Genomic DNA, 53960 nt, shown 5'->3' on the forward strand with positions numbered 1-53960 from the left:
CCCTGGGGAGAGCCGTTTAGGTTTCTTCGTCAAGCTGCGCAGTGGCGGAATCCGTACGCTTAATTTGCCTGTTGCTTCATCCTGTTTCACAGTGATTAACCCTGTCTTCAGTGAGTCAAAGTCCATTGGCTTCAGAAGACGTTGCGGAGCTTTATCTGGTGTACCCGGATTGTGGCCATAATAATCAAATGGTATGTCTACTCGATCTGCAGCAACAGCATCTATTGCTAATTGGAAAAAGGCATGACCATCTTCTGCGTAGAAGTCCTTACCACCCAAACCATAGATACGGCTAATTACTTTAGTCGTAGTGTTGCCATATGTGAACAGCGCTGCCTTGATTTCATTGACCATGTTACCACCATGTCCACCTACAGAATCTGCGCGGTCACCAACGGTGATTGCTTTAACATTTTTCAGTGCTTCAGCAATTTGCTTCTGCGGGAAAGGACGGATCATATTCGGCGAGATTGCACCGGCTTTGATCCCTTGCAACCGAAGCTGATCCACAACATCCTTAATAATCTCAGAGGCAGAATTCATCAAGAATACGGCTACTTCAGCATCTTCCATCCGATATTCCTCGATCATTGGATAATGACGTCCGGTTAACTCAGCAAATTCCTTCGCAATTTCTTCAAAAACTTCACCCGCATTGTACATAGCTACGGACTGCTGATAGCGATTGTTAATATAGTCAGGTTCGTTCATATAAGGACCAACCGTTACCGGATTATTGCGGTCTAAAGTATCGGTAAAGCCTGTTGGAGGTTGTGGTCCAACAAATTTATGAACATCCTCCCGATGAGTAAAAGCTTGAACGCGGCGTTTCTGGTGGGAGGTGAAATATCCATCTGAAGCCACCATTACCGGAAGACGAACTTTAGCATGTTCCGCAAGCTTCAATGCCATTAGGTTCATATCATAAACAGATTGTGGATCCCGGCACATTAAAATAGGCCAACCTGTATTCAAAGCAAAATACAAATCTGAATGGTCCCCGTGAATATTCAGCGGTCCAGAGATCGAACGGCAGATTAGATTCATAACCATAGGCATACGCGTACCAGCTTGTACAGGTAATTGCTCAAGCATGAACATATAACCTTGGGCACTGGTAGCATTAAAAACACGTCCGCCAGCCGTTGAAGCGCCATAACAGATTCCAGCAGAGCTATGCTCGCCATCTGACGGAATCAGCATAATATCATGCTGGCCATTCGCTTTCATCGTATCAAGAAATTGCGCTACTTCTGTCGATGGAGAAATCGGAAAATACCCCATTACATGATAATTAATCTGATGAGCAGCATAAGCCGCCATTTCATTGCCGGATTCATATAGGAATTTCTGCTCTACTTTAGCAGAGCCTACTTCTTTTTCATAATCTATAGCCACGTGTATTCCACCTTTCCTCCGTTAATTAGGCCTCAGTAACGAGATCAAAAATATGCCGGACCGTATGACTCTCTGCGTAGCCTTCTTCCTCACGTTCGCCAGACAAGGCAGTTGTAGGACAAGCTTCTACACATTTTAAACAGCCTTTGCAGTATTGATAATCAATACCTTGCAGGAACATTTGTGGACGTCCCTTCTTATCAGGCTGCTCATCCCAAACAAAACACAGATCAGGACACACCGTATCGCACTGCGCACAATGAATACAATCCTCCTGCTTAAAATGAGGCAGCAAACCGGAGCGTGAAATGCTCAAGTTCTTTAAAAAGCTGCTGCCAGGATTCGTAATGGTACCGCCGATTGGCTGTGTTTCATAACCCAATGCGGAAATATCAGACCGCACGAATTCAGGCATTGTCACGCCTGCAGGCAGTGGGAAATGCATAAACTTAACTTCATTAAATCCACGGTCGAAAGTGGTCAGCGCTGACTGTACTGCCTGTGGATATTTTTTGCCTAGTGATTTCTCTATAACGCCTTTCATAATTTCAGGGTCCAAGAAATCACACATCCGGAACAACGCGCCTAGCATCGCCATATTAACGCGGTTTTTCTCATCTAAGGCGATAGTTGTAGCATCAACGACTGCAATAGTTCCTGCCATCATATTCAGGGAGGATTTCAATTCCTCCGGCGATTTTGCTGAGTTCACCAATACTGTGCTATGTTCATAAATTCCGCTAATTACGTTAACTGTCTTTGCTAATGCTTCGTGAAATACCCCAACAACATGCGGACGCTCAACCGGAGACGTGTCACGAATAGGCGTATTCAAATCACAAAACCGGATATGCGCTTTTACCGCTGATCCCTTCTTCTCCGAACCATATGACGAAAAGCTGACCCCATTCATTCCAGCACCGACAACACCTGCTTCTGCAAGCATTTTACCAGCCAGGTTCGCACCCAACCCTCCAATTGACTCCAGACGAATCTCAAAAAATCCGAGCTCGTTCACTTTTGGTAACTGTACCACCGACATAGCCCCTTTCAGAATGTCATCTAGTATAATATCCTTTTGACTTTTTCAACGATTGTAACTTGATTTTGCAAGACGCGAAGTGACAAATCTTGCATTTTCCAAGTGTTGCCTAAGCTTATTTATCTACTTTCATTTAGCAATAAAATTAAAAATTAAGATGTTAAATTCATCACATTCTTCGTGATCTATGCATAGTATCAACAACATCGTCAATAACCTTTGTTCCTTTTTCCAATTGATTTTTTTGCATCCTCTATGTATCAATAGCATTGTTAAAAAACAGAAAAAACGAATAACATTTTTACTCCTTGTGGGGAACCTGTGGGGAAAGCCCACAAAGAAAGAGACCCGGGTTATTCCCCCTGGTCATCCACTTTTAGAATATCTTTAAAAGGTATTTTAACGGTGTCATCGCATCCTACTTAATAGGACGAAGTAAAGAAAATTAACCTTAGGGGATTGAAGAATTGAAAATCGAAGAATTAACGCTTGGCGTTCAAGTCCGTATCATAGATGGTTTCCATATCAGTAAGATCGGCATTGTTATAGCTAAAGGAACAAAAAATGTCTTGCTCGATATTGGAGAGCCGTTACTTATTAGTGTGCTGCCAGCACATCTAAAACCAGCACCTGAGGATCCATTACCACCAGGATGGGAAGAAATCAAGGTATAAATTATCTAATTAAAATGCCTTATCAGTGATTATACTGATGAGGCATTTTAATTAGATAATTGTTTTAGGGTCTTATTGTCTTTATTGAGCTATCGTTTCCCGTTAGCGTAATGAATTTTACCGAATGTTCCGATGCGTGATTATGGTGTTATTTGTAGTTCCTACCTTCTAAAGAATATACATAATCTATATGTTCTCTAACAAAACCCTCAACTTTTCTTTTTTTATGTATTTTGAATCCAACACTCTCATACATTTTTTGAGCAGGTATAAAGTCGATATTAGTAGTTACAACAATTTTCCTAACATCATTTTTTATGATTCTATTAACAGCTTCTTGAAGCTGCATTTTACCATAACCATTGCTTTTTTGTTTTATAGCAATACAATTATGTCCGATTTCCACATAATCAGGTACATTTCTTGGGTCCCATGAAACAAAACCAATTGCTTCACCGTTTAATGTAGTAATAAACCCACATTCATCTGCAATCTGTAAATTATCAAAGAAGAAATTATCAAATTTCTGCCAATCCGCACTACAATTTTGTTCATATCTGCAATCAAATAAGTAAGCATCTGTCAACAATTCAAAGATTAAACCACGGTTAAACTCACTTACTTTTCTAAATTTAATACTCATAAATTAATCTCCTTTTCTTTGCTTAGATGTATAATATTAATTTCTCGTCCATATATTTTCAAAATATTTAGTTTGTATGTCGCATAACGTTAATCACGAAGTTCGTAAATACTCCATCTCAAAAAGAATTCGAGAAACGATTGAGCTATCCTGCCCGTTACTTCAATATAAAAAGCAGATTGCATTAGCAGTCTGCTCTTTACGCTATCGTTTCTCGTTAGTTGAACGAGCAATTCGTCTTATTCTTCGTACAACCATTCAAAATCATCATGTAGAATATATTCGTTTGGTCCTAATTCCATTGAATAACTTGAACAGACTATATCCTGTTGGTTATATTCGTTTCCGTTATCAATTCCTAAATAAATATGTTGAAGTAGTTTGTTTGATTTTGCTTGCTCAGGGACTCTTTCAAGCATCCTTGAGGATTTAACAATTGCAGAACGATAAAATTCGCTCCATTCATCAAATTCCATACAATAAGGCAAGTTAGCGTAAACGACACCTGAGAAAGTTAAAATTGCTTCCCTAACCTTATATGTGAAATTATGCTCACCTCGGTCAACACGCTCAACTACCTTTAAAAAGTGAATCTCAATGGATTTGTTTTCGTGGTCTACTATTAGTTTTTTTATAACTGAATCATACAGTTGTAAATCATCATTATTTTTATAATCTTCTATACTCATTTAATCCTCCCATATTGGGCTAGTTCCTTAGTTAAGTTATTCGCGAAGCAATGAATCAATCCTGCCCTATATCTTAATGAAAAAGAAGCACTGCGGATCGCGTGCTGCTTCTTCGTGCGTTGAACAAAAGTTTCTCGTTAGTTCAATCCTTTGTATGCTATTCCGTCAATCATCATAAGACAATCAGAGTCAAAAAACTCTGTCGTAGATGTCATTCTAGCAGGGAATTTATCCTTTTCAAAATACTCACAAAAAACCTGTTCCATTTCAGGTAAGTCCTTAATGTACTTTAGGTATACATTCACCTTAACAACATTATCCAGTTGTACATCAAGTTGATTAAGAGTCTCTTTTAAGTGTGAGAAAGTATTGTGAATCTGTTCTGTAAAGCTCTGTCCAAAACCCCGATGTAATCCGAGAAACACATAGTCACCAGCCGCAACAGCAGATGAATAACTAAATGGTGTTGAAATTCGATTTATCATATACATGGGCCTCCTATGTATTAAGTTCCATAATATATTTTAGAACATACGTTTTAAATGTAAATATTTACTTGTTGGCTCTCCACGCAATCCTGCCCGTTAGCTTAATACGAGATAAAGCGACACTCGATTAAGTGATTGCCTCAATAACTTCCTCTAGTTTAATCCATTCCCAATCGCCATCATGATGGAACTTAATCTGTTTCAACTGCCGATCGACTCTCATGACTATTCCATGGATGGATCTGTACTCATATTCCCCAAACAATGTAATCGTGATCGGACTGCAATCCTCTAAAGATTGAGCTACTACCTGCGAGATTTCAGCTAATGCTTGGGGATCTAAATCAGGCTTTGATCGCACCTTTTCTTTCAGCGAATCGTCCAGAATCCTATTTTTATGCTCAGGCATTATCATCCGACTTCCCTCCCAAAGACCATTACCTTCAAGTTTCTTACGCTGTTGTGGTTTCATTTTCTTCGTCGACTCCCTTAATAACTCTTAACGCTCGTGGTAAGTTCTTACCTCTCTGTATGTACCCCTTGCTCTCTAGTCGCTCCAGGCGCCTGTGAATTACCGCTGTAGATGACAACCCTACCTCCTTAGCGAGTTCACGTAACGTTGGTGGATAGTGATTGATTTCGATCATCTTAATTAATGATCTGAGTATTTCTTTTTCTTTATCCGTTAATGGCTTCATGCAATTGCTCCTTTATCACTTGTTTGCCAAGCTAATATATTTACCATTAGAAACACTCTTGGCGCTCCTGTATTTAAGCATGTCGCACGAATCTTCCCATCCTTTATGCCTTTAACTTCAATTTTACGCTGAGTAATCTTGCCGACTTTATCTAAGTAAACAATTTCAACGGTTTGACCAATCTGCATTTGCAAGTTGATAGCCTTCCAAAATAAGAACGTTTGTTTGTATTATAACCAAACATACGTTCGAAAATCAATGTAAAAAAGAGCCGCGATTATTCTCCGGGCTTCTTTGTGTATTCAATTAATTTGATTACTTTTTCTTAGAGGTTTTCGTTATTGTCATTTCTAGACCAACCTTTGAATTTGTTTTGTCTAACCTCACAGTTAACTTCTTGAATATAAAAACACACTACGAGCTTAATAAGCGTAGTGTGTTTTTGTTCATCATTCAATTATTAAAATCTCATTTATTAAAATCTCATTATTCTGGCCATTGTGGGAAAGTTCCTAAAACCATTACCCCAAAAGTATATTTCCAAGTCGTGCTTCCTCTTTTAAGTTGCGTTGTGAATTTCACTCCAATTTGAGTGCCTAGTCCACTAGTTAATACGGGTTCCCAATTATAATTTTGGACTTCAAATAAATATGTATTTCCAGATATTATATTCCAAGGATTTCCGGGGTGATTGCCCTCATTTGTATAATTTTGATTCGTGACGGCTCCGTTTTTTCCAGGACCGACCTGTATGATAGTCGAGTCTGCAGTCATAGATGAAATCGTAGAATCTTCTTTGTCCCAACGGACATAGGCTTTATCCATTCCAGTATACATGTCATTATAATAGGTACTAGAATAGATCGTTATGGATAGATTCACACCTCCGGAAGGATCCCATTTATTGTCTCCCTTAAATGCTCTTAAACTAACATCAGTTTTATACTGAGTTCTTTCTTCACCTGTTTCAAGGTCTTTAATATCACGGATCTTGTGTGTTTCATTTTTGAGGATTTCAGTTTCTAATGAACTTTCCGTTTCACCATCCGTAGACAGTAGTAAAGCCTTCTCATTACTGTTATCAAAAAAACGAGCAGCCTTCTGTTCACTCACATTGTAATCTAAATCCGTCTCATCGTAAGCTTTGGTTACTGTAAAACCTTCCGGAATAAAATCATTATCAACATCCTCTACATTTTTAGCTGATACAATACCACCTACACTAGTCAATGATAACGAAAAAACAAGTGTCATAATTCCAAATTTAATTTTTTTTCTCAACATTACCAAATTCCTCCTTTAAATGTGATATATAGACACTATACCACATTAAAATAGTATTACTAGTATAATTTCCAGATTTATTGTATTATTTTAGTAGATTAAAATACATTAAAAGTAGGTGTCCATCACGAAAAAACTAATTCTATTAAGTATTTTGCCATTATTTTTTTTGATTGGTTGCTCTGATAAAACTCTCAGTTGGGAAGGACAAAGTGCTCATTGGACCGCAACAATAAAAAACGAAAAAAGTTCAGAACTAACTAATTTCACTATTAAATATATCGGAGAAGAGAAAGAATTAACTACTATCTCTTATCAGTTCGCAGGGCAAGTTATAACAGCTAAAGGGCTGTACGATGATAAAACTTATCCTAATTCACTTCAAATTCAATCAACTTCAGAGAAAAATATGGAACACGAAGAATCTTCGGTAAAACTTATAATTAAGTGGAACAATAGTAATGAAGAAATCGTACAATTAAAGAAAAATTAAACTTTTATGAGATATATCACAATGTTCACTCGTGCCGTTCGATGTAAACCTAGGCTTAGAGCAGTAATAGAAACTCCGAAATCATTTTTAAGTAAATTAATGAGCAGATCAACAAATACCCCGCCAACCACTTTAGGTTGACGGGGTATTTGTTATACATACTTAAGCCAAAACCATCCTAAACTCAAATTCATTTCTCATGTAATAAGCATCAGCAATCTTAACGCTCACTGGACTCCATTTCTGAATTGGACCCTCACAATCAATTGTACAGTCAGCTAGATCACCGCGACGTTCAAGTATATCCACTTTAGATTGTTTAAGGGCAGCTGTTAGAAATTCAGAGTCTGTCTTGAGGACTTTGTATATATTACTCAATATGATCACTCCTATGTATGAAATACAACTAGTTCCGACAGAACAGAAGATAAATAAGTATAAAATCTTGTTCTTGTGTGTAAGAATATGCTGAAAACAAATAGCAAGGACTTATCCTTCATCAACCTCTTGATTTAGAAGCGATTCATTAGGAATTTTATAAACGTATATCCTTTGTGATAACAGTTCTTCTTTAGCGATGGTTTTAAATACTTTTGCATCATCTGGATTTACTGCATCCCCTAACAAATAAGAATCCTTAGTGGCTAAATGATATATGTACCACCTCACTGACTCCTCTTTCTCGTTGTAAAAAAAAGTCTCTCCAGTGTATCGAGCAAACTTTTTAATAATGCTCTTAAATATGGCTTTTGTTGCAGCCACTAAAAATGAATTGGTTATCAGCAGGGCTATCCCAAATGTAATTATTACGGTTTTATTCGCAAAATGGATATTACCCTTAGTAACTTCTCCAGCCAGACTACTAGGCAATAAAGAGAAGCAGCTTATTATAAATACCATATGGAATGAGAAAATCCAAAGTAGCCGTTTTTCTCTACTATTCAAAACCCATTCAAATATACTATATTTGGGAACTTTTAATTTCCAGTTAAAGTTCCCAACTAAAAATAAAATGATCGTTGACACGAGAAACATAGTCGCTATTACAGTAATAGTTGTATCAATATAATTGTAATGAGATTTAAATAATTTTGTGTTATAAAGAGCAAAGTAAATAGTATATGAACATATAGATGAAAAAAATGCCATAATCACATTACCTACAATTCCTAGAACCTTTAATGACAATCTTTTTTCCTTAGAGAAAAGCACCCTTTCAAATTTAGTTGAAGTTAAAGTAGTTACAGGTTGAAACTTCCAAATTAAGGGGAGAGAACTCAATAATATTGGTAATAACCATCCCCATCCTAATGCTTTTACAAAGGGCAACTCAAGGATCTCACTAATCACTTTCATATCACTCCATTTGAAATGTAGGTCCTTGCAACAAGAACCTCTCTCGATATCCATAGAATGTAACTGTCGCACAACTATTTCTAAATGTAACCTATTTGGAACATTATGTATATGTGGGTAAGTAAAACTTTCCTTAGGATATAAGTCCAGGTGTATAATAATCATAAAAGACCCGAGGTGTGGTCATGGATAAAAAACTTAAGCAAAGTTTAAAGGTCGCAGCCGTAAGACGAGAATTGATTGTTGTATGGCTATTAAATGGGGACAAGATAAAGGGTATTGCGGAGGTATCAGCAGATCCAGAGCGAGTTAAGATCAATACGATCGAGGGTCCGGTTTGGGTACCTTACATTGAGGTGGAGAGTATTTCACGAGTAATTAGATTGCGGATCGAAGGGGAAACGACTGAATGAATAAAAATACCCTGCCGATATAGCCGAGATACAATGGACCATTATGTATACATACTATATATACTGGCAAGACGGATTTACCTGAACACAAAGAAAAGCCCTACCATTTATGATAGGGCTTTTCTTTGTGTTCAGAGTTTAGAATAGTATCTCTTCATTGTTTTCTCACTAATAGGATTATTTGAGTAATCGTCTTCTGCCAGACCTTTTCTAGCCTCAATCCAGGGTTCCTCTTGGTGAGTTAAAGATTCCAAAAATTTTGCATCATGATGGCCATAAGCTTCCCAAACTTCATTCAATATACTTTCTTGGTCATCATTAAACCGCGCTTTACTTTTTTCACTTTTGATTGGGTTCCACCCGTAGTTTCTATACTTTGAGAAAATCTCAGTATTCACAGGTCCGTGCACCCAAGCTTGAAATTTAGCATCAAACAGCTGCTCTTTTTTTGAAGACAAAACTAGATGCCATGCTTGCGCATAATAACATAACTTTTGGAGTTTTAAATGCGTGATAGGTATTCCATCTTTGTATGACCTTTCAATAAAAAAGGACGCTACGTCTTGGATAGTTACCATAGTATCACTCCTTTCTCCATTATATCTAGATTAAAGCATAACGTTCCCATTTTGTATATACAATTATACTTCCATATTCCTTTTCTTCCCTGATACATTTCCATTTCTTACTGTTGTTTTGACTTTATTAGGTTGTTTGCTTGATTTATATACACTCGTAAAATTAATCACTTCAGCTTTTACGACACTAATAAATTTTAAATCACTTATCACGAGTAATCCGTATTTATCCCCTACTTTTAGTATTTTTTTATACAAGTAATTAATATTATTTTGTAATTTAGAAATATTGATATAAGGTTCAATTTGAATGGATTTATCAATTGCTATGTTATAGTATTGAACAAATCGTTGTTGGGAGTAGAGAAGCACAGACATTTTTTCAAAACAATACCTCAATGAACTGTTATTAAAATTAAAAGATGCCGATATATTTGAATTTCTATTATCTTTTAAATATGGATTTTCATGATTTTTATCCCTTACTAAGTTGTCCACTGAAGTAGCATAGACTTCTTTAATAAATCCACCATTGAAGTTTGAAACAATAAATTTTATTAAAAATCCTGTACATGAATAATGAGAAACCTCAACACTCTTCACAAGAGTCTGTATCATCATATAGAGAATACATTCACGTAAGGCCTCATCTTGGTTTGCTGATGTTAATTTTTGTACCGGTATTCTTCTTTGGGTTGTTCTATTAGTTATTGGCATAATTTTTGTATTTTTCAATAATGAATGAGCAATATCAGAAAGATCCCTAATGTCATTTTTCTCAACCGCTAAAATTAGTAACTGTTCATAGATCGAATTCACACTGCTTATTTTCTTGTCTTTGCTCTTTTGATTTTCTATTAAGGAATTAAATTTTCTTAATACTAGACCAAGATTGCCTTGTCTATAACACAAGATTGCCAATTCATGAAGTGCCGTGTAATACTCCTGTTCCCCAGATTCCAGTCTAAGAAATACATTAAAGGAGTAATTTGCTTCTTCAAGTCGATGCGAACTTAACAATTTACTAATTAAGTTAACTTGGTTTTTAAGTATTGATCGTTGTAATGAAATATATCGTGAATCCATTTTCCCTTGTTTTAAAATTAGTCGCTTTAGTGTTTCTGGATTTTCTTCAGTTATTAACTGTAATGCTTTTTCCCATTTTATTAATGCTTCATTATAAAAATCAACTGTATTTTTCTCTATACCGAGAAGTAACAATTGAAAGAGTGCATTAATATTATTATTAATTCGTTTATATAGCTGATCTTTCTGAAACTCACCTAAAGAATATGGGAGAAGATTCCAACTCTGTTCAATCTCATTTAAAGCGAATCTGAATTGAGAAGATATATTTAAGTTTGAAAGATGAACTTTAATCGCTTCAACCCCATTTATTATTGCCAATAAACTCAATACAATAAGAAATATTACTCTACCAGAAAACTCTTCGTTCAATTGTGACAAAGTTATTGATGATGTATTTGAGTAGTAATAATTCAACGCTCCTTTCAAATGTGTTCCAAAAGCAATTGATAAAACAGAGGTCAAACCATAAACTACAGTCGATCTATTCCAAAAAGAAACGCTACTCATGGCAAGCGCCTTTTGTTCTTTGTAACTGAAGTAAAAAAAGGTTAAACTCAAAGGCAAGGCAATAATCAGTATTTTTGTCAATCTTTCAATTATTGATAAATCAGTGCTAATTGCTTGAGTTAAACTAATTTCACCGTATAGCGAATAAGTGAAATTAAATATTGGAATGTTGATCCCCTTGGCAGAAAACCATAAAAAGAAATGTATTAACGGAGTAATTAAGACAGCAATCCAAGTCTTGCTAAAAAGTCTTTTAGCACTAACTGTAATTAAATCCACGAAATAATTTAACAACAAAAAAGCTAAAAGCTTAGCCATGCCAAAGGACTCACTGAAAGATCCCTTATTATTCTTTGTCATTTACTTAACATCCTGACGTATTGGAGTAAACACGAATAAATTATTCCATATTTACAGTTAATTCTCAAGAACGTTTTTATTAAATCCCCATCCTCTACTAGAAAGACGGGGATTCTTTTTTATTTTACTTATTCTTCGCGTAACTTAAGTAAGCATGTTCTATCGCTGATGTTATCTCAACAGAAGAGAAACTAATACCTTTCTTATCTAACTGTTCCTCAACATAGAGAATTGCATTTCCCAATTTCTTTTCCCCATCAGCTTGCCGAAAGAGAGTTTCTGCATACGCAACAGCTTCAGTTGTTATCTTGTGTAGTAGCTCCCGCTGAGATACCGATAGCTTTGCATCAAACCATGAATTTGCCTTTTGTTGTAGCAACGCTACTGCTCGCAAAATTACAGTAGCCAATACACCAACAATAGCCAATGCAACGGCAGTAATATAGGGTTGTGCTTGATCAATAATTGGTTGCATGGTTATTTACCCTCCAATCTTGTGATGAGTAATCCAGCTGTATACAAAACCTTAAGCATCCGGTAAAAGTCATAACTTCCACCCGTTGGTGTGTCTACCAATCCCGCATCAAATGCAGCTTGTACAGCCTCATTTGCCCAAGCAGGTATTTCAGTTAGATTCGCCTTACCCTCCAACTTATCCACTCTAGATAAAACTTTAGCGATACTCAGCCCTTGCTCTGTTGCAGCTTGTTTAAGTACATCTTTGCTATTAGTCAAGCCTATTACGACTTTCGATAGTTCCTTCACTTGTTCTTCAAGTTCTGCAAATCTACTCATATCTTCATCTGCCTCCTCTTTTAGTCGATCTATAATAGCCGATGCCTTTGCCATAGCGATCTCTGACGGCTTAGCACCCGCACGTAGTTGTGAGGTTGTCATTCCAAAAGTGATTTGAAAATGTGGTGCATCCTTAATCGAGACAAAATCACCACCCCATTCAAAACCAAGAGCTTTAGCCTCCTCAACTACCTCAGTCCAATCAGCTACCTTGTCACCATCACCGTCACGTTTTAAATCCCATGATACCTGTTTCCCATCTGGTAGTAACAACGCGAAGTCGATAGCTAGTCCAAAGTTATGATAACTGGTCCCACCCTTGGCGTTGGTGACCTTTGGTTTATCCGGCTGCGCCTTAACACTCGATAATCCAGCTGCATTAAGCTCCGCTTGCGTCCGTCCCTGAGCAAATAGTCCATTCTGCTCGGCTATTGTCCGCAACCCCTGAGTTATCAAGATAGTAACTCCCCGAGCGTAACAGCGTTCAATTAAAACTGTTGCAGCTGCTAAAACTACGGGATGTAAACCAATCAATCTCGTAGATGATTTACTCTTTACTTGATCTAGTGTAAGCATATTTACCTCCCTAAAAATTGGTTAGCCACAATCACGCCAATGGTAATACCAATGATGTACTTAACAAAATCAAGCCACATTTTACGCTCTGATCCACTATCCTTATTAGCTTGCTGCAATAGCATGAATATCTTATTTTCAAGAGAATCAAATTTCCCCATGATCTCACCAAACTTAACTTCCATTTTTATTGTGGATTTCTCCATTTGTAAAATGCTCTCTTCGTGTCTCAGACCGGCTGCTTCAAGTAAGTTCATTTTTGCATTAGTATTGGCTAGGTCTGCGGATATTCGTGCAAATTCACTGGAAAGACCGAGTAAGCCCTTTTCCACATCTTCCAATCGGTGCATCGGCATTACATCACCGCCCCCTCCTCCTTGGTTTGCTCCCCCAATTGACATAAAACAACTCCCCTCTCTATCTATTGATCAATATAAATAGCCCCCGGATATGGTCCGAGGGCAAAATAAAAAACGCCTCAATGGGCGCCGTCTTTATTTATTCTTCTTCAGCAAGGAATTCAAGTCCGCTATCAACCAAAATTTCTTTTACTCCTGGTCTCAAAGTAGATGGAACCTCGATATATTTGGTCTTACCTAAGATTACACGCTGTGCGAAAAACATAGCCATCATGATGTCACCCCCTTTCCTCTTCGACATGAACCAGTAAAAAATGCGCGCTATCATTGGTATATCTGCATTGCCATTTCAGCAATGATATCCTCAATAAAATCGGCACGTTCAGTTATTGCGTTGTTCTGAGCTTTTAGGAGCATATTTTCCTTTTTCAACAACTCAATTTCTGAGAGTTCGCCGGGCTTCGTCAACTCCGCAATCTCTTCTGGTGTTAAGCCCTCGTTCCATAGGTTATCAGGTTGTAGTGGGGGAATAGGCGCTTCCTTTACTGGTTCCACCTCTTGGCTAAAGTACCATTCGTTATATGCTGCCTGATACTCATCGAGTTGAACTTGATATGCTACCCATGTAGCTAAATCGAAACGCGGATGATATAGTCCGGTCGGCAACGGAATCCCTACGATATAGCCGATGATCTCACGCTCAGGTTCTGGTGCTGGCTCTGTATCCTCTTCCGGTAACTCTGGATCAACATCTCCTGGCAGCTCAGGCGCTTCTTCTGGCTCTGGCTCTGGCTGGGCATAAATAGGGACGACCCCTATTAAAGAGTCGTCCGGTTCTACATCTTCTATATAAAGTCCGTTTAGGTCTACTTTCGATACTGCTTTTCTCATGATATCGCCTCCTTTAATCTAACGGAAACCGTAGACCATCAAATATAATATTTTGCTTTGCGTTGACCTCTGTTGTTATATCTCCATTTACACCTACTGACACTGCGCTCGACGTTGGATCTACTTTTGATGTCCATGAGGATGTAAGCATTCTAGTGATTCGCACAGGTCGAAACTGCGTCGGCAAATTAAAAATCTTTGTACCCGCTGGTACGTCAGTAATGTTGTAATATACGTACCCACGAAATTCAATAAATCCTTTATTCACGCGATAAGCTAAATCGAAGGCAGTAAATCCGCTTAGCACTGCGGACGGTGTAATCCAAGGCCCTGCATCCTTCTCCGCTTTCTTGGCAGCTAACACACTAACGGTTGAGCTTATCTCTGTCACTGCATCTGTTAAATCATGAATTTGCATCTTCTCAGTGGCGGCGTACGCTCCTGATACCGAAGGTACTGGTGATTTATCCAGTTTGATGTAAGAGACGCTGTAGGAAGCAGCTGTATCGTAATTATCCGTCCATGCATAACGTGTACCATCTGCTAACTTATCAATATTCCAAAAATCAGGCAGACTGTTTTTAAATACTTGTTTAATTTCGGAGGCACGTTTTTTAAGGTTCGAATCTCCTCCATTACCCGCGTCATTGAGTCCAATGTAGTATACGTCTGATAGAGCATTTTTCTTTGGTCTCGCAGGCTCCTTCGATATATAACCACTGCCTACCTCGATAAAGTTATCGCCTTCGAGCAGAGAAAGAGCGCCATCCTCTTGTACCGTCTCCGTGGTCGGTGTTGCTAGACGGTATAGAAGTTGATACGGTGTCCAGCCCGAAGGTATTGTTGTTGGCAATACTCCTACCGGATTGCCAGCACTCAAAATCTCGACCCATCCTTTTGTTTGTCCGGCCGTACCGTTATATGGATTTGTAGCCACTCCACTAGCGCCGTTGTACATCCGCCAGCCATTAAAATAAGCCTTAATTTCGTCAGATGTAGGAGTGTAGGAGTCTCCCCAACCGGAGTCTGTGTTGGCAATAGTAATGTATAATACACCATTGTAAAGTGTTGATTGATCAGCAGCTGTATAAATACCCGCTGAAGGATATAAGGGGCTTCCGGTATACTTAGTCACCCGTTCTGATGTGTTCATGCCGCTAGGAGTTGGTAAAGTAACGCGTACACGTTTGTAACCTGTATAATTCGTATCGAATAACCACGACCAGTCACCCACAAGATTGGATTTACGCCATAACCTCGTCACCTCATACCGTCCGTTAACCTCACGCAGTATATCCGGTTCGTTGCCGTCATTTGGGCTAGCGTGTAACTCTACTCCACCAAAGGCGATAAGAGAGTCTTCGCGGGGCTGGAATGGTGTAGCGACACTGCCTAGTTCGAGTTGTGGATTGTTGAAGTTGTATGTCCCTATCTGGTTACTTGCCAAATTTATTAATATATAGTAATAACCCTCTGGTACAGTAAGTGGCTGATTTTGAATCCATCCACCACTAAGAACAGCTAAGTCATTCTTTTTGTTACTATCCAAATAACTTCCTACTGCCCCACTATTAGCCGTTATACCCTCAATACTTAAATAGTACGTTTTCCCAGGCATTACAGGAACAGCGCAACTGATTGCTTGCCACTCAGCAGTAGCCGTTAACACGCTCTGATATGGTCCGTTTGCCTTAGCGTTCGGGTTAAACGACCATGCCTTATCTGTAAATGGTGGCAACAGATTACGTCCATATCTCCGTACATATAACCCATCTACTCCATTAATACCAGGAGGTACATAAGGCAATAGAGCATCAATAGCAGCGCCTGTGATCGTGGTTCCGATGGCTGCATAGTCTGTTGCGGATACGGCGTATAGGCGTAATTCATCGTAATATACCGTGCTTGCTCCCGCGCTTCCATAACCAACTACAATCCTCAACCCATTGCCAACCAAAGAATTGTTTACTGGTAATTTAAGAGGTACAAACTGCCAACTACCAACAATACTTGTGTTTGGAGAGGTTGAGTATCTTATTGTATTTGTCCCCATATCATATAATGCAATTGTCGGGGCTCCCGCAGTGTAGGACTCAATAAATACCCAAACACCAAATACATATTGCAGCGCCTTATCAATTTGAACTGAGAAGTCACGCGTCATGTAGCTCCCGCCTGTTGAACCCGATGCCATCTTAAACGATGAAGCACCCGATTTTTTCTGAGCGGTAGAAATAGCCGGGAGTGTTGACCCAGCCAACGACCACCCCGTTAAACTCTCTCCACTCCCAGCCCCACCAAGTAAATCTATTAACGACCTCCCCTGTACCTTTAATCCTTGTAGTCTAGCGTTCTTTGTTGCGTTTAGAATTTGTTGTCCAGCCACTAAATTGATAGCTGTGAGAGATTCAGTATTTAGCCTGTTATTAATCGGAAGCACTGCTGCATCCGCTTTAGCCTGAGATCCTGTTGTTGTTTCTTTGGCGTTCCATGTTGCCTTTTCAGCATCAGTTGCAAAACGATGTGTGGCATCTTCTACAACTTCCGATCCGTTAACATTTCCCCATGATGAGCTTCCGGCTGTTGTTCCAGCTTTAAGTACTTTGCCATTGTTACTAGTACCCGTAGCTGGTACGTGTTGATTACCATCTCCTGTAGGATGTGTATAATTATTAGCTCCGGTAGCTACTCCAGACAATTTTGTCTTTTCCGCTGTCGTGTAATCATTGGTAGATAATTGCTTGCCGGATACCTTATCTACCTTATTACCAACAGTTGTGTCTATTTTATCCCAGTTATCATTGAGCATAGTATCGATGTTAAAAGTATCATTACCATCGGTAACTGGGTTAACTTTGAGTAAATTCAAATTGGGTGTATTACTGGACAACAGGCCCACCTCCCGCAAATTTATTTAATAGCGTCTGCTGCAATTGGTTGATTGTCATGATCTTATGCACCTCTTTGATAAGCAAATAACGGTAGGCATAAGACAAAGTCATATGAGCCGGTTTGATATCCTCTAAGGCTTTTTTAAGGTCATCTATGTTAATTGGCACACCCAATGTATCAATAAAGGTAATCACGATCTTATACTCAGCTGGAGATACAGCCACATCAACAGTGCCGCCGTCATATGCCTGTGCTACATTCTTAATCATGTCTCCAGATACCTTGCCAAATCCACGCATTTTTGAAATGATCACAGACCGCCGTTGCTCAGTAGGTTTGTTGGTATCGACTACGATTTGTAATTCCTCTTCGTATCTCCCCAATGCCCAAGTAGCCGACTCCGGGAATGCTTGGTTCAATAATTCTTCAACCCGTGCGCCAAGGAGATCAAACTCTGGTCCTTCACCGTTCATCAACTCGTTCATTTCGAGTATGTCGGCATAATAAGCTGGGAGATATCCTTTTAAATGGTCAGCCCCACTCATGTTACAGTCACCGTCCCAAGCACTGCTACAGCATCATCTGGTATCTGAATATTAACTGTTTGATTGTTTACTTTCAGATTTGTATAATCAATCACCGGTGGTATATCTAATATTAGACTCTGTATCCGGGTATAACGGACTAACGAGTCAGTAAAGGCAAGAGTGGCCAGATAATTCCTAGTCGCTGTCTCCAACTGCGTTTTTACTTGATCCGTTGTAGCTCCACTTGCAAGAGTTACACTCACCGATATATTAATAGGAAACTCAGTAGCCCCAACTACCGTAACAACTGCACCGATCGGTGCTACTCCTTCACCCATCCCGTCCTTTGTCGGATCAATAAAATTCTGAACAGCCTCTACAATCGCTGTCGATGGTTTTCTCATATCATTGTTTAGCAACACTACCTTAACGGTACCAGGTCCATTCCATAGAGGGAACGCCTTAGCCCGACCAACACCGCTGATTTCCCGAGCCCATTGCTCATATTGGTATCTGTTACCGCTGGTGACTGGTTTGGTTATCCGCTCCTGATACCTCTCGTAGAGCGCTTTATCCGTTTCCCGGTCCACTCCGGCAACAAGCAGTTCTGTCAGTTCGGCCCGAGCTAGGTTATTAATAAAATCAATTGGCAGTAGTGCCCCGAATGTTTGATTTCCAGCAGCTCCTACAGTTTCTGATTCCATCCGGTAATTACCAAGAGAAAGCCGTTCTATTGCCTTGTAGTTGATATCACCTATTGCAAACCGACTGCCTACCGGGATATCTAAAAGTGTATTGGATGAATTGTAAAACAACCCTCTTAATTGCGCTTTAGTAGCCACCTTTCTGGTAACACCTGACCATGCTACTGCCCGATCTAAGTAATCACCACTCGTTGTGTCTGCGAAGATCAGGTTTGTATTAATATCTAACTCGACATACATCTGAGCTAATTCCATTGCTGCTGGAGCCATAGCATCATAAATAATGCTACCTTCTCGCTTGTCCAGCCCATCTGGTACCCTGTCTAACATCCGTTCTAAGATCGTTTCAAACGTTTGATCTTCATACACCACCATTCACCTCCAATCGGTCTGTATAGTTTCCGTAATCACTCTCTACGTCAAACAAGACGAGCACCGCATCGCCATCATAGGTAAATCTAAAGTTGGTTACAGAAACGATACGATCATCCTGCAGTAACGCTTCCCTAGTCCATCGTTCCACTTCAGTTTCAAACACCGCACGGCCCCGCATCGCTCCAACATCTGCCTCACTACCGTAATTGTCACTGTAAATCAGGTTTTCAAATCGGATTGTCGAGAGTATTTTTATAACTGCCTGTTTTACGGCATCCAATCCATCCACTACCACAGATCCTATACGCCCATTTACAAGGTCTAATTTATAAGTAAGACTTGGTTGGGGTGTATCCTCCATATCCTCATTCAGCAGCACATTATCGCTCTGTGGTATCAAACGCTCACCACCCTATCCATGATTACGTAGCGTTGACCACCTTGCATGCGGATAAGTAAAAGTTTATCTCCAGTAGCTAACGGCTTACGAATTACGTATTCTTGGATTCCTATTGATATTTTCTGTTCAGATAAGGTTTCCGGAACAATTAAAAAATCCTCCGTAAGTGAAAGCCGATTATCGACCAACACTACAAGAGGATTAATTTTTTCTACAATTCCTAGCTGTACCAGAACTGGACCAGCAGCATTCACCGCTTCAGTGGCAGCGCGTTTTATCGCATCTATCATGATCACACCAACCTTAGCTCTAAGTCCATGGTATGCACTCCGCCTTCTTTCTTATGAGTACATTCATCGACTAGGAAGAATTTATTTATGTTCATTGTGTTGATATATAAATTAACGTAGCATCCTGCACGCATCCGGTAATCTCCAAGGGCCTCTATACTAAGCGTCCGCTTCTCTCGATTCTTCATGAACAGTTGCTGAGTTAGTTGCTCAGTAATTTGAGCCTGATTCAGATTCTCATCTACTGACTCGTAGAGTTGTAGCAATCCCCACTTAGCAATGCTGGCGCTATCTTTGGTAACGTAAGTTTCCCGCTTACCAGTCTCCTTGTTGTCTCTGTACAATACAATTTGATTGTATGTCTCATCGTCAATGTTGCGGCTGTAAGAATAATCCGTCATGAGTGAATCATCACCCACCACAAAAGGAAAGCGCATATTAGAAGCATTACGTATCGTCAAGCTCCCAAAATCGTCAAAGAATACGAAGTTGGTCCCGTAGTTAATCAGGGTCTCATCTAACGCCATGCAGATCATATCGATAAACGTTTTATCGTCGCGGATCTGGGAAGGAATAATGTATTTTGTATCTTCCAGCGTTCCGGTCTTGAGCTGCATGTCTTGAGCGATCTTTTGAACTACCTGAGTTGCTGTCTGTTTCGTAAATACATAAGTTCCGCTATTCATCAGATACCGGATCTGATCATAAGCAAGGATGCTTATTTCTTCCGTCTTACCAGTTTCAATACTGAAAATATATCCATAGAAAACCTTATGTCCCTCATCTGTGTACCTAACCACATCACCATTATTCAGTTGGAATTTTTTATCTTGCCATGGGCCATGGTCTACAAGGGTGAATTCTAAGGATGCCGCCTTACCTATACGGATCGTCTTCCAAGATATATCAGTAACGATGCTGGAAACATCCCAGACGGTGCCATTTTTATTATCGATCAATAACTCCATGTATCATCACCCCGGTAGCTTCAGAACAGAGCCGATTTTGAGTGTCTTCAGCTGCGCGTCTGTTAAGCCGTTTAACTTCTGAATCTCTTTCCACCGGCTGCCGTCACCGAGTTCTCTTTTAGCTATCTTCATCAAGGTGTCCCCGGATTTGATGGTAACTGTTTTGGACTTAGTACGTTCATCTGCGCGTTTCGCTGGCTCTTTCTTAGTGGTTGTTGTTGTACCAGCTGGTGTTGTATTTGTCTTCAACGTCACCTTTTTAGCAGCGTAAAAGACATACTCCTTCAGGCTAATTTCATATTCAAAATCTCCCGGGCTCCCAGCAACCTCTTTATAATTAAATTCTTCGATACTGGCAGCAATATTTATTTTGAGACCCGTTGACGTAAAAATAAACCGGATCGGCTTGCGCTTGTTCATCCAGGTTTCAATTAATTGGATGTAGTCCGCGGGTTGCCCCCAGTTTTTTGATGATACATAGCTTGGTACAGTACCACCGACTGCGATAGCCGGAAAAAAACTACTAAAGCTAATCTCTTTCAGCTTAGCGGCCTTGATTACATTAATTTCACCAAGATCCGTTATATCATAAGTCTCTCCGTCGCCTTCCCCGCCGATCTCTATTTCTTCCGGAAGGACGGGGATTTCAAACCATATTGCGCGGTTGTTAAAACTCAGTTCGATGCTGTAGTCATTAGCCACGCTATCGCCTCCTTTAGCTATAGAGACCCTTTGCAGTACTAGCTATATCTTCGTTAAGTTTAGTTTCAATCTTCTTAACAATGGAATCGACATTAGCCTCATTGGTTACTGGTCCTGTCTTGACCTGAATAGTCGGTGTCAATGTCACAAAGTTTTGAATGTTCTTCATTTCCGCGACATCGCGCATAATCTTCAGGTCTTCTTTAGAGATATCAATAGGATTCTCTACTTTGCCGACCTTATCGACTTTTTTTAACTTATCAGTTTTTGGAGCTGCAGCAGCTGCGGCACCACCACCAGCAGAAAACCCCATTCCAGCCACCTTATCATCTTTTCCTGATTTTGCATTTTTAGCGTTCTCAGCAGCTGCTTCAGATTCACGTTTCGTTGCACGCTCATCTAACATTTTTTGAACTTTAGCTTCACGTTCTTTAGCTTTTGTTGCAGCACTATTTTCCATTGCAGTTATGTTTGCCGCCCTCTGTTGCTTCGCAGCTTCTTCTTCTGCTGCTTTTCCAGCAGCTAATTCTATGTGACTAATAGTCTCAAGTTCAACAAATGGCAGTTTGTTCAATGTATTAATCAAATCATTAATACGATCTATAGCACCATTTGCCAAATCCTCCATAAATGTTAGTGACTTGGTTTTTGCCCAACCGAAAGCATCAGCTATTGCATATCCTATACGCGCAAAGAAAATCGGCACCTGATCAAAAAAGTTAAACAAACCATTCCAAGTCCTTTGCCACCCTGCTGCAAAGGTATCATTTGTTTGGTATAACTTCCATAGCCAAGCTATCACTGCAATTACTACAGTAACTATAGCTATAAATAAATTTGCTTTCATAGCAGCATTTAGACCTCTCCAAGCGAGCGCTAATCCCCCCGTAGCAGCTGTTTGAAGAAACACTGCTGCCGTCATTATTCCTGTTCCAATTGAAGCAAATATAGAGGCAGATCCAACAGCCATAGATGCGAGTTTCCACGCCGTTAAAGCCGCTGCAATCCCCCAAACGATTGGCTCAATAGTTGTCCAATTCGTAGTAATATAGCTATAAACCTGTGCAGCGGCATCCCCTAACGAGACAACAATATCAACAGTTGTGGTGATGCCTTCGCTTAAACCACTCAAAAATTGTTCTCCGTCACTGGTACTTAACCATGCAGTTAGATCCTGTAGCATCTTAGTAATCCTACTAAGAGGGCCTTCTGCCCCGTTAATTGTTCCAATCCATTCAGCTACTTTGTTCTTCATAATTGTCATTGCCGAACCAAAAGTCATAGGCATTTGACTAAACATCTTATCGATTTTTCCGCTTTGCTTTTCAAATGCTTTAACAATCATCGCAGATGTTAGTTTACCATCAGCTCCCATTGCTTTAAGCTCCCCGCGTGCTACCCCTAGTCCCTCCGCTAATAGACTCATCACCGCAGGAGCATTTTCACTAAGGGACCTTAATTCATCACCTTGTAAAACCCCACTCCCGAGCGCTTGCCCCATTTGCAATATAGAGGCAGTCGTTTCTTGGGCTCCTGCACCTGAGATTACCAAAGCTTTGTTGAAGCTCTTCGTGAATTTAATAATATCGTCATCTGTTTTAAAAATACCCTGAGTACTCATAGCGAGTTTAGTGACCATATCCGCTGTAGCTTGGTAGTTTGCCCGAGTTTCATTCGCCGCGTCCATTACCTGGCGTTGTAACTCTAGCTGTGTTCGAAGGCCATCATTAACCATTGCTAATCTAGCGTTAGTCAACGCCACATCATCTGATGTTTCCAAAAGTTTTTTAGCTGCAGCAATAGATAGATAAGCTGCGACTACATTTTTGAGGATACTTAGCCAATTAGAAGTGTTTTTCGTTGCATTATTAATTTGTCCGTTCACCCTAGACTGTAGGTCAGCAATTTGCCGTTCTAACCTAGCGATACGTTCTAGAGCTCTTTGCAATTCACCCGCATCTGCACTGCGTGTTCTTAATTGTCGCGTTGATCTAATGAGTTGGGATACCAAGCGTTGGAGATTTGTAAACATAGCCTCCAAAGACCTGGGCAGCTCAATCCGAATCTGTGCAACAACGCTACTTAATTCAGATTCAATCTGTCTTTTTATAATCGCAATTTGCGATGAAATATCAGCGGCATCGATTTTTATTTTAATTGATGATTCTTCACCGCCTAACCGCTGCCTGATTACCGCTAATTGCTGTAATATTTCTGTGGTGTTAATGTTTATTCGTATCAGGCTACCTGTTCCTAGAGCTGCAATCTGCTGTTTAATCATATCTAAATTACTGATCACATCAAACGCGCTGATTCTTAATACCATCGGATTCTGCATTTGAGATTGCAATCGTGCCATTAACTGAATAGTAGCTGCTAAAGAAGCGTTAACCTGATTCAAGCGCTGACTAAAGACATCATTTAATGCAAGACTCGCTGCTATGTTTGGCAATTTGGCTTCCTCCTTTCTACACAACATAAAAAAGCACTCCACGTTGGAGTGCTTCATTAACTACAATTGAACTGATTGCTTTGGATTGTTCGTTATTATTGGTCTAAGCTTATGTGTTATTTTTTGTGCCGATGCTGCTGTTTGACCTCCATCAAACATGAGTGCGGCCATCTCACCGTTAGAATTCGTATAGTTAATTATAAGATAATGCGTGTTAGTTCTTTTTTCTTTGTTCGTCGCTCTTGATCCGACAATTAAACCAATTGGGCCAAACAACAACCCTCCAGCGATTCCTTTAGCTGCACTACTATGGACTATATTTGCAATTTCCGTATCCGTTTTTACTTCTACAGCCCTTATCTGAGAGTTGTTAATGTTAAAGTCAGTGCCACCCCCATCTATCACCAGTTTATCTTGTGTTACAGATAGGTTGCACAATGTTCCCTCACCTAAAGGCAATCCTTCAACATGGTCCAATGCACTTGTTACTAAAAACTCATTTTTATCATCGTTTGAGTCTAAATGGTTATGTGGTTTAACTCTAAGGAAATAACCTAAAGCAAAGAAAATCAAAGTAAATACTACACCAATTGTCCCTCCATTTACATCAGGCTTAACAAACAAAAATATAGTGAATGTCAAGAAGAATATAGAGGCGATGAAACAAAGCACTGCTAAAACATTACGTAAGCCTTTCATATAAATTCCACTCCCAGAGGTAATATTTACTAACAATATACCAAACAGGGAATGAACGGTCTATTACTTTTTGCGTCCTTTAGAACTGGTCCTAGACGCTTGTTTCTTTTCCTTATCTACCCGGAGAGAGATCATCGCATATATAGCGGCTCGTTCCCTCTGTCCCATCGCCATAAGGTCATGCGGTAAAATGTGAAGCTCATGGAGGGCGTAGTAAGCTAAGTTAGCCTCACCGTCACCCTCCTCTATTAGTTTTTTACTTCTTCTATCTGCTCATTGATATCTTGATCAAAACCATTTAGTGTCTGTACCCGTTCGCTGAGGGCTGAGAATTCGCCAGGAAGCAGCATTTTGCGTAACAGAACTTCTGAACCAAGTACTCCATAGGATTTTTGAATTTCTGCATTTTTGAGATCCGGATAAGATACAGAAGCCACCACCATTTTTGCCATGTATTCATTAGCATCCATTTCAGATGTAAATTGTCCGTATTTACCTTTGATTCGCTTCGTGGCAGCCTTACGAAGTTCTTTATTTTCTTCTTCAGTGATACTACGTAGCTTCCAAGGAATCGCCTTTCCATCTTTATCTTTAAATCTAGGGGAGACCACGAAATCCTCTGTAGTCTCCACCGCTGCGTTTTGTGCGTAGAATGCTGTGAAATCGCTCATAATATTAATTCCTCCTGAAATTTATTTTAATTGGCTGGTGGGTTAAATGCTTGACCCATATCAATATCCTCAAAGGTAAAATCGATATCCTCTTCTAGTGCATCAGATTCTGTATCCAGCGATACCATAACTACACTATCAAGGTTCACACCTAGTAGAGTAATTGTTTGAGACCCAATGGTAGATCCCGGATCTTCATTAGTTACCGTAATATCAAAGTTGGTATCTCTACCCGTTTTGATATAATCGATCATCAACTGGCGGAAACGACTTGTTACATAATAGATCGTCATGCTGCCGGTACCCGACCATCCAGTAGTTTTATGCTGGGTACCACGGCGGCCTAATGTTTTAACTTCAGCCTTCTCCTTTTCTACTGATGCTTCAAGAGTCTTGATGTAGAACATTTCCTCTACCTGACCATTGATTGTGGCGTAAGCCCGCCCCTCTTGTCCGCTAATTGTGTCATTCGCCTTTAAAAACGACATTTATCTCACCTGCACTTTCATATATACTTTTTCGATACTATCTACTGGTTGAATATTGGCTTCCACGTAGATGGCATCTGAATCAACACCAGGAAGTACCGTGATATCCGTCTGAGCATCAAAATTTTGAATGGCATCAATCCCCTGCAAGCTATCCAAATAGATAACTGCCTCTTTACGAAACAGAGCTCGACCATCAACATTATTTGACACCTTACCGATGTAAAATGATTCAAAGATACGCTTCAGATCATTCGCAATACCATCCAATACTCGGAGCACACGGTTTTTTTGAAGTTGTTTTCCCTTCTTTGGAGTGTAAGAGAGGAACGTATTAATATCCTGTTCTATCACAGCCCGATTAACGGAAGGGGTAAAGACAAATTCTCCGGCTTTCAGAGCTGCTTCAATTTGTGTGCTCGTATACCTTGGTGCCACATCTACAGCATCGTCGTATGCCGAATAAGTAAGAGACTCATTCATCTCAGCTGCTGCCGAAGCACCTGCTACCCAAGCAGTAGCCTGGGCTGCTGTAAGTATGGTCCCGTCTGAAAGTACCACGCCATTCTTGACGCTGATTACACCTTCAAAATCGGCTACAGGGTAGTTCTCAAGTGCTGCCTGTATCTTTTTACCCTCTGACTCTCTCAAGCGCCGTACAAAGGCAGCATAGACAGCTTTGAGCGCATTGTCCGTGGATGTCAGTGCCACTGTCTGGAAATCATACAGCTCTAGTGCAGCTAGATATGCAGTATGATCCGCATTAGTAACAGTGCCATTTGCACCACCAATCAAAGGAGCTCCAGCATTTGCAGTTAGTGTGCCGGTCCCGCTCCATATAATCCAGTCATTCGGGATGAGCCCCGCAATATTAGCGACTACCTGCGTGTCCACTACTGCATTATCCAGCAACGTTTTTACATCAAACTTGCTACTATCGTCGATGTTGGTTTGTACGACAACCTTCAGGCTATTACCTCTCGTACCACCGTATCTGGCTGTAGCCATCAGAGTGCCTACTGATACAGTCGCTTTAACTCCTTCGTTAAGCTTGTAAAGCAACACTGTACGTGCTCGTTTCAGTGCCTCACGCACTAGCAATAGTTCCGGGGCTGTAATGTCATAGCCAAGCATTTTGAATGTATCCTCACCAGCTATAATCGGTGTGATGACCTTAGCCGCTCCCCATGGGAGAGTTAGCGCTAAAGAGGTTATTCCCCTGCTGCCAACCGTACCCAATGCCCCGCCAGACGTTTCCACGTTAACATATACACCGGGTCTTACTTTATTTTGAGTGGTCCATGTTCCACCGGCCATAATCTACTCAGCCTCCTTATTCTTAAAATCATCGATCACTTGTTGCGCCTCAAAAGCTGTATACAGTTTCTCTGGCTCCAGTAGCGCCGATAAGATGTCTTTGTCTTGATATGAATACTTAGCAGAAGCTAAGAACTGCTCTTTGGTAAATGACCCCTCAATCGGTGTCTCAGCTGTCTTAATGCTTTTCTCACTCACTTAATACCGCCTCCTTGCTTCATAGTCTGCATTTTAATATCCGGTGCTTTATCCCGGATCAGGTGAACATTGTACTCAACGAAGAAATGCAATACTCCATCCACTATTTCATGCCTCATACCTGTTCCCCGGTAAAGCCCATCATGCCCAGTTACATATTCCAACTCGGAATACAATTGTTCAGATATTAGCTCGCATTCTTCTCGGGGAGCCGCTGATTCCTGTTGCGGGAAGTAATGAACGTCAAAGGGATTGAAACGATGATAGCGCCGGTTAACCCCTCGGACCTGACTACTTTCCAATAACAGCACAAAAAAGCACGGCTGCTGCATGCCCTGCTCCACTGCTTCGTCATAAACCGGATACTCCGGAGTAAATAACGATAGCTTTTTTATGAGTGCGTTTTTTATATCCTGCATACTCACCGCCCCATATGCTTATTAAGGAATTTCTGAAACTTTCGTTCTATGATAGCTGGCATTTCCCTCTCCAACTCCTGCTCCGATAGCGTTAACATAAACCTACCGTTAACCCAACCAGTACGGAGTCGAGTGACATGCCCGAATTCCACATATAGCGCATACTCCACGTTATTTGTGATCTCAACATGCACCCCACCGCCTGGTAACTTTACCACCTGCCCGATCTGCCATCCCCGCCGCAAGTCTCCAGTCAGTACGGGAGTCCGAGCTATAGCCTTTGCCAACAGCCGTCCAGCCAATTCCCGGATGCATTCCTCCATAAAGGCTGGGAACTCTTTCTGCATCTGAACCATACTTTTATGCAGCTTCTTCAAATCAGTGAAATCGAACTTCCCCATACTCATGCGTTCAGGACCTCTTTTAGCTTAATCTCCTGATGAGTAGCATATCTAAATGCCTTACCCGTCTGCTCTCCTTTGAACTCCATGCCGTTCTGCTGAACCGTGATTCGGCTTCCTGGCTTGATAGTTACATCAGGAGAGATAAACAGCTTAGCATCATAATTGACCTGATCCGCTGTCACTGTTTGTGTGGCAGCAGGTAAGGATGACTGAGAGAGTCCACACGGTTCATTAGCCAAGACAATGATAGTTTGCTGACGTGTTTTACCGGTTACTGGATCTTTTACATCCTTCATTTCCGAAACAGTACATAAACCTTCATAGGTGCTCTCCAGCGCTGCACGTTCCGCAGCTACCATTCCAAATTGCATAGTTACCACCTCAATCTGCGGAACGCTTGCAACTGAGCCGCATAATTCCGCACGAAAGCTGCTCCAGATCCGACCGTAACCGTAGCCTTAGCGGATCCGAACGCTGTTGTAACATCCCCACGTTTGATACTAGTAACTGCTGGTGCTGTTTGTTCGAATTCTGTCGGGTACTTCGTCCGGTAGTAATCCTCAGCTATATGCAGAACCACGTTATCTAACGCTTCAGGAATAGAAGAAATGTTGCAATAGGTCTTTATCTCCTGAACAATGGTCTCCAGAGCAAACAGTAACCTTTGATCCTTGGAGGTATCCTCTATTGTGATTGAGAGCAATTGTTTTAGCTTAGGTAGATATTTAAGATACTCCTCCATCAGACTCACCAGCTTTCAGGATAGCTGCAAGAACGTCCTCCCTTTTGGTAGCCTCACCGAGATCAATGTTATGATCTTTAGCGTACACCTTGAGTGCAGGCAACTTCATCTCTTCCAAAGGAACAGATTCTTCAGGGACTTCCTCTCCGATAGCACCCAATTCTTGCAATCGTAAAGCCTGTTTATCATCTAATTCAATTTCCCCAGAAGCAACAATAACCCCGCCTTGAAGGACGGGGGTCATAACTTTATATTTAGTCATATTTATAATAGCTCCTCTCTTAGACCGATAGGCGATAGATTTGGGATGGTTGTTTGATACCTACAAACGCCGATTCCCCTACATAGATTTCATCTTGTGGCGGTGGACCAAGATCACTTTTTGTAACAACATAAATGCCGGGCTCAAAGCCCTTTTCTACTGTAGGGCCGTGAACTGTGATAACTGGCTGCGCTCCTAGTAACGCCACAGTTCTCACAGGAAGCAAGCGAGATGCTGCCGCTCCTTCCAATGAGATTTGATCGTCATTGATCCGGATTTGAATTGTAGCGTCGGCCGCTTGAGCCAGAAGAGCCTCAACCTGTGAACGATTTGGAATCATCGAACTATTTACTCCGAAGATAGCCCCTCTTATTTGCTCATTGAGTGTGATATCAAGCATTACGCTGCTGGACATATCAATATATACCGGCGCCAAGCCACCGTTTGCGTCTTTATATGCTTGTACAGCTGTCCGTAGATCATCTAATGGTGTAGAAGTCGCGCGATTACTCCATGCCGTTGCTGTTGGGACGATAGGAGATACTCCGAAACTAACATTAATCAGAACGTCATCCCCAGATTTGTACACAATGCTTCCCCCATAAGTGGCTTGAGCACGCAACCATTCTTCAATATCTCTAACGCCTTCGATCAATCGGTCAGTTTGATCATAAACCTTTTGAATAGCGCGCTCCCTTTCAGCTTGCACCCGCGGATTCATAAATTTAAGCTGTTCACGCTCATCAATCCGTACACCGTGCTGGATCTTTGCTACTTCTTGAGTCAGTGTTTTGAATCCTTGCTTATCACGAAGTGGAGCTCCAGCATTCCATCCGGTAATAGAAGCCGATGGCACATACGTTTGTGTGAATACGTCATAATCGAACGACAGATCATATACCGTGTCGTGATCACTGATAGCATCAAGCAAGTATTTTTTTGGCAAAATCCGGTTCTCTACATATCCCATAAATTGAGGTTGTTTAAATTGATCCAGTGAAAGAATTCCCATTCTTTATTCACCCTTCCTTTTCTATTTTAGTAGTATCTATAACGACCGCCAGCAGCTGTCTTAAATGCTGCTGTAACCCCAGTGAGTTTACTTGCAACAACCAGCGCCTCAGCCCATGCACCCACAATCACATTCACAGTAGTAGCTTCGCCCGTAAATACATCGTGGTTCGTCAGATATGGTGTACCTGTATCAGCATCTGCCCAAGGTTTAGCCAATTTGTTTGCCTGGATGCTAACTGCTGTACCAGCTGGAATCAATGTGTTTAGTACGAATTTAGTGCCATCCAGAGTAATGCCCCCGACTTTTTCGATAGATCCTTTAACTGTATAGAGAATTTCCTTTTGTGATCCGTATTCCTTAACTCTTGGATTCAAATTCATTTTTTCTCACTCCCTTGGTTTCTTTGTTCTGCAATAGACTTCCCGGCGTTGTACCCTTCAGGCGTAGTACCAACAGGTTTTGTTGCATCAAGCGGTGTTGTCCCTCTGAATGAGGGAGCCGGCTGTTGCTGCTGTGGATCGGCTTCCGGCTTGAACAGGTATGCATCAGTACTTTTTAAGCCTGTGAGTTGTTCATCCAAGCCGACCAAATTCCCATCATCACCAAATATCAGCCTGGTCTTGTCAATCAAACCAGTTACCACCTTCTCGTTATGCACCTTACCAGTGAGTACAGCAGTAATGGCATTGTCCAACTTGATCTGTTGCAGGTCGGCATCATATTTGTCCTTTGCCGTCTTGTTATCAGTCTTGAGCTGGTCAATCTGCTTCTTCAGATCATCTGACAGTCCGGCAGCTTTACTCAGATCCTCGATTTGCTTGTCCCGCTCAGCGACATCCTTCTCTGCCTGCTGCTTGGCCGTAGAAACATCGTTATACTGACTCTTCGGAACAAAGTGCTTCGGAATCTCTTTGCCAGCATCTGCAATAGCTCCGTCAATCTTGGAATCTTCAACACCCAACTTCTTCAATAACTCTTTCAGCCAATCCATTTATCATCTACCTCCATAGATTTGTATAGCTGCTCTCCAGCTTAGGGAGTGAACCGATATGCTCCGGTTCATGAGCAAATAGGCCGCGGAAGTCTCAACCACGGCCTAACTTTTCTTATCGCGTTTCCAAATATCCGAAAATCTCATGTGGCATCCTAAAGGCGTCTTCATGATTCCGACTTTGTTAAACCAATGATATAGCCCTACTCGTTGGGAACGAAAGAATACGTAAATCAGCTTGAAGGGATATGCCCACCATCTGCATAAGCGCACAGTCTGTGTCCAGCAGTCGATTTCCCAAACAATCCATCCGACAGCCGGCAGTTTCCTTCTGTAATCACTGAAACTGACCTTCATGGCACCCTCCTTTTCAGCAATATAAAAAGCACCCTCACATATTGGAGAGTGCTTCATATACCATACTTCTGTTTGATTAGTACCCATTTCATAGCTTCTTCACGATTTAACCGCCGTTCGTCCGCTGCAGTAGCATCCAGAATACCTACTAGCTGTTTTGGCAGCTTATCACGCTTCTGAAGATACTCATACCTAACGGCGCTGATCTCGTCTACCAAAGCGTCAAATCGTTCGCCTAGCTTATCGCGTTGCGGGGCAAACTGTTCAGCAATAGCCGCTCTATTCTCTTCTTTAGTTCGCAAGATCATCACTCCTTTGTATATTGTAGCGATTCAAGTAGCATTACTAGCTGTTCCATGGTTAGATGCTTTTCGTCATAACCTGTGAGTGCCTGCTCAATAGTTAGTAATGCAAGATACGAATCTTCTGCTTTATCAAGTAAACGGTTAATCTCATCTGTACTCAGGTTTATTGGGGCTGACTTCTTCAGGATGTATGTGCTGCTAGAATCAACAGCTCGTAATTCCTTGATTCCATGTCTTATAAAGGCTAAGACATCATCCCGGCTGAATGATCCTCCGGGTTCTCCATCCACTGTAGGGTGGTTATGGGTGACGATGCTCTTTTTAAGTACTTCAGGTGGTTTGATCTTTGTAATATCAACAGATGCCTTATCACCCTTAACATGGATAACCTCACCTTCTTTAGTGAGAGCAATAGCATGTTCTTCTGGTGCGTTCCTAATAGCTTGTTCAGCATCCTTTACATAGTTGCGAACGATATCAGGTTTGGACAAGTCGATATTACCTAATTTACGCGGTATGTCCGGCTGCAGCTTTGGCAGATCCATCTTACTGAGATTAATCAGCGGTGGAGCAGTCTTTCCGGTTTCATCATACCATTTCTCCGGTTCCGAGGTATATATGCTTTTCACAGGAATTGGAATATCCTTTGTTGGCCCACCTGGAACCTCAATAGTAGGTAATGGAGTCTCCGGCGCTTGCTTAGTTGGGGTTTCAACAGTAACTGTCTCAGTACCTTCGGGAGCGTACTTTTCAGCCCAGTCATTGTAGTTGATATCCTCTGGAACCTTATACGTTTTGCCATCTTCATCCCTAGCTACCCGCTCTTTGATGTTGTCCTCATAGTGTGGTATGGTGGTTGATCGGCAATAAGCATGCATAGGTGGATAATTGACATTAACCTGAGCATCTTCGATATCAAATACTTTCCCGTCTAGGTCTCGGCAAGTAATGGATGTCCGGCTGTCCAGTGTAGCAGTGTAGCGGTATTGCTCTACTCCAAGTTCTTTGTAGCCGGCTATACGAGACTGACCAGCGAAGTATGCTGATTCCGTCAGTATTAACCGCTCTGCATTCTTCCGTGACACATCGAAGCGTTTCATAAGCTGCTCTATCATTTGCTTAGAGGTATCACCACTAATAAGCCCCTGACTAAAGATGTTACGAAGCGTTCCAGTCAGCCTGACGCGATCAGTCCATATACGTTGGGAAAAGCTGCTGCCATCTGGTGCCCAAGGTGCTGATAGGATAGCTTCCAACTGCCTTTTATCGATCTTTGCAAATGAAGCTCCTATACCGATACCCTTTTCAAGTTCAAAAATACTTCGATAGTAACCATCCTTGTATACGTTACCTAATAGCTCTGTTGTGCCTGATAGACGCTTAACAGATAATTCCTCGACATGTTGTTTCATCTGCAATTGAATGGATTCTAAACGGGTAACACGTACTCTAATACTGGCATTCTCTAGTTCCTTCATCCACCGCTGATCTATGGCGTTCTCTTTACCACGAGCAATGTAATCCTCAACGGTCCACTTGAATTCTTTCAGCTCTCCAGCTTTAAGAACTTGCTTAGCAGCGGATAAGCTTACAATCCCATTATTATCTGCAAAACGTTGATAGAAATTGTTAACATCTGTCTGGATGGATATCTGAGCCTTCCGATATTCCTTATTCATTGCCTTTGTGAATGGTACACCCTTATTTAAAAGTGATTCATTCAGTTGCTCCATTCGCTTAGACCAGTAAGCTGCTGACTTCATTCGTTATCAGCTCCCGCCTCTTCTGATGGATTAGAAATAACGAATCCACAAACGGGCGGCTTATCTTCGGATATCCCTCCAGCTGTAACCTCTATCAATCTCCTTAGGCTATCAATAGTACTTAGCGGCACAGCAGAGCCAGAAACGATATCGGTGGTTGCTCGATCACTCAAGGCACAGATTAGATCGTTAATTTTCGCTTGTGTCTGTTTTGTTATCATCAGCTCCACCTCCTGAGGAAGTGTCATTATTAGGGAGCCCGTATTCATCAATTTTTGCAAGACTCGCGGCCTCTTCAGCTTCCAGACGTTTCAATTCTTCCTTTACATCAGTAACCCACGGATGATTTGCTACTTGTGTCTCTTTGGATACGATTCCCTCACTGTTCTTAGCATCAGTGATAACCTGTGATTCATTAATGACGATGTCCCGATTAAATAGGAAGTTGACTGTTTCTTCAGAAAAATCGTCGCCTGTGGTGTTCTCGATATGTTTATCAACGAACCAAAGAAGCTGTTCAAGTGCTGCTTGGAATTCATTTTCTATGTCATTAGCATCCATGTCCAAATCAGCATATAAGAATTTTAACGCTTCCCCGCTCGGTGCTGTAGCAAATGAATCTGCTTGAGTATCTACCCCACGGCCAAATTCATAGATATCGTTTCGAGTCATATCCATATGAGTCTTGTACGCTTCCGTGTCGATCTCCAAGTTAAGAGTGTCTACTCCACTGTTATCATCTGCTGACACCTTAACAGCCCGTAGTATGGACAGGTTACGACGGAACTCACCTAAATCAGAGCCCTCATATCCACGGATTACATAAACACTGTTCGGCAAATCCTCCAAGTTATTGCTATTGTCAGATTTTTTTTGATCATACTCATCAATCTGGCTCTTGAGCAATGATATCAGCGGCAGCTCATCCTCGTTGTATTTAAAGCATATGAAGGGGATTCGCTCCCAGTTCAACGCCTTCTCATCTGTCTCTTCCTTTTCATCAATTACAGAGAAGTGGCCGCTATTCCCTCCCGATTCCACATCAGAGATGAGACCGCTTATAGATGGCGTGGGCAAATGGCTGCTGGAGCCAACCACATAACGGCTAACACCCTTAGAATGCCAATACTCAACTTTTTGGATAGTGGTCTTTTTAGTTCCTTGATAGGCTTCGACCTCATACACCCGGATGAGCGCTTGCAGATCAGTGTGAGCAGTGTCCCTCCATAGGGGAATGATCTCTTCTGACGGCAGCATTTTAAACCGGAAATTGCCCTTTTCATCATAGTAAATATGAATCCAAGCGCGGCCCTTCTTAATGGACTCCTTTAGCAGGCTCTTGAGCATCCGTTTGAATCCTTTATCAAAGAATCCGCTCAGCAATTCATCGTAAACTTTGTTTTCTGTTTGAATGCTCATTTCCTTACTCAGCAGATACCCCGCTTTTTGGTCAACAAGTTTCCTCAAGAATCCATGAACGATTTTATTATTAGCCAGGTTTTTAGCTTCAATTTGTGCCCCACCATCACCGATCGTCATACGCTTTCGGTCCAGTATGTCGCTCTTATTTCGGTAATACTTCTCCCCGGCAAGCATGTCCTTGCGATCTTGGGAGTTGTACCAATCATCGATTTCCTGTTTGATGATCTGTTCAATCGTCATAGCATTTGCTGCTCCGTCTTCAATGATTTTGAAAACTTCCTGTGTGGTACTCAAATAGGTTTCCTCCTCTCCTATTAATCAAATGAGAATGCATCTGGTTTGCGGATTTGTTCCATAGCATAACGCAATGCATCCATAGCATGGTTAAAGTCATCAACTGGCTTTTTCGTGAACTTCCCAGCTTTATTCTGTTCCCATACATAGCTTGATAGTTCTATGCTGACATTCGGGCATTTGAATTTATGAACTATGATTTCATATTGCTGAATGGTCTGAATACCAACCTTAATGCTATCCCCGCCCTTTTCAGCAGCTCTAATCCTACCGATCCCGAAGCCGCGGATTTCAGCAATGGACTTCGGCTCTGAGGAATCCGCAATGATACGCTCCTTAGAGTAGCCCTTTTCTTTCAGCATATCGGCAATATCATCGTTCAGCATTCCATGCTCATAGTGTTCATCGAAGATATACAGCTTCTTTTCCTCTTTGTTAACCAGAGCGCATACAAGAGCGGTAGGGTCATTCGTATAACCAAAGTCGAGTCCAAACACTGCCCTGTAACCCTTTTGCTTGGCAATAGCTCGGTAATCAAACTCTTCTTCCCGCCAGTCTTCATATATAGCACCCTCAGCAATACCCCAATCTCCGTCACCCTCTACCCTATGGCGCTTTGGCTTATGCTTCTTCATCCATTCAAATAGCTTGCGGTCCTCGTCTCCCAGGAACTCATTACAGCGGTAAGTTGTAGTATCCACGAATGTATCTGGGTTCTCGATATCGAAGAAGCGATGTTTCAGCCAATGCTTTTCATTCCATGGGTTAAAGGTTATCGTCAGCTGCTTATAGTACCCTTCTGGCAACAGACCGCGGATAGACATGTCCACCTTATCGAAATCATCTTCGTTAAGAATCTGATAGGCTTCTTCAAACCACGCCCAACACAAATAGCCGGTGTCCACCGTAATAGAGGTGATTGACATCGGATCATCAAGGCCGCGGAACAATATCTTTTGTCCTGTTGGCTTATATATAGCTTCCAGCGGAGATTTCTTGAAATGCCACTTGTTACCTACACCCAACCTATTAGCCGCCCATTTGAGTTGCGCCCACGTCGAGTCTTTATGTGAGTTGAATGTCTTACGAAGCACCAAGGTATTAGCAAGTGGGTACTCCATCATCTTTGCGATGATCGATAGAGCAGCTGTCACACTCTTTTTGGAGCCCCGTCCTCCCTTTACAACCCGATAGCGTCCTTTAAAATGCCAGAACTTTGCGTATCCCTTACCAACGGTCTCCTGTAAGCTGATAACCTTACTCATGGAGATCATCCTTTATGAATACGACATCAGATTCGACTTCTTTACTGATGGCTGCAACCTCAAGCTGCATCTTCTGGACTCGGAGTTTAGTCTCTTCATCCATGTAGCCTAGATATTTCTCCAGTTCTTTCAGGGCCTTCAATTTATCGTAGAACTTAATACTGACTCCATCGCGCCCCTGCTTAACCTCGCTTATTAGCGTTCCGTCAACTTCATAACTGTTTTTAAAATGTACGAAATCAACGGTACGGGTCAACTGGACACCTTCTTGATCTAGCACCGGACCATATTCATTCAGCACGGGTTCCTCAGTCTGTCCAAATTCAACATAATCTGAGGTATCAGCAAAGGCGATCTTAAGATATTCCGCAATTACACGCTGAACACTTAAACCAAGTTCAGAGGTAACAGCCTCTTTATGCTCTGCAATTTTGGCCTGTACCTTAGGTTTTCTAAGGTTCTCCCATCCAATTACATAAGCCGTCTTCTTACTGTAGCCTGCTGCCATTGCTGCACGAGTTGCATTGAAGTCTCTGAGGTATTCAAGAATGAATATTTCTTCCTTCTCCGTGAGTTTTGCTGAGTCGCTTTTATCCGGGTCACCCCTAGCCGCTATCTTTTGGCTCTTGTTAACCTTTGGATTCTTTTGTTGTACAACACTCTTCTTTGGCTGTTGTACAACGTTATTTGATAATTGTTGTACAACACTCCATTTATCACGCTGCTTCCAGACGGCTACCTTCTTTTCGTCAATTTCCAGTTTCTCTGCTATTTGCCTGTTTGTTATTTCCCCACCGTGTTCACGCCATATCTCTAGTGCGCGGTCCCGGTTTGGATCGCGTGCTCTTGCCATTACATTATCACCACCTCCGGGATGAGATTTCGTGCAAAAGAAAAAGCACCGGTTAAGGTGCTTTCACGATTAAATCAAAGATATCATCAATGAATCCAGTGAAGGTTTCTACCCAATCTTCATTAGGAGCATCAGCTTTGCTGTCAAATTGGAGAGAAGCGCCACTCCGTAGACTAACATTGAGAGCTGAACCTCCGCAGCGGTTACGAGATTGAATCTTCCTCGAAAAACTTTCCACCTGATAATTTTTGTGAACTGTAATGTTCAGATCATCTTTCTGCTTTTCCAAAATCCAGATGTCTTTTTCGGTGAACAAAGTTAGGGTTAAGCGCCCGTCATCCGAATATAGATTTGCAGGGTAGTACACCTTTACAGTATCAGCAGGAACTAATTCATCGACAGTCTGTATAAAGCCCCAGTACTGACGATAGTTAACACCGCCATGTTCTTGCTTAAAATCAGCATAGGTTATCATTATTGAGCCTCCCCTCATTGCATACACTATTCGTCATAATAAGGAAAAATCCTCCACATAATCGATTCAAAGTTATGTTATGTCGGTTTTGCTGTAGGGTCAGGCTCAAACGCATCAACACACCTTATGCTTTGTACCGTCCCGCCATTCTCCAACTTCATCCAATTGGACGTCCTCCAGTACAAACGCTGAAATCGCCCCACAAAAGGTCATATAAAGGCATGAAAAAAGCACCCGAAGGCGCTTCTTAATCTTTAATCGTTAAATCCATCCTTTACCGCTTGAAGAATTCTTTTATACGCTATTACAGCAGATTCGTCACTTAGATGACTTGAAGCATAGTTTGTTACAACGGAAGCCGCAGAGTCAACTCCTGATACCGCAACTCCTCTTGCTTTAATAAGCTCCTGTGTAATATCAGCAGCAATTTCATAATAAGTCTTTGCCATAATATACACCTCCCTTCGACATCATAATTCGACGTTAAGGAAGGATTTTCCTGCTACTATTTACCCATGTACCTTACTTCTCCGTCACTTCTGCAGCTTTTGGAATATCCAATGAGGTACCATCATCCTCTACATTTGATGATGGTTTGATACTATCACCTTCACATCCCAAAGAATTGCCTTTCATTTTAATTAATTCCTCGTATGCGTCTAATGCTGTTCTTACTATTGAAGATTTTGCCTCGCGGTTTGACATATGCATAAGTAACGAAAAGTAAATAGCAATTAATACTATCACAGTGATAAACGTAGCAGCTATATTTTCATAAATGATGCCCATCTCATTTTCTTTGCTGAGAACAACTGCCGCGAAGCCAATAATTGCGGCTACTAGCATCGGAATAAACACGGAAAATAAATTAAGAGTTCTCTTTTTCCCAATCTCATCTGTACGAATGTAACCCCTTAAAACTATTCTTTGATCTAAACTCAACTCTTCTTCTTTTAACTGTTTTATTATCTTATCAAATTGTATATTTTCAGATCTAAACCATATTCCATTTTTAAGATTATCCTGATAATAATTATATAGACAATTTTCTTGACTTAGTATTTTGTCATTTTTTCTTAGGATAGATGGAATTGTCCATGGGCCTAATATAATATAGTATATTTTTTTCATCCATCCACTATCACCTAAGTCCTTCCTTTGAACAATCTTAAAATTAACCCATACAGATCTGATATACGAACAGAACAACAAGAAAAATAAAAGAATCCAAAATATAATAATCTCCCCCTTAATACCATATTTCGACATTAGGGAAGATTTACCTTCAAAATAATAAGAGATGCTATTGGAACGTAAGGAAATACCACTTGAGCAATCCATATACTCAATAATGGGATTCAGGTAACATTTACGATACATATTTTCTATAAAGAAACCTAACTTAATAGGTTACTCCTATATATAGTGGGCGTTTACTAGACAATATTGCTCATTTTTTTAATCACCACACTGAAATAGATTGAACACTGTATAAATTTAATTCTTTCATTTCATGAAGTAGCATGAAGTTATTTAAGAACTCTCCAGTGTTTATTCTTATATTTGTTCTAACTGTAACTCTCATCTCGTCATGATTCACTGATGTATTCACTATCTTAATTTCATCTTCATAAATCTCATTTAGATCTTCTTCAAATGAATCTTTAATTCTATAACTTTTATTATCATTGATTTTTAATATAACTCGATACCTGAATGCACCTTCTTTAAGGGTTGGCCATGCAATAGTGAAATTAGAATATTCTTTTTCCTTTTCTTTTTCTTTCTTAACTTCAGCAATATCCTTCATTGCAACAGCAATATCCTCTGAAGATATTTGGCTTGTATTTTCTATACCCATTAAATACTTTTCAGAGAACTCCAAAAAACTCTCGGTGGTATACATATAAAAAGATTTATCCCTGCCCGATTCCATCTTAAATTCCTGAACTAGTTGAGGGTGTACCCCTTTTTTCTTTCCATTAACTTGATACACCCAATCTTCCTTAGCATCATCTGATACTAAAATTATCGAATCCAATTTTTCTTCTTTTGACTTGTCTAAAATTTGATTCCAAAAAATCAAATCTCCATATTTGGCTATGTATTTTATACCACCATCATAGTAGAATTCTTCTTTTTTCTTTGCTTCATCTTTGAAACCTGGTGGGGTTGCAGATTTGTATCTCTCCGCACCTTCTATATAAATATCATCCAGTTGTTTTTGAGAGTAAGCCGTTCCCATATTATCACCAAATAAATCAGCTATTTTATCTTTAAAAAGCTCTAAGTTTGGATGGTTCTGTTTTTGCTTTTCTAATTCGTCTTTCACTTCTTGGGTCATTCTATCAATCAGAGAGATTATATCCTCTACTTTAATGTTTGAATGCCTTAAATCTTTAAACTTTTTTATTAAATCCTCCGCTGTCTTGGTTACTTCATTATTTAGCTTTTGATATTCATCTTCTTGCCTATAAATTTCATTCAAAAAGTTCCTATGATATTCAAGAGCAATTTGATGTGGTATCCATAACCTATCCTTAATTTTTTCAAGAATTAAAAATAATAGATCTCTTGTTTTTTGAGGGTATCTATACAAATTAATTAGTGTATTTGTATCGAAAACAAACGTGCATTCTTTCCATAATTTATTAAATTGCTCCTCAGTAGGTGTATAGTAACCACTAAATATTTTACGCATGATATCTCCCCTTTATAGATAAAATAAAGATTAACAATATGAACAGATTACCAGCGATTAACAAAAAAAGCCACTTTAAAAGTGGCTATTATCTTTTATATAAAGAATAATGAATTGCTAGCTACCTCACTAACTTTTCTTTGTGCCCGCTGCACATATTCGCTTACCGTTCCATCAGCAAGTCCGAGCATCCTTGCAATCTCAGAATGTGAAATGCATTCTCCGTGTGCTAAAGTGTAGCATTCCCGTTCCCTTTCGCTCAACTGATCAAGTGCATATTGAATTTGGAACCGCGGATCATCCGTCAAATTTGCAGGGCTGCCAGCTTTTGAGTTACTGGCAAACGCCTGCATGCGGATCGGATCCAAAAGGATCTCCCTCTCATATCCAGCTCGCCGTTCAATCCCACGTTTATTTCCCGGTCTTCGTCCCGTATTCAGCCACTCAATAACAAATTCACAATCTGACTTCATTCCGGAAATTACCTTTTTATCATCAGCGTCAGCTTTCCTATATGCTCGTTCCGCACCTTTGAGGGAGAGTTGATAGTTAAGAGCAGTTGCTGGACCTAAGTCCGTTACCTTTACTACAGGAGCCTTGCTATTGGCGATGTTCATCCTCATTCCCCTTTGTGGTATAATTTGGTCGAGGATAAAAGCTGCTATTGCCCTGACGCATCAGGGCTTTTTTCTGTATAAATACCTTCCACCAACATAGAAAACATCTTCATATTTGTACTGATAGGATATGTGTTATACGTATCTTTGAATCTAACCCAGCTCGGACCCCACGCCAGTACATTTACAGGTTCTCCAGGGCTTGCAGTAAAGATGAACTGTCTATGACCTTCTGCTAATGCTTTTTGAGTGTCCTTGTATCTCATTCTACTGACCTCGCTTTTTTATAGTGTCTAGTTCCTCCCTCAATCCGTGTTATCTTAATTAAGAGGTGAATTTTATGAACGGCAAGAAAGTTATCATTACTCTTTTATCCATCTCTTTATTGAGTGTAATTGCTTACTTCGGAATAGCTTATGGATTACTATGCTATATCTTTAATGGGTAAGAAATGAAGATTATCCAGCCCCTTTATAAGTTCAGTACAGCCAGTAATGCAGCCTTACAGCGCTGTTCAGCCGTAGCATGAATGTAATCAAACATCCCTACATACTCACCAGTACCAACTAAAACCTGTTTTAAGCATGCTACATATCTGGTGTGAACTCTAAGTTCCTTTATAGCCATACCCATTCGTACCACTTCACATCATCAAATAGGTTCATCATCGGCTGCGCCCTCCTTGGGTGCTGGGGCTGCTGGAATCACGAATGGTGTCCAGTGCGTATAACAATCAGACCAATCGGAATCCAATGGATTTCCGCAATATGGCGGTTCCTGAATCGGGAACATCCACCACAGCATATCTCCCATTTCTTCATGCCATTCGTCTAATGGTCTTGCGGCAAATTGTTGTTTGATCTCTGTTGTGGGTGCTGGGGTATCTGGGTAAAGTATGGACAAGATGTGGCGTGCTGCATCTTTCGTAAATATATCCTCAGTAGCTTCAGCAATCCGTTCGAGTGTCTTTTTCAGCTTCCGTTCCCGTTCTCCCCGCTCTTTGGCTTCTTTGAGCCAGTAGGGAAGGGCTGTGCGGGCTCCTTTTATAAAATTTACATCTACCTTGTCTGGCCAATATTCCGCAAATGGTGTACTTCTTTTAGGCGCTTTGATTAGTTGCATAGCTCCCATGTGACCGCCGAATAACATCCACATGCTATCATCCTCTGAATCAGTCCATGGCCCCTCTGTTGCCGCCTCGCACATCGCAATATCCTTTTGCCAGTCCCTTTGTGTCATTGGGCTTCCTCCCCTGCTGCTTCAAATCCACCACAAGACGTTAAGTCATCTTCTAAATAATCTGTCTTAGGAGGATCTCCTTCCCATACTGGAAAATAAGGTCTCGTTGTACAGCAACGCTTACCATCATTCGTATAAAAGAACCTGCAATCTTCGCACTTATCGACATGAGCGTCAGGACCTTCATTGTAGATTTCAGCGCAAGCTTGGCTGTCAGGAAATACAAACATGCAAGAGCTGCCGCTTACCGAACACGTAGAACCGTTAAATGCTGAACATGCCACGTTATATCCTCCTTGTGGGAGAGGAGGGCTATTAACCCTCTCTGTCCCTGTATCTTCGTACTGTACAACAATTACTATGACTCTTGATGAAAAAGCTTTATTAAGCTAGCGGGCAGAATAGATATAGTTATGGTAATAACCAAGACCAGCTGCCGCGGATCCATCTGGCAACCTTGGCTAACTAGGGCAGAAGATAGATAGATAGATTGAAATATATGGTATTATAGTGTTTAGAAAAATCTAAAAATAAAAATTCATAATGGAGCGATCTTAATGTTGATCCAATCATTTGAAGACGAAATACTTGAGCGAACCTTGTCCATGTTTGTCGAAAATATCCGAGCCATTCTTAATAGAAAGTTGCGAAGCATTTACCTTTACGGTTCGGCCATCCACAATGATTTATCCCCGGGATACGGGGATTTGGATTTTCTCGTCGTAATTGGTGAGGACCTAAGCCAAAATGAAATCGAACTTTTAAGAAAACAAAGATCCAATTATAGATCATCCCATCTTAGAAGATCCGTCGATAGACAGATCCCCAACCTCTATACTGATATGCTTGAGGGCGCCTTTCTCACGATTAATATGCTGAGTGGAGAAAAGGGCAGTGGCTTATGGTGGGGAACAAAGCGCGAAACCATCTGGACAGAAAATCAATTAGACCTGTTCACCCTGTACACGATCAAGGAGCAGAGTATCTTGTTGTATGGTGAGTCCCATCTAGACAATATTCCATCTTACTCGAAGGATGAGTTCATTCTCTTTTTTAAAGAATATACCAAGTGCATGCGGAAGTTTGGCAAGGGAAATAGCCTTCATTCCATTGACTGGCTCCTGTTAGCATCCAAATTTATAGCTTGGTGGCAGGAAGGTGTTATCCTGTCTAAAAGCCAAGCAGCAGATTGGGGGCTTTTACATCTTAGTGGCAGATGGAAAGATAATTTGAAGAGATGCAAGGAGCTAAGGAAGAATCCAACCATGGTATCACGTCTAGAGTATTCCGAATGGCTGAGTAATTTGGAGCCAGCCATTATTGAAGCATCACATGATCTAGACAGAGCTCTCGAAACAACTATTCACTAAAGTAGAATCTTTATATTCTTGTAAAAAACAACTTTTTTTTGCTAACGGGAAACGTTGGTTCAACAACTCAGCAGCAGTCTATGACTTTATTTTCTCGTTCAGAGATGCCTTCGTTTAAAAACCGACTCTCCCTTCTACTGCACCGTATTGTCTACTCTTTAGGAGAGGAGGGATACTCCTACTCCCTTAATGATCTCTTTCGGCCCCCGCGTTGCTGGGTTTATGCTGTCGGACGATGGCCTCCGGCCCTTAGAACAACGTGAGCTGCATATTCTTCAACCGTTGCGTTCCGTCTGCAGCATGTCGTTTATCACGCTCAATTGCGATATAGTTCCTTCCAGTCCTTGATGCAGCTACAGCCGTTGTACAACTTCCAGCACAATTGTCTAGGACGGTTTCTCCTGGGTTTGTATAGGTCCGTATAAAGTATTCGCACAACTCTACAGGCTTCTGATTTGGATGGATTCGCTCAGGGTCATCGTTGTTAACTACTGGATAGTACAAGACGCTGCGCGGCAATCTCTCAGTCTTTCCAGCCTCGTTTGACCACGGTATGCCATCGCCATAAACAGATGATTTATGGTTGTTAGTCGCTGCATTCATTGGTTTATGTCCCTGACTCATTTGAGCGTTGTAGGTTGGAGGTCTTTTATAAAAGACCAGTATGTTTTCGTGAGCCTGCAGCGGCATCAGACTTTTGTTTAAGTGTCCTGTTGCCTTGTTCTTTTCCCATATCCATTCATATTTGAATAATTTCATATTGCTGGCTGCAAGTGCCTTATCAAATGGGGCTTTAGCAAATAAGACGATTGCTCCGTTATCCTTAATGATCCGTTCATATGCCATCCATAGCTGATCAAACGGCAGAATCGAATCCCAAGGGCTCTGCGTGGTGCCGTATGGTAGATCACAGAGGATCATGTCCACACTACCAGTCTGAATATCTGGAAATATATCGAAGCAATCCGCGTTAATGATCTGGTTAAGCATGCGTACCTCCTATTCTCGCGCCCCCTGTAGCGTGATATATGCCGCCTCTGCCCTCTCTCTGGGGGTGGCGGTGAGCAAATCACCGATATCTTCAAGATTTATTGATTCCCATCCGTCAATATCTTCAGGTTCTACAGCGTCCTTCCATTTGACAATAGATAGATTCCAAACATACATTTTTGCATCTACCTCTATAGCCTTTGTCTGTACCTCTAGAGAGGCAGCAGGATCGGTTGAAGGATGCCAGTCTGTAACTTTGCGGCGAAACTCATTTGTTTTCCCATCAACCCACAAGAGCCTTATTCCATCCCATGCGTTTACCCATCCCAGTTGCTCAGCAAGAGCAAAGTCTAATTTTTCATCGATCATATCCTTTACCTGTGTCATGACTTACCCTCCCCGGTCAATTCAATTACACAGTCATTGCAAAGGTATCCTTCTTCCTTACCTTTGGCATCCGGTATCGTGTTCTCAGTTTCAAATCCACATCGTGGGCACTGTGTCATGACTTACCCAACTCCTTACCACATACAGGGCAGAATTTTATCCTTACCCCGTATAACGAATGTGGTACACTTCCACCAATCACGCTATCCTCCAAGTAATTCGCACTATTGATAAACACACTATAATCACTTAATTGACTTTTCATTAAAGGCTTTCTATCAACTAATGGTCTGCCCGTACAATATCCGCATTTTTTTTCTTCGTTTTCATCTTCTGGGTATCCCATTGATTCACTCGCAATATCTACTGCGTTTTTATCTGTGCTGTAAGCAATAATCCCGTTTAACGCTTCTTCGTGCCGGGCTATGGTCTGCTGTGCCTCTGCTAACTTAGTGTCGCGTTCTCTTAACTTCTCATTAGCACGTTTTTGAGTATCCTCGCGGTTGAATTCAAGTGACTTAATATACAGTTCGAGTTTCCCAATACGTTGTTGTGACTCTTCTAGGGCAGCCAGCAACAATTTCACAACATTGCTTCCAAATACAGTTTTTCCGTCTTCAGCTATTCTTTTTAAACCTTCTATCTGTTCTGGTGTCTGCATTGAGATTCCCCCTCACCAAGTAATTGAATTAATAGCCCTTCTGCAAATTCTGCTGCTTCCACTTCTTCGCTTGGAAGTAGTTCTCGGATATATCTATGCCCAGCCCGGAATGTTGCCAGTTTGCGTATCGCCTCCCATACTTGCGCCCATACACCAACGCCGAATTTTTCATATAATGGGCCTTTATACTTAGCGTATAGATCAGCTAAAGGACTCTTTGCCGCAGAGTGGCTCACTCTTAAATCTTGTTTAGTTAGGTCTCTTAGGATTTCAGCTTTTATATCTGATTTGAGCAATGCAAGCTGTTCTGGTGTCATGCTGGGTAAGAAAACTTTTCCTGCTTCGCTCATGCATTCGCCGCCCCTTCTCCGAGCAATTCCGGATTGTCGTGAATGTTTCCGATGATCGTAGTTTCAGCTGTTTCGCTAAACAAGTAGTCTCCGTCCTTGCCGTCCATATTTTCAAGCAGAAACGAACCATCATAAAACTTCACGATCCCTGTCCTAGTACCAGAAAGGGGAAATAACATTTCTTCGGCTTTACATATATCTCTCTCATAGATCTCAAGGTCATTCCGGTCATTTATGCCGCTGTACTGCCCCTCAGTCCCCTTGATGATTTCATGCAGCATAAGGTGCCCTTTATTATCTAGAGTGGCTATTGCCAAAGATCCGGCACTACTTACCTGCACCAAACATCCAAACACCCATTGGCCTGTTTCTTTCGACTTACCGCGAAACTTAATGGCTCTGCTCATACTGGTTATGCCTCCTTATGGTATAATTATGAAAATTTCATGAGGTGATCATTGATGAATCGCAAGGTACTTATCTGGCTTGGTATAGTGACAATTGCTCTATTAATTCTGTTTTTTGTTGGACTCAACTATATGTTTTATTATTCGGGGAGGTAGAGGGTGGTTAACCCTCTACCTTCTTCAGATATTCAGTAGCAAACCCACCACTAAAACCTTCAAGCAACACTACTTCCGATCCGCACAGATCCCACGGCTCCGATTTCACCGTCCAAACCTTATCCTTATATTTTTCCTTCCGAGCTTCATAGCATGAATGCATCATTACTTGGTCTTCCGGTTTCAGCCCCGATTTCTTGAACTTAGGTTGTTTTGCCATTTCGTTTATCTCTCCTTATGGGCTATGCCCGAATTTGTTTTAAACTCCCAGCTCCCGCATTTCTGCATCCTCTGTAGCATCTAACGTGATTGATGGCATGCCATCCCATAACTCTCGAATCTCATTAGCCTTAGCAATTACTGCTGCTTTCTGCTTTGGTGTTAATACGATATCCATAGCCTCTTGATAATGGTTTTCTGCCTTGGTATAAGCTCGGGTATGCAGTACATTCATGTAGCGCCAAAACTTATCGTTACTCAGGGATTTAATCCTCTGGAAGTGTCTACGCCGTTCTGTTTCGGTCATTAAAATAATCACCTCTCGTTGTTATATGAATTATTTAATCTTCAAATCGGTCATTAGGATGGTAAGATCCCTGAGCAGCATAGCCATTAAGAGCATCAGTAAACATTCCAGTAAAGGTATTTAAGTCCTTAGTTTCTAAAGACTCCAGTAATCTAATTTCCTTTACTCGAAGATCCCTACCAGCTGCCGTTGCGATTAGATCTACAATAGGTTCAATCTGCTGCAATCGTTCTTCTTTTACCTTCTCTAGTTCCATCTGCTTATTTAGTTTGTGATTGTGTTCGTCCCAATCTTGTTCATCAAACCAGAAGTATTCACCGTGCCGTTCCCGAAACACATCAATCCAGTATTGTAGTAATTCCGGAGTGGTTTGCACGATGTCGTGGCAAGGTCCACAGAAGCGAATTCCGTTTGTCTTGACTCCTCTCCCTTTCCTACCACGCCCACGCGGCCATACATGATGGGTTGTTGTCCCAGGAACTGATAAGCAATGTTGGCAAATACCGTCGGTTTCATCAATCAACTCTTTTACTATCGAAGGAAGAAATTCACCTCTATCTGCCGTGTTCTTCCCTGGCTTGTGATCTGCAAATATCTTTTGCTTCAAAGGAGATACCTCTTTCTTCTCCTTCTTGCGCTGCCCTAGGCTGTTTGTCTTCTTAGGTTTCTCTTCTTTCTTAGGCTTCCAAAATGTTTGATGGGTCACATTTACCCACCTCCTCGTTTGCTCTCCGTAGAAGTACTCTTTCTTCTAAGTAGTTTGTTTTCTTTCGATTAATTTCGTGAGCTTGTCTATGGTAAAAAGGTACGTACCTGTAATCATCTTTGATTTCTACTCGATAAATAAAGGCCACTGGATCTTCGCGATCTTTAACTGGTGCGCCCAGATCAGCGCAACGTTTACGGGTTAATACTATTGTGATCCGTACCATCTGCCCGTTAATGAACCAGTAGCATCAGGAATAAAACACGATGCTCCGGTATCCATCATTTCATTTTTAGTGAAGTATCCTTTTCCGTTTGGCAATTAGGATCACTCCTTTTAAGATGGGGCAGCCGAAGCCGCCCCAGTATGTTTTGTTAAGCGATAATGAATACTCTTCCAGATTCAATATCTTCTTTAAGTGATTGCATTAAATATTCTTTGATGTCTGCCATTGCCTGCAACTTCCAAGCACCTCCATCTGCTTCAAACAACGCAGCTCGTGGACCATCCTGCATGCGGAAGACAAAATCACAAGTTGGTTGTGAAATCTCAACAAAGGTGCGGAACGGTTTTAACGTCACTGGATTAGGGACTTTAACATCTGCTACCGCTGTGATACCTGTTTTCGCGGTAACACTTTGGGAGATACCATCATCTCCAGTGGTTTTCACGTTATCTTCTTTGATATTCCCTACTACTTTTAGCAGAGTGTCGCGATCCGCGCTCTGAACAAAGCATGATTGCAGGAGGATATTGAATTCTTCGACTGATAAAAAACTCTTGAAGGGAATACTTGGTAACAACGCTTCGGCTTGGACAAGTACGTTACGACGCTTGTCCCGGTTAAATGTACTCAAGACCCTAACTTCTGTTGGGCTTTCGATATGAACTAACATCGGAGGTTGCTGGTCATAATCATTTTGGATGTATTCTACGATTCCGGATAAATTGCGAACCTTGAGGGTTGTTGTAGTTGCCTCCGCGACTAATTCCAAATTTCCGGTAGCATAAGTTTGCCCTCCGACTGGTATAATTCCTTTATTACCAAGCCCGACGATATATTGAAATGCTTCTTTTAACATGAATGATTCCTCCTAAGGGATAAATAGATTATTTGAAATTAACTACATTACTTTCCTTTTGCTCTACTTGATTAACTTTGTTACCTCTATCGTCAGCTACATCCCCGTCATTATCGATCATCATCTGATCCTTAACGCCGGACACAAGTTCCGCTGCCTGCGCTTTACCTTCGTTATCCATTCCGAAGATAATTGTTGTTGATACGCCCTTCGCTGGTGCCAATGCTGTTTTCACATCAATATCAACAGACCCTATCTCTCGCTTTTCATTAGGCTTTATTGCAATGGTCAGCGTTAACTTGCGAACGTTCTTCCAATTAGTGTTTGGGTCCAAAACGTTAGCGGCCAGTTTTTGCATTTCAATGTTCAGACGTTCGCCGACAGCACCCTCAGCTAGATTATTAAAGTTAATTTCTTTACTCATATTTAAATCCTCCATTATCTAAAATTTATATATATGGGTACACCAGTTCGATTTTTAGCTATGGAGGTGCCCGATCCCCTATCATACTCGGGGTCTATGCCGTTTCCGCAAACCAGATTTTATCTACTGCAGCCAAATAATCAAGAGGAACACGGCCTGTCCTAACTTCAAATGCGTCAATCTCGAAGTTATCCAATGTCATGCTTTTGCGTCCGCCCCTGGAAGCCTCAACCTTGTATGCACGTAATGCTGTGAAGGGTAAAAGGTATGTTTTACGTTGTTTTCTAAACTCGACTAGTACGAAGCATAGAGCTCCGAACTTATGACACTTCTCTAGATGCTCGTACTGATGATCCTCAACCTTTTTTAGGTCAAATCTATCAAGCTCTTGGATTGACTTAGCTTCGAAAAAAATAGCTCTTCCACGATAAATTCCATCATAGTCAACAGTTGATTTTGCCTCAAAGAATCCAGCGAGTGCCTTTGTTCCTTTACTTCTTGTTACCTTTACTGGCGTTGAACGCTTATTGATAACGGCCAATTCTCTACTCTCATAGGATTCATTCGTGTAATTGATTAAGTTTTCAAATGCTGCTCCTCTATTTCCTTGAGCCATCTTGTTCACCCTTTCTTGGAGTGGTTGGTGGATCAAGTACATAACGCATGTCATCAATCATTAGTACGCTCGGGGCATCCTCATGCATTTTTGCAACTGTTACGATCTTTTTGTATTTCTTACCAACCTCATAATGTGTCATTTCGAATCTTTCCTCGCTCTTTTTGGAGTTTCTAATTCATGTTTTTCAGCTATTTGGTCAATCATGTCCTCAATCTTTGCCCGTACAACTTTTTGACTAGTTGATAACCCAACACCTGCAGTTGATGCCTCTGAAATAATTTTAGCTACGATATGGTCAGCTGCTGCCAAATGTTCAAAAAGTCGATATTCCAAGGATTCAAAGATTCTATCGAATTCATTTAGCAAGTATTTCTCCCGGCGTTCAGCAGCAGTCATAATCACCACACCTCTGAACGTCTACGATCGACGAGCACCATTATGAGCTTTTTTATTTTTTCTCTGGCTATAAGTTCCATGGTGGCGTGAATGCGTATGTCATAATCTAGAGAGTCATTGTTGATTATCTGCAGAAGCTCGGTGTCAGTCTTCCAGTTTAGAAATTTCAACGTCTTTTCTCCTCCTCAGCTCGTTTTCTTTTATCAAGAAGCTCAGCCATGGACTTCTCATGAAGTTCGATTTCTTCTTGTGTAGGAGGAGCAACGGGGTTCTTAGTAATTTCAATTTGTGGTTTCCCACTTTGCCCACCCCGCCCATTCCTATAACTATTACTAGAAGGATTGCTTCGTAGTTCTTTCTCCTTTGTCCATGGCTCGTCTATGCCTTCGGATTTCCATCGTTTTAGAATGGCACGAACATAACTAAGATTTCGCTTGCCAGCAATTATCGAAGTACGCATAGCCTCGCAAAGCCATCTTTCGCCATAGTCATTTATAAAGTCATTAAGCTGATCAGATATCACAGAACTGATTGTGCCAAACCCTTCAGCTTCAAACATCCGGAACGGATTAACTGGCAGAGGCACCTCTATCTCTATTGGTTTTATTTCACTTTCTTTTTCTTTACTTTCCTCTCCTTTACTTTCCTTTACTTTACTTTGTGTACTTTCTGCTGACATTTTCCCTTGTTTGTCGGGATTAATGTAAACATTAACTGGTGTACTTTCAGCACTGACGATCACGATTGAGTGTGATACTTTCTTACTTTCTTCTAACGGATCAATGAGTAAATGACCTTCAAATAAAGTTACTTCTTTACGTCTTTTTGCTGCCTCAATATATCTTTTCTGGAACCCTCTTGATGTCAACACCTTGTAATTTTTGTATACATTTTCATTGAAGAATCCCCAGTTTATGCATTCATTTACGATCTCTTTTACAGTGTTAATGTCAGCATTAACCTTACTGGAAAGGGCATAGTGTTCACGCTCCTCCCAGGGATAAAAATATCCATTGCGATAAATATTCATCATAATTTTTACGATAACTCCGAGTCCCTGCATTCCATATTTAGCTATTGGGACAACTAATTTATCATCCTGATCAAAATCAATATCCAATGGGAAATAGTCTAGGCCTTCTTTTAATGGCCTTGCCATGATGTCAGACCCCTTTCCTTAGCTTCCATTCATCGCACCAATCAGACACTTATAATCGCAGCACAACCCCTTATGACCGTATTTAACAACTGCTTGTCCGATTGGTATCTTTTTCCGACACTTAGGGTTAATACAATTTCCAAGTGATCTTTGTTTGTGCAGAGTTTTAGGATTAAGAAGCTTAAGTTTAGGCTGGTAGGTTTTATTAAGAGATTTCATTTTTTGTTGCAACTCAAAAATTTCTTTTTCTATTTTATTTTTTCGTTTCTGAGTAAGCTTCGAACCTTTTTTATGTTCGGCGTATAGTGTTCTCAACCGTCTCCTAATAGCCGTTGCTTCTAAAACCTTCATGGCAGATTCGTCTTTCATTAATCCCCACCTCCTAATGTGTTCATATCAACACGTACTCTTAATCTGAGTTCATAAATGTACTCACGGAGAGAAGAAAACTCATTCTTCCACATCATCTTTTCTTCAAGAGCTGTAGCCTCAACCATTCGCAAGTCCTCAATAGCAAGATCGCCGGCTATCTCTTTCTCTCCCCGCTTTGCTTCCTTTCTAGCTTTGGCATAAGCTATTTTACGGGCTGCATAGATACGAGCATGCTCACCGTCTCTAACAGCCGATACTCGTCCAATAAGCATGTGAGCAGCTGTAAGCAGCCGTATTTTTTCCATGATTGCTCCAGGAGCATTGTCATCGTATGCGTCAGCCTGAGCACGCAATTTTCTGATTTCCTTGATATACTGCTTAATATCAATGTCCATCTGATTTCACTCGATCTCTTATTAATTTGTTACCGAAGCAATGATAATTACAGATATGACCGCCATGGGCTGTTAGATGTACCTGCCCTTCAGGAATAACTGTCTCGCAGGCTAGACAGTTAAAATTACCGTTGGTCCAGCCTGAAGTTACTTTCTCACGGGTTATCTGACGCTCTAAAAAGTCTCTTCTCCTTTGTTCTGGAGTTCTCATCCATTCCGGATAATTCATCACTTTTAAAACAAGACCTAGCGACTCTTCTCGCATGTCCTTTACATATTTAGATTGGTCTATTACTGCACGTTCTTGAGCCGTGAAATCCATCCCATCAAGGATGGGATCGGCATAGGGTTGGCGTTTATGCATAGATAAAACTGCATTAAATAAGCTTGTAGATTGGATTGTAACCTCATATTTTCGTCCAGTTACATCTACCATAGGTAAATTCCAATCTTTAGCTTGCATTGCTTTTTCCTCCAACATTTGATAAACTGACCGTAATTATATTTGTTATGTTCGTGTTCAGCCTACCGGCTCCTAACCCGGTGGGCTGATTTTCATTTGATCGGTTATTTCTAAACTCATTTAATGCAATTTCATCCCAGACTTTCAGTAGCTGATCCTGACATCCGCGCCGAATTCTAGCAGCAAATAAATAGATACTGAAATCAATCTCGCCACCTCGTAACAACGCATCATCTTCAATTGTCTTCCAAAATGCAACCTCTTCGCGAAGATCTGCAACAATTGTATGCTTGTCCATAAGATCCCTCCTATTCTTGATGAGTTCAAAACAACATTTGACCATTTGCTTGTTCAATCTGTCTCATTAGGTTGTTGGGTGGATTCCAATGTGGAACGTAGTGAAGCGCACGATCGTAATCTTTAATGAATGTGTTGTTATATGAATTGATCTCAAAGAACTCAGTGAATTCATTCCACAGCGCTGAATATACTTGCGTCCGAAGGCTGCTATCCTTATAGGCTGCTGATTTCTTTCCACCCACGATTTCTAAAACTCGCTTGTTCCCTGCCTTTTTTAGTGTTCGTTGCTGCCCGTAATCAATCGTTGTGCGGTTTTCTAAATGCTCTACCCGATCTTCCATTTCTTTAGTTCGAATATCCAGCATCAGAATTGCTTGTAATTCTTTACTAGCCCCAGCGAATGGATTCTTGGTCTTTTCTTCCATAGCTTCGAATTTAGTCACATAAGCAGCTGTGAAGAGCACACCCTTTTCTCCTGTCATTTTATTGGCTACCATATCGCAACCTTTACGAGTCAAGAGGTAATTAGGCTGTTCTTTGTTCTGTGCATTGAGATAATGGCTTGGAATGAAGAATTGATGACTCCCGAGATCTTGGGAGTCCAAAATCTCTGCATATCTCCGAATGTCTGATAAAAGATGATCATGACGTTTACCCATCATGTCTGCTACTTCACGGCTGTCAATTGTAACTGGCTCCTTAACAATTTGTTTATGCATAAATCCCTACCTCCCTTTACTCCTAGCTGATCTCCTATCTTTCGCGTTATTGGAGTCGCTAGGGTATCCGATATTTAATCGCTGAATTGGCGTGTGTCCTTCTAGATTCTTGTTTGCGGCTTGAGGATCGTATCCGATACTTTGCGGCTTGCCGTATTTTCCGAACAACACTTTACGCTCCATGTTATGAGCTGTGCGGCAATGATTAACTGTGATTACTTCACCTGTATGACCGCAAGTGGGGTAAGGGCATCTGACTGTGCTGCATATGATTACTGTCACGTAACTAAACCTCCTTACCTTCACCTAGAGAAGCTATATACCTTACTTCTAAGTCA

79 protein-coding genes (2 of these 79 only partly in view) are annotated in these 53960 nt (G+C 41.1%); 4 read left to right on the forward strand and 75 right to left on the reverse strand.

Annotation, left to right across the window (positions count from 1 at the left end; genetic code table 11):
* Both NST40_RS17860 and NST40_RS17865 read right to left on the reverse strand, forming a co-directional pair.
* Window positions 1-1398 carry the 5' portion of a thiamine pyrophosphate-dependent enzyme gene (locus tag NST40_RS17860; RefSeq protein WP_076128294.1) on the reverse strand. The gene continues 909 nt to the left of window position 1, outside the view, so the window shows 1398 of its 2307 coding nt (coding positions 1-1398); the start codon lies at window positions 1396-1398; its stop codon lies beyond the left edge, outside the window.
* Window positions 1399-1423: 25 nt separating this feature from the next.
* Window positions 1424-2434, reverse strand: coding sequence for a 2-oxoacid:acceptor oxidoreductase family protein (locus tag NST40_RS17865; RefSeq protein WP_038571642.1), 1011 nt, complete (start codon window positions 2432-2434; stop codon window positions 1424-1426).
* 473 nt (window positions 2435-2907) lie between these two features.
* Here NST40_RS17865 and NST40_RS17870 point away from each other — a divergent pair, with 473 nt between their 5' ends.
* On the forward strand, window positions 2908-3114 hold the full coding sequence (locus tag NST40_RS17870) for a hypothetical protein (protein WP_340010392.1): 207 nt from the start codon (window positions 2908-2910) through the stop codon (window positions 3112-3114).
* Between the two features lie 148 nt (window positions 3115-3262).
* Here NST40_RS17870 and NST40_RS17875 read toward each other — a convergent pair whose 3' ends face one another.
* The 7 genes from NST40_RS17875 to NST40_RS17905 form a co-directional block, all read right to left on the reverse strand.
* Complete coding sequence (locus tag NST40_RS17875) at window positions 3263-3757, reverse strand: GNAT family N-acetyltransferase (RefSeq protein ID WP_342409809.1); 495 nt, start codon at window positions 3755-3757, stop codon at window positions 3263-3265.
* Window positions 3758-3996: 239 nt separating this feature from the next.
* Window positions 3997-4446: a hypothetical protein gene (locus tag NST40_RS17880; RefSeq protein WP_342409810.1), complete on the reverse strand. Its 450-nt coding sequence runs from the start codon at window positions 4444-4446 to the stop codon at window positions 3997-3999.
* Window positions 4447-4583: 137 nt separating this feature from the next.
* The gene (locus NST40_RS17885) at window positions 4584-4931 is read right to left on the reverse strand and encodes a RidA family protein (RefSeq protein WP_342409811.1); all 348 of its coding nucleotides are present in this window, start codon (window positions 4929-4931) and stop codon (window positions 4584-4586) included.
* A 130-nt stretch (window positions 4932-5061) separates the two neighbouring features.
* Window positions 5062-5406 carry a YolD-like family protein gene (locus NST40_RS17890; protein WP_342409812.1) on the reverse strand — a complete coding sequence of 115 codons (345 nt, stop codon included), beginning with the start codon at window positions 5404-5406 and terminating at the stop codon, window positions 5062-5064.
* Window positions 5387-5632 carry a winged helix-turn-helix transcriptional regulator gene (locus NST40_RS17895; protein WP_342409813.1) on the reverse strand — a complete coding sequence of 82 codons (246 nt, stop codon included), beginning with the start codon at window positions 5630-5632 and terminating at the stop codon, window positions 5387-5389. The genes NST40_RS17890 and NST40_RS17895 overlap by 20 nt, the downstream gene beginning before the upstream one ends.
* Complete coding sequence (locus NST40_RS17900; protein ID WP_342410911.1) at window positions 5629-5820, reverse strand: hypothetical protein; 192 nt, start codon at window positions 5818-5820, stop codon at window positions 5629-5631. Before NST40_RS17900 ends, NST40_RS17895 begins: the two co-directional genes overlap by 4 nt.
* Window positions 5821-6118: 298 nt before the next feature.
* Window positions 6119-6916 (reverse strand): hypothetical protein, encoded by a 798-nt coding sequence (locus NST40_RS17905; RefSeq protein ID WP_342409814.1) that lies wholly within the window; start codon window positions 6914-6916, stop codon window positions 6119-6121.
* 118 nt (window positions 6917-7034) lie between these two features.
* Between NST40_RS17905 and NST40_RS17910 the strand changes: the two genes are divergently transcribed.
* Window positions 7035-7409 (forward strand): hypothetical protein, encoded by a 375-nt coding sequence (locus tag NST40_RS17910; protein WP_342409815.1) that lies wholly within the window; start codon window positions 7035-7037, stop codon window positions 7407-7409.
* 162 nt (window positions 7410-7571) lie between these two features.
* On the opposite strand, the gene NST40_RS17915 is transcribed toward NST40_RS17910, so the two are convergent.
* Complete coding sequence (locus NST40_RS17915) at window positions 7572-7796, reverse strand: hypothetical protein (protein ID WP_342409816.1); 225 nt, start codon at window positions 7794-7796, stop codon at window positions 7572-7574.
* A 102-nt stretch (window positions 7797-7898) separates the two neighbouring features.
* A complete protein-coding gene (locus NST40_RS17920) occupies window positions 7899-8759 on the reverse strand; it encodes a hypothetical protein (protein ID WP_342409817.1) in 861 nt (286 codons plus the stop codon).
* Between the two features lie 191 nt (window positions 8760-8950).
* Here NST40_RS17920 and NST40_RS17925 point away from each other — a divergent pair, with 191 nt between their 5' ends.
* A complete protein-coding gene (locus NST40_RS17925; protein ID WP_339248283.1) occupies window positions 8951-9178 on the forward strand; it encodes a hypothetical protein in 228 nt (75 codons plus the stop codon).
* Window positions 9179-9309: 131 nt separating this feature from the next.
* Here the strand turns inward: NST40_RS17925 and NST40_RS17930 are convergent, their stop codons facing one another.
* The 42 genes from NST40_RS17930 to NST40_RS18135 form a co-directional block, all read right to left on the reverse strand.
* A complete protein-coding gene (locus tag NST40_RS17930; protein ID WP_339248280.1) occupies window positions 9310-9756 on the reverse strand; it encodes a type II toxin-antitoxin system antitoxin SocA domain-containing protein in 447 nt (148 codons plus the stop codon).
* A 63-nt stretch (window positions 9757-9819) separates the two neighbouring features.
* Complete coding sequence (locus NST40_RS17935) at window positions 9820-11712, reverse strand: hypothetical protein (protein WP_339248277.1); 1893 nt, start codon at window positions 11710-11712, stop codon at window positions 9820-9822.
* A 124-nt stretch (window positions 11713-11836) separates the two neighbouring features.
* Window positions 11837-12187: a phage holin, LLH family gene (locus tag NST40_RS17940; protein ID WP_339248274.1), complete on the reverse strand. Its 351-nt coding sequence runs from the start codon at window positions 12185-12187 to the stop codon at window positions 11837-11839.
* A gap of 2 nt (window positions 12188-12189) precedes the next feature.
* Entirely contained in the window at window positions 12190-13083 is an 894-nt protein-coding gene (locus NST40_RS17945; protein WP_342409818.1) for a M15 family metallopeptidase, read from the reverse strand.
* Window positions 13084-13085: 2 nt separating this feature from the next.
* The gene (locus NST40_RS17950; protein ID WP_076297422.1) at window positions 13086-13484 is read right to left on the reverse strand and encodes a hypothetical protein; all 399 of its coding nucleotides are present in this window, start codon (window positions 13482-13484) and stop codon (window positions 13086-13088) included.
* Between the two features lie 97 nt (window positions 13485-13581).
* Window positions 13582-13716, reverse strand: coding sequence for a hypothetical protein (locus NST40_RS17955; protein ID WP_256715915.1), 135 nt, complete (start codon window positions 13714-13716; stop codon window positions 13582-13584).
* A 50-nt stretch (window positions 13717-13766) separates the two neighbouring features.
* Complete coding sequence (locus NST40_RS17960; RefSeq protein ID WP_342409819.1) at window positions 13767-14333, reverse strand: hypothetical protein; 567 nt, start codon at window positions 14331-14333, stop codon at window positions 13767-13769.
* Window positions 14334-14346: 13 nt separating this feature from the next.
* Window positions 14347-17223, reverse strand: coding sequence for a hypothetical protein (locus NST40_RS17965; RefSeq protein ID WP_342409820.1), 2877 nt, complete (start codon window positions 17221-17223; stop codon window positions 14347-14349).
* Complete coding sequence (locus NST40_RS17970) at window positions 17213-17770, reverse strand: YmfQ family protein (RefSeq protein WP_339246915.1); 558 nt, start codon at window positions 17768-17770, stop codon at window positions 17213-17215. The genes NST40_RS17965 and NST40_RS17970 overlap by 11 nt, the downstream gene beginning before the upstream one ends.
* Window positions 17767-18825 (reverse strand): baseplate J/gp47 family protein, encoded by a 1059-nt coding sequence (locus NST40_RS17975; RefSeq protein ID WP_342409821.1) that lies wholly within the window; start codon window positions 18823-18825, stop codon window positions 17767-17769. The genes NST40_RS17970 and NST40_RS17975 overlap by 4 nt, the downstream gene beginning before the upstream one ends.
* The gene (locus NST40_RS17980) at window positions 18818-19231 is read right to left on the reverse strand and encodes a DUF2634 domain-containing protein (RefSeq protein ID WP_339246909.1); all 414 of its coding nucleotides are present in this window, start codon (window positions 19229-19231) and stop codon (window positions 18818-18820) included. Before NST40_RS17980 ends, NST40_RS17975 begins: the two co-directional genes overlap by 8 nt.
* Window positions 19228-19521 carry a DUF2577 domain-containing protein gene (locus NST40_RS17985; RefSeq protein ID WP_339246908.1) on the reverse strand — a complete coding sequence of 98 codons (294 nt, stop codon included), beginning with the start codon at window positions 19519-19521 and terminating at the stop codon, window positions 19228-19230. The genes NST40_RS17980 and NST40_RS17985 overlap by 4 nt, the downstream gene beginning before the upstream one ends.
* 2 nt (window positions 19522-19523) lie before the next feature.
* Window positions 19524-20489, reverse strand: coding sequence for a hypothetical protein (locus NST40_RS17990; protein WP_342409822.1), 966 nt, complete (start codon window positions 20487-20489; stop codon window positions 19524-19526).
* A gap of 6 nt (window positions 20490-20495) precedes the next feature.
* A complete protein-coding gene (locus NST40_RS17995; protein ID WP_076208585.1) occupies window positions 20496-21191 on the reverse strand; it encodes a LysM peptidoglycan-binding domain-containing protein in 696 nt (231 codons plus the stop codon).
* A 13-nt stretch (window positions 21192-21204) separates the two neighbouring features.
* A complete protein-coding gene (locus NST40_RS18000; RefSeq protein ID WP_342409823.1) occupies window positions 21205-23643 on the reverse strand; it encodes a tape measure protein in 2439 nt (812 codons plus the stop codon).
* Between the two features lie 60 nt (window positions 23644-23703).
* Window positions 23704-24342, reverse strand: a complete 639-nt coding sequence (locus tag NST40_RS18005) for a hypothetical protein (RefSeq protein ID WP_342409824.1) — start codon at window positions 24340-24342, stop codon at window positions 23704-23706.
* Between the two features lie 248 nt (window positions 24343-24590).
* Entirely contained in the window at window positions 24591-25013 is a 423-nt protein-coding gene (locus NST40_RS18010) for a phage portal protein (RefSeq protein WP_342409825.1), read from the reverse strand.
* Window positions 25014-25039: 26 nt separating this feature from the next.
* A complete protein-coding gene (locus tag NST40_RS18015; RefSeq protein WP_076208586.1) occupies window positions 25040-25501 on the reverse strand; it encodes a phage tail tube protein in 462 nt (153 codons plus the stop codon).
* Window positions 25502-26818 carry a phage tail sheath family protein gene (locus tag NST40_RS18020; protein ID WP_342409826.1) on the reverse strand — a complete coding sequence of 439 codons (1317 nt, stop codon included), beginning with the start codon at window positions 26816-26818 and terminating at the stop codon, window positions 25502-25504.
* Between the two features lie 3 nt (window positions 26819-26821).
* Window positions 26822-27016: a hypothetical protein gene (locus NST40_RS18025; protein WP_340034036.1), complete on the reverse strand. Its 195-nt coding sequence runs from the start codon at window positions 27014-27016 to the stop codon at window positions 26822-26824.
* Window positions 27013-27435, reverse strand: a complete 423-nt coding sequence (locus NST40_RS18030) for a DUF6838 family protein (RefSeq protein ID WP_342409827.1) — start codon at window positions 27433-27435, stop codon at window positions 27013-27015. The genes NST40_RS18025 and NST40_RS18030 overlap by 4 nt, the downstream gene beginning before the upstream one ends.
* Before the next feature lie 2 nt (window positions 27436-27437).
* Window positions 27438-27842 carry an HK97 gp10 family phage protein gene (locus tag NST40_RS18035; protein WP_076296346.1) on the reverse strand — a complete coding sequence of 135 codons (405 nt, stop codon included), beginning with the start codon at window positions 27840-27842 and terminating at the stop codon, window positions 27438-27440.
* Window positions 27839-28210 carry an ABC transporter ATP-binding protein gene (locus tag NST40_RS18040; RefSeq protein WP_342409828.1) on the reverse strand — a complete coding sequence of 124 codons (372 nt, stop codon included), beginning with the start codon at window positions 28208-28210 and terminating at the stop codon, window positions 27839-27841. Before NST40_RS18040 ends, NST40_RS18035 begins: the two co-directional genes overlap by 4 nt.
* A 2-nt stretch (window positions 28211-28212) precedes the next feature.
* Window positions 28213-28581, reverse strand: coding sequence for a phage head-tail connector protein (locus NST40_RS18045; protein ID WP_076303918.1), 369 nt, complete (start codon window positions 28579-28581; stop codon window positions 28213-28215).
* On the reverse strand, window positions 28565-28843 hold the full coding sequence (locus NST40_RS18050) for a hypothetical protein (RefSeq protein ID WP_342409829.1): 279 nt from the start codon (window positions 28841-28843) through the stop codon (window positions 28565-28567). The genes NST40_RS18045 and NST40_RS18050 overlap by 17 nt, the downstream gene beginning before the upstream one ends.
* A 19-nt stretch (window positions 28844-28862) precedes the next feature.
* Entirely contained in the window at window positions 28863-29855 is a 993-nt protein-coding gene (locus NST40_RS18055; RefSeq protein ID WP_342409830.1) for a major capsid protein, read from the reverse strand.
* 26 nt (window positions 29856-29881) lie between these two features.
* Window positions 29882-30238, reverse strand: a complete 357-nt coding sequence (locus NST40_RS18060; RefSeq protein ID WP_342409831.1) for a hypothetical protein — start codon at window positions 30236-30238, stop codon at window positions 29882-29884.
* Window positions 30235-30849, reverse strand: coding sequence for a phage scaffolding protein (locus NST40_RS18065; protein ID WP_342409832.1), 615 nt, complete (start codon window positions 30847-30849; stop codon window positions 30235-30237). The genes NST40_RS18060 and NST40_RS18065 overlap by 4 nt, the downstream gene beginning before the upstream one ends.
* Before the next feature lie 410 nt (window positions 30850-31259).
* Entirely contained in the window at window positions 31260-31508 is a 249-nt protein-coding gene (locus NST40_RS18070) for a hypothetical protein (protein ID WP_342409833.1), read from the reverse strand.
* A gap of 5 nt (window positions 31509-31513) precedes the next feature.
* Window positions 31514-33274, reverse strand: coding sequence for a minor capsid protein (locus tag NST40_RS18075; RefSeq protein WP_342409834.1), 1761 nt, complete (start codon window positions 33272-33274; stop codon window positions 31514-31516).
* Window positions 33271-33495, reverse strand: a complete 225-nt coding sequence (locus NST40_RS18080) for a hypothetical protein (protein ID WP_339246870.1) — start codon at window positions 33493-33495, stop codon at window positions 33271-33273. Before NST40_RS18080 ends, NST40_RS18075 begins: the two co-directional genes overlap by 4 nt.
* The gene (locus NST40_RS18085; protein WP_342409835.1) at window positions 33464-34990 is read right to left on the reverse strand and encodes a phage portal protein; all 1527 of its coding nucleotides are present in this window, start codon (window positions 34988-34990) and stop codon (window positions 33464-33466) included. Before NST40_RS18085 ends, NST40_RS18080 begins: the two co-directional genes overlap by 32 nt.
* Window positions 34991-35010: 20 nt before the next feature.
* Entirely contained in the window at window positions 35011-36255 is a 1245-nt protein-coding gene (locus NST40_RS18090) for a PBSX family phage terminase large subunit (RefSeq protein WP_342409836.1), read from the reverse strand.
* A complete protein-coding gene (locus tag NST40_RS18095) occupies window positions 36248-37108 on the reverse strand; it encodes a terminase small subunit (protein ID WP_342409837.1) in 861 nt (286 codons plus the stop codon). The genes NST40_RS18090 and NST40_RS18095 overlap by 8 nt, the downstream gene beginning before the upstream one ends.
* 52 nt (window positions 37109-37160) lie before the next feature.
* Complete coding sequence (locus NST40_RS18100) at window positions 37161-37583, reverse strand: hypothetical protein (RefSeq protein ID WP_342409838.1); 423 nt, start codon at window positions 37581-37583, stop codon at window positions 37161-37163.
* A gap of 254 nt (window positions 37584-37837) precedes the next feature.
* Window positions 37838-38032: a hypothetical protein gene (locus NST40_RS18105; protein ID WP_342409839.1), complete on the reverse strand. Its 195-nt coding sequence runs from the start codon at window positions 38030-38032 to the stop codon at window positions 37838-37840.
* 73 nt (window positions 38033-38105) lie between these two features.
* Window positions 38106-38714, reverse strand: a complete 609-nt coding sequence (locus NST40_RS18110; RefSeq protein WP_342409840.1) for a hypothetical protein — start codon at window positions 38712-38714, stop codon at window positions 38106-38108.
* A 331-nt stretch (window positions 38715-39045) separates the two neighbouring features.
* Window positions 39046-40284, reverse strand: coding sequence for a PIN-like domain-containing protein (locus NST40_RS18115; protein ID WP_342409841.1), 1239 nt, complete (start codon window positions 40282-40284; stop codon window positions 39046-39048).
* A gap of 95 nt (window positions 40285-40379) precedes the next feature.
* A complete protein-coding gene (locus tag NST40_RS18120) occupies window positions 40380-40901 on the reverse strand; it encodes a sigma factor-like helix-turn-helix DNA-binding protein (RefSeq protein ID WP_342409842.1) in 522 nt (173 codons plus the stop codon).
* A 44-nt stretch (window positions 40902-40945) separates the two neighbouring features.
* Window positions 40946-41167, reverse strand: a complete 222-nt coding sequence (locus NST40_RS18125; protein ID WP_340391968.1) for a hypothetical protein — start codon at window positions 41165-41167, stop codon at window positions 40946-40948.
* A gap of 385 nt (window positions 41168-41552) precedes the next feature.
* Complete coding sequence (locus NST40_RS18130) at window positions 41553-42140, reverse strand: hypothetical protein (RefSeq protein WP_342409843.1); 588 nt, start codon at window positions 42138-42140, stop codon at window positions 41553-41555.
* Window positions 42137-42424 carry a hypothetical protein gene (locus NST40_RS18135; protein WP_076303898.1) on the reverse strand — a complete coding sequence of 96 codons (288 nt, stop codon included), beginning with the start codon at window positions 42422-42424 and terminating at the stop codon, window positions 42137-42139. The genes NST40_RS18130 and NST40_RS18135 overlap by 4 nt, the downstream gene beginning before the upstream one ends.
* A gap of 273 nt (window positions 42425-42697) precedes the next feature.
* Between NST40_RS18135 and NST40_RS18140 the strand changes: the two genes are divergently transcribed.
* Window positions 42698-43510 carry an aminoglycoside adenylyltransferase domain-containing protein gene (locus tag NST40_RS18140; protein WP_342409844.1) on the forward strand — a complete coding sequence of 271 codons (813 nt, stop codon included), beginning with the start codon at window positions 42698-42700 and terminating at the stop codon, window positions 43508-43510.
* Between the two features lie 249 nt (window positions 43511-43759).
* Here the strand turns inward: NST40_RS18140 and NST40_RS18145 are convergent, their stop codons facing one another.
* The 22 genes from NST40_RS18145 to NST40_RS18250 form a co-directional block, all read right to left on the reverse strand.
* On the reverse strand, window positions 43760-44500 hold the full coding sequence (locus tag NST40_RS18145) for a site-specific DNA-methyltransferase (protein ID WP_342409845.1): 741 nt from the start codon (window positions 44498-44500) through the stop codon (window positions 43760-43762).
* 9 nt (window positions 44501-44509) lie between these two features.
* Entirely contained in the window at window positions 44510-44887 is a 378-nt protein-coding gene (locus NST40_RS18150) for a hypothetical protein (protein WP_342409846.1), read from the reverse strand.
* 115 nt (window positions 44888-45002) lie between these two features.
* On the reverse strand, window positions 45003-45548 hold the full coding sequence (locus tag NST40_RS18155; protein WP_342409847.1) for a hypothetical protein: 546 nt from the start codon (window positions 45546-45548) through the stop codon (window positions 45003-45005).
* On the reverse strand, window positions 45527-45898 hold the full coding sequence (locus NST40_RS18160) for a hypothetical protein (RefSeq protein ID WP_342409848.1): 372 nt from the start codon (window positions 45896-45898) through the stop codon (window positions 45527-45529). The genes NST40_RS18155 and NST40_RS18160 overlap by 22 nt, the downstream gene beginning before the upstream one ends.
* Window positions 45895-46305, reverse strand: a complete 411-nt coding sequence (locus tag NST40_RS18165; protein WP_342409849.1) for a YopX family protein — start codon at window positions 46303-46305, stop codon at window positions 45895-45897. The genes NST40_RS18160 and NST40_RS18165 overlap by 4 nt, the downstream gene beginning before the upstream one ends.
* A gap of 163 nt (window positions 46306-46468) precedes the next feature.
* The gene (locus NST40_RS18170; RefSeq protein WP_076144269.1) at window positions 46469-46681 is read right to left on the reverse strand and encodes a hypothetical protein; all 213 of its coding nucleotides are present in this window, start codon (window positions 46679-46681) and stop codon (window positions 46469-46471) included.
* A gap of 39 nt (window positions 46682-46720) precedes the next feature.
* Window positions 46721-46987 (reverse strand): hypothetical protein, encoded by a 267-nt coding sequence (locus tag NST40_RS18175; RefSeq protein ID WP_076219416.1) that lies wholly within the window; start codon window positions 46985-46987, stop codon window positions 46721-46723.
* 34 nt (window positions 46988-47021) lie between these two features.
* Window positions 47022-47693 (reverse strand): HNH endonuclease, encoded by a 672-nt coding sequence (locus NST40_RS18180; RefSeq protein ID WP_342409850.1) that lies wholly within the window; start codon window positions 47691-47693, stop codon window positions 47022-47024.
* Window positions 47694-48067: 374 nt separating this feature from the next.
* On the reverse strand, window positions 48068-48775 hold the full coding sequence (locus tag NST40_RS18185) for a hypothetical protein (protein ID WP_342409851.1): 708 nt from the start codon (window positions 48773-48775) through the stop codon (window positions 48068-48070).
* Between the two features lie 28 nt (window positions 48776-48803).
* A complete protein-coding gene (locus NST40_RS18190) occupies window positions 48804-49199 on the reverse strand; it encodes a replication terminator protein (RefSeq protein WP_339246806.1) in 396 nt (131 codons plus the stop codon).
* A gap of 94 nt (window positions 49200-49293) precedes the next feature.
* A complete protein-coding gene (locus tag NST40_RS18195) occupies window positions 49294-49815 on the reverse strand; it encodes a Holliday junction resolvase RecU (protein ID WP_342409852.1) in 522 nt (173 codons plus the stop codon).
* The gene (locus tag NST40_RS18200) at window positions 49799-49957 is read right to left on the reverse strand and encodes a hypothetical protein (RefSeq protein WP_342409853.1); all 159 of its coding nucleotides are present in this window, start codon (window positions 49955-49957) and stop codon (window positions 49799-49801) included. The genes NST40_RS18195 and NST40_RS18200 overlap by 17 nt, the downstream gene beginning before the upstream one ends.
* Entirely contained in the window at window positions 49954-50214 is a 261-nt protein-coding gene (locus tag NST40_RS18205; RefSeq protein WP_342409854.1) for a hypothetical protein, read from the reverse strand. The genes NST40_RS18200 and NST40_RS18205 overlap by 4 nt, the downstream gene beginning before the upstream one ends.
* 2 nt (window positions 50215-50216) lie before the next feature.
* The gene (locus NST40_RS18210; RefSeq protein ID WP_155986576.1) at window positions 50217-50384 is read right to left on the reverse strand and encodes a hypothetical protein; all 168 of its coding nucleotides are present in this window, start codon (window positions 50382-50384) and stop codon (window positions 50217-50219) included.
* Window positions 50381-51373, reverse strand: a complete 993-nt coding sequence (locus NST40_RS18215) for a Lin1244/Lin1753 domain-containing protein (RefSeq protein ID WP_339246800.1) — start codon at window positions 51371-51373, stop codon at window positions 50381-50383. Before NST40_RS18215 ends, NST40_RS18210 begins: the two co-directional genes overlap by 4 nt.
* A gap of 18 nt (window positions 51374-51391) precedes the next feature.
* The gene (locus NST40_RS18220; protein ID WP_076144253.1) at window positions 51392-51742 is read right to left on the reverse strand and encodes a hypothetical protein; all 351 of its coding nucleotides are present in this window, start codon (window positions 51740-51742) and stop codon (window positions 51392-51394) included.
* Window positions 51742-52140: a hypothetical protein gene (locus tag NST40_RS18225; RefSeq protein WP_342409855.1), complete on the reverse strand. Its 399-nt coding sequence runs from the start codon at window positions 52138-52140 to the stop codon at window positions 51742-51744. Before NST40_RS18225 ends, NST40_RS18220 begins: the two co-directional genes overlap by 1 nt.
* Window positions 52130-52603 carry a hypothetical protein gene (locus NST40_RS18230; protein WP_036684317.1) on the reverse strand — a complete coding sequence of 158 codons (474 nt, stop codon included), beginning with the start codon at window positions 52601-52603 and terminating at the stop codon, window positions 52130-52132. The genes NST40_RS18225 and NST40_RS18230 overlap by 11 nt, the downstream gene beginning before the upstream one ends.
* On the reverse strand, window positions 52593-52901 hold the full coding sequence (locus NST40_RS18235) for a hypothetical protein (protein WP_036684320.1): 309 nt from the start codon (window positions 52899-52901) through the stop codon (window positions 52593-52595). The genes NST40_RS18230 and NST40_RS18235 overlap by 11 nt, the downstream gene beginning before the upstream one ends.
* A 25-nt stretch (window positions 52902-52926) precedes the next feature.
* Complete coding sequence (locus NST40_RS18240) at window positions 52927-53622, reverse strand: Rha family transcriptional regulator (RefSeq protein ID WP_036684323.1); 696 nt, start codon at window positions 53620-53622, stop codon at window positions 52927-52929.
* Window positions 53623-53628: 6 nt separating this feature from the next.
* Window positions 53629-53904, reverse strand: coding sequence for a hypothetical protein (locus NST40_RS18245; protein WP_342409856.1), 276 nt, complete (start codon window positions 53902-53904; stop codon window positions 53629-53631).
* A gap of 4 nt (window positions 53905-53908) precedes the next feature.
* On the reverse strand, window positions 53909-53960 hold the final stretch of the coding sequence (locus NST40_RS18250) for a hypothetical protein (protein ID WP_342409857.1). It continues 149 nt past the right edge of the window; only the last 52 of its 201 coding nucleotides appear in the window; its start codon lies off the right edge, out of view — the gene reads right to left on this strand; it ends in the stop codon at window positions 53909-53911.

This window comes from Paenibacillus sp. FSL R10-2778 (genome assembly GCF_038593035.1).
GTDB lineage: Bacteria > Bacillota > Bacilli > Paenibacillales > Paenibacillaceae > Paenibacillus_AQ > Paenibacillus_AQ odorifer.

What these genes read in the sequence shown, in the direction of transcription:
- NST40_RS18175 (WP_076219416.1), bottom strand. Translation starts at nt 46,987, where the DNA reads ATGACCGAAACAGAACGGCGTAGACACTTCCAGAGGATTAAATCCCTG.
- NST40_RS17940 (WP_339248274.1), bottom strand. Translation starts at nt 12,187, where the DNA reads ATGCAACCAATTATTGATCAAGCACAACCCTATATTACTGCCGTTGCA.
- NST40_RS18105 (WP_342409839.1), bottom strand. Translation starts at nt 38,032, where the DNA reads ATGGCAAAGACTTATTATGAAATTGCTGCTGATATTACACAGGAGCTT.
- NST40_RS18030 (WP_342409827.1), bottom strand. Translation starts at nt 27,435, where the DNA reads ATGCAGGATATAAAAAACGCACTCATAAAAAAGCTATCGTTATTTACT.
- NST40_RS18010 (WP_342409825.1), bottom strand. Translation starts at nt 25,013, where the DNA reads ATGAGCGATTTCACAGCATTCTACGCACAAAACGCAGCGGTGGAGACT.
- NST40_RS18195 (WP_342409852.1), bottom strand. Translation starts at nt 49,815, where the DNA reads ATGGCTCAAGGAAATAGAGGAGCAGCATTTGAAAACTTAATCAATTAC.
- NST40_RS18040 (WP_342409828.1), bottom strand. Translation starts at nt 28,210, where the DNA reads ATGCAATTTGGAATGGTAGCTGCGGAACGTGCAGCGCTGGAGAGCACC.
- NST40_RS17925 (WP_339248283.1), top strand. Translation starts at nt 8,951, where the DNA reads ATGGATAAAAAACTTAAGCAAAGTTTAAAGGTCGCAGCCGTAAGACGA.
- NST40_RS18165 (WP_342409849.1), bottom strand. Translation starts at nt 46,305, where the DNA reads ATGAGCAGAGCCATTAAGTTTCGCGGTAAGTCGAAAGAAACAGGCCAA.
- NST40_RS17885 (WP_342409811.1), bottom strand. Translation starts at nt 4,931, where the DNA reads ATGATAAATCGAATTTCAACACCATTTAGTTATTCATCTGCTGTTGCG.
- NST40_RS18100 (WP_342409838.1), bottom strand. Translation starts at nt 37,583, where the DNA reads ATGATAACCTATGCTGATTTTAAGCAAGAACATGGCGGTGTTAACTAT.
- NST40_RS18035 (WP_076296346.1), bottom strand. Translation starts at nt 27,842, where the DNA reads ATGAGTATGGGGAAGTTCGATTTCACTGATTTGAAGAAGCTGCATAAA.
- NST40_RS18155 (WP_342409847.1), bottom strand. Translation starts at nt 45,548, where the DNA reads ATGCAGACACCAGAACAGATAGAAGGTTTAAAAAGAATAGCTGAAGAC.
- NST40_RS17955 (WP_256715915.1), bottom strand. Translation starts at nt 13,716, where the DNA reads ATGATGGCTATGTTTTTCGCACAGCGTGTAATCTTAGGTAAGACCAAA.
- NST40_RS17945 (WP_342409818.1), bottom strand. Translation starts at nt 13,083, where the DNA reads ATGCTTACACTAGATCAAGTAAAGAGTAAATCATCTACGAGATTGATT.
- NST40_RS18055 (WP_342409830.1), bottom strand. Translation starts at nt 29,855, where the DNA reads ATGGGAATTCTTTCACTGGATCAATTTAAACAACCTCAATTTATGGGA.
- NST40_RS18075 (WP_342409834.1), bottom strand. Translation starts at nt 33,274, where the DNA reads ATGAAGTCAGCAGCTTACTGGTCTAAGCGAATGGAGCAACTGAATGAA.
- NST40_RS18145 (WP_342409845.1), bottom strand. Translation starts at nt 44,500, where the DNA reads ATGCTTAACCAGATCATTAACGCGGATTGCTTCGATATATTTCCAGAT.
- NST40_RS18185 (WP_342409851.1), bottom strand. Translation starts at nt 48,775, where the DNA reads ATGTTAAAAGAAGCATTTCAATATATCGTCGGGCTTGGTAATAAAGGA.
- NST40_RS18225 (WP_342409855.1), bottom strand. Translation starts at nt 52,140, where the DNA reads ATGGACATTGATATTAAGCAGTATATCAAGGAAATCAGAAAATTGCGT.
- NST40_RS18240 (WP_036684323.1), bottom strand. Translation starts at nt 53,622, where the DNA reads ATGCATAAACAAATTGTTAAGGAGCCAGTTACAATTGACAGCCGTGAA.
- NST40_RS18060 (WP_342409831.1), bottom strand. Translation starts at nt 30,238, where the DNA reads ATGAATTTGAATCCAAGAGTTAAGGAATACGGATCACAAAAGGAAATT.
- NST40_RS18125 (WP_340391968.1), bottom strand. Translation starts at nt 41,167, where the DNA reads ATGAGATACAAGGACACTCAAAAAGCATTAGCAGAAGGTCATAGACAG.
- NST40_RS18050 (WP_342409829.1), bottom strand. Translation starts at nt 28,843, where the DNA reads ATGACTAAATATAAAGTTATGACCCCCGTCCTTCAAGGCGGGGTTATT.
- NST40_RS18020 (WP_342409826.1), bottom strand. Translation starts at nt 26,818, where the DNA reads ATGGCCGGTGGAACATGGACCACTCAAAATAAAGTAAGACCCGGTGTA.
- NST40_RS17985 (WP_339246908.1), bottom strand. Translation starts at nt 19,521, where the DNA reads ATGATAGATGCGATAAAACGCGCTGCCACTGAAGCGGTGAATGCTGCT.
- NST40_RS18150 (WP_342409846.1), bottom strand. Translation starts at nt 44,887, where the DNA reads ATGACACAGGTAAAGGATATGATCGATGAAAAATTAGACTTTGCTCTT.
- NST40_RS18220 (WP_076144253.1), bottom strand. Translation starts at nt 51,742, where the DNA reads ATGAAAGACGAATCTGCCATGAAGGTTTTAGAAGCAACGGCTATTAGG.
- NST40_RS18080 (WP_339246870.1), bottom strand. Translation starts at nt 33,495, where the DNA reads ATGATAACAAAACAGACACAAGCGAAAATTAACGATCTAATCTGTGCC.
- NST40_RS18090 (WP_342409836.1), bottom strand. Translation starts at nt 36,255, where the DNA reads ATGAGTAAGGTTATCAGCTTACAGGAGACCGTTGGTAAGGGATACGCA.
- NST40_RS17950 (WP_076297422.1), bottom strand. Translation starts at nt 13,484, where the DNA reads ATGTCAATTGGGGGAGCAAACCAAGGAGGAGGGGGCGGTGATGTAATG.
- NST40_RS18235 (WP_036684320.1), bottom strand. Translation starts at nt 52,901, where the DNA reads ATGGACAAGCATACAATTGTTGCAGATCTTCGCGAAGAGGTTGCATTT.
- NST40_RS18230 (WP_036684317.1), bottom strand. Translation starts at nt 52,603, where the DNA reads ATGCAAGCTAAAGATTGGAATTTACCTATGGTAGATGTAACTGGACGA.
- NST40_RS17970 (WP_339246915.1), bottom strand. Translation starts at nt 17,770, where the DNA reads ATGAGTGGGGCTGACCATTTAAAAGGATATCTCCCAGCTTATTATGCC.
- NST40_RS17990 (WP_342409822.1), bottom strand. Translation starts at nt 20,489, where the DNA reads ATGGAGTTATTGATCGATAATAAAAATGGCACCGTCTGGGATGTTTCC.
- NST40_RS17930 (WP_339248280.1), bottom strand. Translation starts at nt 9,756, where the DNA reads ATGGTAACTATCCAAGACGTAGCGTCCTTTTTTATTGAAAGGTCATAC.
- NST40_RS18095 (WP_342409837.1), bottom strand. Translation starts at nt 37,108, where the DNA reads ATGGCAAGAGCACGCGATCCAAACCGGGACCGCGCACTAGAGATATGG.
- NST40_RS18120 (WP_342409842.1), bottom strand. Translation starts at nt 40,901, where the DNA reads ATGAACATCGCCAATAGCAAGGCTCCTGTAGTAAAGGTAACGGACTTA.
- NST40_RS18160 (WP_342409848.1), bottom strand. Translation starts at nt 45,898, where the DNA reads ATGAGCGAAGCAGGAAAAGTTTTCTTACCCAGCATGACACCAGAACAG.
- NST40_RS18045 (WP_076303918.1), bottom strand. Translation starts at nt 28,581, where the DNA reads ATGGAGGAGTATCTTAAATATCTACCTAAGCTAAAACAATTGCTCTCA.
- NST40_RS18110 (WP_342409840.1), bottom strand. Translation starts at nt 38,714, where the DNA reads ATGAAAAAAATATACTATATTATATTAGGCCCATGGACAATTCCATCT.
- NST40_RS18170 (WP_076144269.1), bottom strand. Translation starts at nt 46,681, where the DNA reads ATGGCAAAACAACCTAAGTTCAAGAAATCGGGGCTGAAACCGGAAGAC.
- NST40_RS17875 (WP_342409809.1), bottom strand. Translation starts at nt 3,757, where the DNA reads ATGAGTATTAAATTTAGAAAAGTAAGTGAGTTTAACCGTGGTTTAATC.
- NST40_RS18140 (WP_342409844.1), top strand. Translation starts at nt 42,698, where the DNA reads ATGTTGATCCAATCATTTGAAGACGAAATACTTGAGCGAACCTTGTCC.
- NST40_RS17895 (WP_342409813.1), bottom strand. Translation starts at nt 5,632, where the DNA reads ATGAAGCCATTAACGGATAAAGAAAAAGAAATACTCAGATCATTAATT.
- NST40_RS18115 (WP_342409841.1), bottom strand. Translation starts at nt 40,284, where the DNA reads ATGCGTAAAATATTTAGTGGTTACTATACACCTACTGAGGAGCAATTT.
- NST40_RS17880 (WP_342409810.1), bottom strand. Translation starts at nt 4,446, where the DNA reads ATGAGTATAGAAGATTATAAAAATAATGATGATTTACAACTGTATGAT.
- NST40_RS18065 (WP_342409832.1), bottom strand. Translation starts at nt 30,849, where the DNA reads ATGGATTGGCTGAAAGAGTTATTGAAGAAGTTGGGTGTTGAAGATTCC.
- NST40_RS17960 (WP_342409819.1), bottom strand. Translation starts at nt 14,333, where the DNA reads ATGAGAAAAGCAGTATCGAAAGTAGACCTAAACGGACTTTATATAGAA.
- NST40_RS17890 (WP_342409812.1), bottom strand. Translation starts at nt 5,406, where the DNA reads ATGAAACCACAACAGCGTAAGAAACTTGAAGGTAATGGTCTTTGGGAG.
- NST40_RS18015 (WP_076208586.1), bottom strand. Translation starts at nt 25,501, where the DNA reads ATGTCGTTTTTAAAGGCGAATGACACAATTAGCGGACAAGAGGGGCGG.
- NST40_RS18215 (WP_339246800.1), bottom strand. Translation starts at nt 51,373, where the DNA reads ATGGCAAGGCCATTAAAAGAAGGCCTAGACTATTTCCCATTGGATATT.
- NST40_RS18005 (WP_342409824.1), bottom strand. Translation starts at nt 24,342, where the DNA reads ATGAAAGGCTTACGTAATGTTTTAGCAGTGCTTTGTTTCATCGCCTCT.
- NST40_RS18200 (WP_342409853.1), bottom strand. Translation starts at nt 49,957, where the DNA reads ATGACACATTATGAGGTTGGTAAGAAATACAAAAAGATCGTAACAGTT.
- NST40_RS17905 (WP_342409814.1), bottom strand. Translation starts at nt 6,916, where the DNA reads ATGTTGAGAAAAAAAATTAAATTTGGAATTATGACACTTGTTTTTTCG.
- NST40_RS18130 (WP_342409843.1), bottom strand. Translation starts at nt 42,140, where the DNA reads ATGACACAAAGGGACTGGCAAAAGGATATTGCGATGTGCGAGGCGGCA.
- NST40_RS18190 (WP_339246806.1), bottom strand. Translation starts at nt 49,199, where the DNA reads ATGAGTAAAGAAATTAACTTTAATAATCTAGCTGAGGGTGCTGTCGGC.
- NST40_RS17900 (WP_342410911.1), bottom strand. Translation starts at nt 5,820, where the DNA reads ATGCAGATTGGTCAAACCGTTGAAATTGTTTACTTAGATAAAGTCGGC.
- NST40_RS17935 (WP_339248277.1), bottom strand. Translation starts at nt 11,712, where the DNA reads ATGACAAAGAATAATAAGGGATCTTTCAGTGAGTCCTTTGGCATGGCT.
- NST40_RS18205 (WP_342409854.1), bottom strand. Translation starts at nt 50,214, where the DNA reads ATGACTGCTGCTGAACGCCGGGAGAAATACTTGCTAAATGAATTCGAT.